This window comes from Arthrobacter psychrolactophilus (assembly GCF_003219795.1).
Lineage (GTDB): Bacteria > Actinomycetota > Actinomycetes > Actinomycetales > Micrococcaceae > Specibacter > Specibacter psychrolactophilus.
The window spans coordinates 227,622-284,546 of the sequence record NZ_QJVC01000001.1; the positions used below are offsets into that span (position 1 = coordinate 227,622).

At 61.6% G+C, this 56,925-nt stretch carries 50 protein-coding genes, 1 tRNA gene, 1 other RNA gene and 1 pseudogene (2 of these 53 running past the window's edge); 26 read left to right on the top strand and 27 right to left on the bottom strand.

The genetic code is table 11. From position 1 onward, the window contains the following. The 8 genes from CVS30_RS01065 to CVS30_RS01100 all read left to right on the top strand — a co-directional run. Window positions 1-806, top strand: partial view of an adenylosuccinate synthase gene (locus CVS30_RS01065; RefSeq protein WP_110483470.1) — the 3' portion only. The gene continues 484 nt to the left of window position 1, outside the view; the window shows 806 of its 1,290 coding nt (coding positions 485-1,290); the start codon falls outside the window, past its left edge; it ends in the stop codon at window positions 804-806. 140 nt (window positions 807-946) lie between these two features. Next, window positions 947-1,753 (top strand): carbon-nitrogen hydrolase family protein, encoded by an 807-nt coding sequence (locus CVS30_RS01070; protein WP_110483471.1) that lies wholly within the window; start codon window positions 947-949, stop codon window positions 1,751-1,753. Between the two features lie 57 nt (window positions 1,754-1,810). Then, the gene (locus CVS30_RS01075; protein ID WP_110483472.1) at window positions 1,811-2,323 is read left to right on the top strand and encodes an SUKH-4 family immunity protein; all 513 of its coding nucleotides are present in this window, start codon (window positions 1,811-1,813) and stop codon (window positions 2,321-2,323) included. Window positions 2,324-2,371: 48 nt separating this feature from the next. Beyond that, complete coding sequence (locus CVS30_RS01080; protein WP_110483473.1) at window positions 2,372-2,788, top strand: CoA-binding protein; 417 nt, start codon at window positions 2,372-2,374, stop codon at window positions 2,786-2,788. Window positions 2,789-2,842: 54 nt separating this feature from the next. Beyond that, complete coding sequence (locus CVS30_RS01085; RefSeq protein ID WP_110483474.1) at window positions 2,843-3,736, top strand: polysaccharide deacetylase family protein; 894 nt, start codon at window positions 2,843-2,845, stop codon at window positions 3,734-3,736. A gap of 35 nt (window positions 3,737-3,771) precedes the next feature. Beyond that, entirely contained in the window at window positions 3,772-4,332 is a 561-nt protein-coding gene (locus tag CVS30_RS01090; protein ID WP_110483475.1) for a dihydrofolate reductase family protein, read from the top strand. Continuing rightward, window positions 4,329-4,733 (top strand): MmcQ/YjbR family DNA-binding protein, encoded by a 405-nt coding sequence (locus CVS30_RS01095; RefSeq protein WP_110483476.1) that lies wholly within the window; start codon window positions 4,329-4,331, stop codon window positions 4,731-4,733. Before CVS30_RS01090 ends, CVS30_RS01095 begins: the two co-directional genes overlap by 4 nt. Further along, window positions 4,717-5,295, top strand: coding sequence for a DUF1990 domain-containing protein (locus CVS30_RS01100; protein ID WP_110483477.1), 579 nt, complete (start codon window positions 4,717-4,719; stop codon window positions 5,293-5,295). Before CVS30_RS01095 ends, CVS30_RS01100 begins: the two co-directional genes overlap by 17 nt. 85 nt (window positions 5,296-5,380) lie before the next feature. On the opposite strand, the gene purL is transcribed toward CVS30_RS01100, so the two are convergent. From purL to purS, 3 genes are read right to left on the bottom strand one after another with little or no spacing between them, the layout of a single operon-like run. Further along, window positions 5,381-7,687 carry a phosphoribosylformylglycinamidine synthase subunit PurL gene (gene purL, locus CVS30_RS01105; protein ID WP_110483478.1) on the bottom strand — a complete coding sequence of 769 codons (2,307 nt, stop codon included), beginning with the start codon at window positions 7,685-7,687 and terminating at the stop codon, window positions 5,381-5,383. Then, window positions 7,688-8,440 (bottom strand): phosphoribosylformylglycinamidine synthase subunit PurQ, encoded by a 753-nt coding sequence (gene purQ, locus CVS30_RS01110; protein ID WP_110483479.1) that lies wholly within the window; start codon window positions 8,438-8,440, stop codon window positions 7,688-7,690. A 2-nt stretch (window positions 8,441-8,442) separates the two neighbouring features. Continuing rightward, a complete protein-coding gene (gene purS / locus CVS30_RS01115) occupies window positions 8,443-8,694 on the bottom strand; it encodes a phosphoribosylformylglycinamidine synthase subunit PurS (protein ID WP_110483480.1) in 252 nt (83 codons plus the stop codon). A 339-nt stretch (window positions 8,695-9,033) separates the two neighbouring features. Here purS and CVS30_RS17885 point away from each other — a divergent pair, with 339 nt between their 5' ends. Then, on the top strand, window positions 9,034-11,718 hold the full coding sequence (locus tag CVS30_RS17885; protein ID WP_181419644.1) for an exo-alpha-sialidase: 2,685 nt from the start codon (window positions 9,034-9,036) through the stop codon (window positions 11,716-11,718). A gap of 111 nt (window positions 11,719-11,829) precedes the next feature. Then, on the top strand, window positions 11,830-12,813 hold the full coding sequence (locus CVS30_RS01125) for a GDSL-type esterase/lipase family protein (protein WP_110483481.1): 984 nt from the start codon (window positions 11,830-11,832) through the stop codon (window positions 12,811-12,813). 3 nt (window positions 12,814-12,816) lie between these two features. On the opposite strand, the gene CVS30_RS01130 is transcribed toward CVS30_RS01125, so the two are convergent. Beyond that, complete coding sequence (locus CVS30_RS01130; RefSeq protein WP_245934372.1) at window positions 12,817-13,746, bottom strand: 3-methyladenine DNA glycosylase; 930 nt, start codon at window positions 13,744-13,746, stop codon at window positions 12,817-12,819. A gap of 4 nt (window positions 13,747-13,750) precedes the next feature. Beyond that, entirely contained in the window at window positions 13,751-14,251 is a 501-nt protein-coding gene (locus tag CVS30_RS01135) for a MarR family winged helix-turn-helix transcriptional regulator (RefSeq protein ID WP_110483482.1), read from the bottom strand. 107 nt (window positions 14,252-14,358) lie between these two features. On the opposite strand from CVS30_RS01135, the gene CVS30_RS01140 reads away from it, so the two are divergent. Together CVS30_RS01140 and CVS30_RS01145 are read left to right on the top strand one after the other, a co-directional pair. Beyond that, complete coding sequence (locus CVS30_RS01140; RefSeq protein ID WP_110483483.1) at window positions 14,359-14,583, top strand: hypothetical protein; 225 nt, start codon at window positions 14,359-14,361, stop codon at window positions 14,581-14,583. 51 nt (window positions 14,584-14,634) lie between these two features. Beyond that, on the top strand, window positions 14,635-14,892 hold the full coding sequence (locus CVS30_RS01145; protein WP_370800213.1) for a hypothetical protein: 258 nt from the start codon (window positions 14,635-14,637) through the stop codon (window positions 14,890-14,892). A 72-nt stretch (window positions 14,893-14,964) separates the two neighbouring features. On the opposite strand, the gene CVS30_RS01150 is transcribed toward CVS30_RS01145, so the two are convergent. Next, complete coding sequence (locus tag CVS30_RS01150; RefSeq protein ID WP_110483485.1) at window positions 14,965-16,251, bottom strand: aspartate kinase; 1,287 nt, start codon at window positions 16,249-16,251, stop codon at window positions 14,965-14,967. A 265-nt stretch (window positions 16,252-16,516) separates the two neighbouring features. Here CVS30_RS01150 and CVS30_RS01155 point away from each other — a divergent pair, with 265 nt between their 5' ends. Both CVS30_RS01155 and CVS30_RS01160 read left to right on the top strand, forming a co-directional pair. Then, window positions 16,517-17,506: an ABC transporter ATP-binding protein gene (locus tag CVS30_RS01155; RefSeq protein WP_306418751.1), complete on the top strand. Its 990-nt coding sequence runs from the start codon at window positions 16,517-16,519 to the stop codon at window positions 17,504-17,506. After that, window positions 17,503-18,642 (top strand): ABC transporter permease, encoded by a 1,140-nt coding sequence (locus CVS30_RS01160; protein ID WP_110483487.1) that lies wholly within the window; start codon window positions 17,503-17,505, stop codon window positions 18,640-18,642. Before CVS30_RS01155 ends, CVS30_RS01160 begins: the two co-directional genes overlap by 4 nt. Before the next feature lie 135 nt (window positions 18,643-18,777). Here the strand turns inward: CVS30_RS01160 and ilvD are convergent, their stop codons facing one another. Next, entirely contained in the window at window positions 18,778-20,673 is a 1,896-nt protein-coding gene (gene ilvD / locus CVS30_RS01165; protein WP_110483488.1) for a dihydroxy-acid dehydratase, read from the bottom strand. Window positions 20,674-20,751: 78 nt separating this feature from the next. Here ilvD and CVS30_RS01170 point away from each other — a divergent pair, with 78 nt between their 5' ends. Together CVS30_RS01170 and CVS30_RS01175 are read left to right on the top strand one after the other, a co-directional pair. After that, window positions 20,752-21,612 carry a helix-turn-helix transcriptional regulator gene (locus CVS30_RS01170; protein ID WP_110483489.1) on the top strand — a complete coding sequence of 287 codons (861 nt, stop codon included), beginning with the start codon at window positions 20,752-20,754 and terminating at the stop codon, window positions 21,610-21,612. An 89-nt stretch (window positions 21,613-21,701) separates the two neighbouring features. Then, on the top strand, window positions 21,702-22,883 hold the full coding sequence (locus tag CVS30_RS01175) for a CLIPPER-2 domain-containing protein (protein WP_110483490.1): 1,182 nt from the start codon (window positions 21,702-21,704) through the stop codon (window positions 22,881-22,883). A 104-nt stretch (window positions 22,884-22,987) separates the two neighbouring features. On the opposite strand, the gene recR is transcribed toward CVS30_RS01175, so the two are convergent. The 3 genes from recR to ffs form a co-directional block, all read right to left on the bottom strand. Then, complete coding sequence (recR, locus tag CVS30_RS01180) at window positions 22,988-23,587, bottom strand: recombination mediator RecR (protein ID WP_110483491.1); 600 nt, start codon at window positions 23,585-23,587, stop codon at window positions 22,988-22,990. 49 nt (window positions 23,588-23,636) lie between these two features. After that, window positions 23,637-26,750: a DNA polymerase III subunit gamma and tau gene (locus CVS30_RS01185; RefSeq protein ID WP_245934373.1), complete on the bottom strand. Its 3,114-nt coding sequence runs from the start codon at window positions 26,748-26,750 to the stop codon at window positions 23,637-23,639. Window positions 26,751-26,822: 72 nt separating this feature from the next. After that, window positions 26,823-26,918, bottom strand: an RNA gene (gene ffs / locus CVS30_RS01190) — signal recognition particle sRNA small type. A gap of 240 nt (window positions 26,919-27,158) precedes the next feature. Between ffs and CVS30_RS17890 the strand changes: the two genes are divergently transcribed. From CVS30_RS17890 to CVS30_RS01205, 3 genes are all read left to right on the top strand, one after another. Next, window positions 27,159-27,302, top strand: a complete 144-nt coding sequence (locus tag CVS30_RS17890; protein ID WP_181419645.1) for a hypothetical protein — start codon at window positions 27,159-27,161, stop codon at window positions 27,300-27,302. A gap of 300 nt (window positions 27,303-27,602) precedes the next feature. After that, a tRNA-Ser gene (locus CVS30_RS01200) sits at window positions 27,603-27,687 on the top strand. Between the two features lie 70 nt (window positions 27,688-27,757). Continuing rightward, on the top strand, window positions 27,758-28,237 hold the full coding sequence (locus CVS30_RS01205) for a glutathione peroxidase (protein WP_220033841.1): 480 nt from the start codon (window positions 27,758-27,760) through the stop codon (window positions 28,235-28,237). Here CVS30_RS01205 and CVS30_RS01210 read toward each other — a convergent pair. Beyond that, window positions 28,234-29,121 carry a Cof-type HAD-IIB family hydrolase gene (locus tag CVS30_RS01210; RefSeq protein ID WP_110483494.1) on the bottom strand — a complete coding sequence of 296 codons (888 nt, stop codon included), beginning with the start codon at window positions 29,119-29,121 and terminating at the stop codon, window positions 28,234-28,236. The genes CVS30_RS01205 and CVS30_RS01210 overlap by 4 nt on opposite strands. 119 nt (window positions 29,122-29,240) lie before the next feature. Between CVS30_RS01210 and CVS30_RS01215 the strand changes: the two genes are divergently transcribed. Together CVS30_RS01215 and CVS30_RS01220 are read left to right on the top strand one after the other, a co-directional pair. Continuing rightward, on the top strand, window positions 29,241-29,540 hold the full coding sequence (locus tag CVS30_RS01215; RefSeq protein ID WP_110483495.1) for a type II toxin-antitoxin system VapB family antitoxin: 300 nt from the start codon (window positions 29,241-29,243) through the stop codon (window positions 29,538-29,540). Further along, entirely contained in the window at window positions 29,533-30,387 is an 855-nt protein-coding gene (locus CVS30_RS01220; protein ID WP_110483496.1) for a LytR C-terminal domain-containing protein, read from the top strand. The genes CVS30_RS01215 and CVS30_RS01220 overlap by 8 nt, the downstream gene beginning before the upstream one ends. Before the next feature lie 191 nt (window positions 30,388-30,578). Here the strand turns inward: CVS30_RS01220 and CVS30_RS01225 are convergent, their stop codons facing one another. The 3 genes from CVS30_RS01225 to CVS30_RS01235 are packed head-to-tail and all read right to left on the bottom strand — an operon-like array spanning window position 30,579 to window position 32,718. After that, on the bottom strand, window positions 30,579-31,205 hold the full coding sequence (locus CVS30_RS01225) for a TetR/AcrR family transcriptional regulator (RefSeq protein WP_110483497.1): 627 nt from the start codon (window positions 31,203-31,205) through the stop codon (window positions 30,579-30,581). Window positions 31,206-31,252: 47 nt separating this feature from the next. Beyond that, window positions 31,253-32,515: a type II toxin-antitoxin system HipA family toxin gene (locus CVS30_RS01230; protein WP_110483498.1), complete on the bottom strand. Its 1,263-nt coding sequence runs from the start codon at window positions 32,513-32,515 to the stop codon at window positions 31,253-31,255. Then, the gene (locus CVS30_RS01235; protein ID WP_110483499.1) at window positions 32,512-32,718 is read right to left on the bottom strand and encodes a helix-turn-helix domain-containing protein; all 207 of its coding nucleotides are present in this window, start codon (window positions 32,716-32,718) and stop codon (window positions 32,512-32,514) included. Before CVS30_RS01235 ends, CVS30_RS01230 begins: the two co-directional genes overlap by 4 nt. A gap of 160 nt (window positions 32,719-32,878) precedes the next feature. Here CVS30_RS01235 and CVS30_RS01240 point away from each other — a divergent pair, with 160 nt between their 5' ends. Beyond that, window positions 32,879-34,123, top strand: coding sequence for an MFS transporter (locus CVS30_RS01240; RefSeq protein WP_245934374.1), 1,245 nt, complete (start codon window positions 32,879-32,881; stop codon window positions 34,121-34,123). On the opposite strand, the gene CVS30_RS01245 is transcribed toward CVS30_RS01240, so the two are convergent. From CVS30_RS01245 to CVS30_RS01265, 5 genes are all read right to left on the bottom strand, one after another. Next, a complete protein-coding gene (locus tag CVS30_RS01245) occupies window positions 34,120-35,565 on the bottom strand; it encodes a DUF5129 domain-containing protein (protein ID WP_245934375.1) in 1,446 nt (481 codons plus the stop codon). The two genes, CVS30_RS01240 and CVS30_RS01245, sit on opposite strands and share 4 nt — an antisense overlap. Before the next feature lie 85 nt (window positions 35,566-35,650). Then, window positions 35,651-36,841 (bottom strand): Wadjet anti-phage system protein JetD domain-containing protein, encoded by a 1,191-nt coding sequence (locus CVS30_RS01250; protein WP_110483500.1) that lies wholly within the window; start codon window positions 36,839-36,841, stop codon window positions 35,651-35,653. Further along, a complete protein-coding gene (locus tag CVS30_RS01255; RefSeq protein WP_181419646.1) occupies window positions 36,831-40,208 on the bottom strand; it encodes an ATP-binding protein in 3,378 nt (1,125 codons plus the stop codon). Before CVS30_RS01255 ends, CVS30_RS01250 begins: the two co-directional genes overlap by 11 nt. After that, window positions 40,205-40,882: a DUF4194 domain-containing protein gene (locus CVS30_RS01260; RefSeq protein ID WP_245934376.1), complete on the bottom strand. Its 678-nt coding sequence runs from the start codon at window positions 40,880-40,882 to the stop codon at window positions 40,205-40,207. The genes CVS30_RS01255 and CVS30_RS01260 overlap by 4 nt, the downstream gene beginning before the upstream one ends. Continuing rightward, on the bottom strand, window positions 40,879-42,321 hold the full coding sequence (locus CVS30_RS01265; protein WP_181419647.1) for a DUF3375 domain-containing protein: 1,443 nt from the start codon (window positions 42,319-42,321) through the stop codon (window positions 40,879-40,881). Before CVS30_RS01265 ends, CVS30_RS01260 begins: the two co-directional genes overlap by 4 nt. Before the next feature lie 232 nt (window positions 42,322-42,553). Between CVS30_RS01265 and CVS30_RS01270 the strand changes: the two genes are divergently transcribed. Continuing rightward, entirely contained in the window at window positions 42,554-43,798 is a 1,245-nt protein-coding gene (locus CVS30_RS01270) for an acyl-CoA dehydrogenase family protein (protein ID WP_220033842.1), read from the top strand. On the opposite strand, the gene CVS30_RS01275 is transcribed toward CVS30_RS01270, so the two are convergent. The 3 genes and pseudogenes from CVS30_RS01275 to CVS30_RS18500 all read right to left on the bottom strand — a co-directional run. Then, a complete protein-coding gene (locus CVS30_RS01275) occupies window positions 43,795-44,571 on the bottom strand; it encodes a VOC family protein (RefSeq protein WP_110483503.1) in 777 nt (258 codons plus the stop codon). The two genes, CVS30_RS01270 and CVS30_RS01275, sit on opposite strands and share 4 nt — an antisense overlap. A 21-nt stretch (window positions 44,572-44,592) precedes the next feature. Continuing rightward, window positions 44,593-45,732, bottom strand: a complete 1,140-nt coding sequence (locus CVS30_RS01280; protein ID WP_110483504.1) for a Gfo/Idh/MocA family protein — start codon at window positions 45,730-45,732, stop codon at window positions 44,593-44,595. A 198-nt stretch (window positions 45,733-45,930) separates the two neighbouring features. Further along, a pseudogene (locus tag CVS30_RS18500) lies at window positions 45,931-46,074 on the bottom strand (type I restriction enzyme endonuclease domain-containing protein); the annotation flags it as partial. 155 nt (window positions 46,075-46,229) lie between these two features. On the opposite strand from CVS30_RS18500, the gene CVS30_RS01290 reads away from it, so the two are divergent. Continuing rightward, on the top strand, window positions 46,230-46,682 hold the full coding sequence (locus CVS30_RS01290; protein ID WP_110483505.1) for an OsmC family protein: 453 nt from the start codon (window positions 46,230-46,232) through the stop codon (window positions 46,680-46,682). A 79-nt stretch (window positions 46,683-46,761) separates the two neighbouring features. Here CVS30_RS01290 and CVS30_RS01295 read toward each other — a convergent pair whose 3' ends face one another. Then, window positions 46,762-47,838: a PDDEXK nuclease domain-containing protein gene (locus CVS30_RS01295; RefSeq protein ID WP_110483506.1), complete on the bottom strand. Its 1,077-nt coding sequence runs from the start codon at window positions 47,836-47,838 to the stop codon at window positions 46,762-46,764. Window positions 47,839-47,913: 75 nt separating this feature from the next. On the opposite strand from CVS30_RS01295, the gene CVS30_RS01300 reads away from it, so the two are divergent. After that, complete coding sequence (locus CVS30_RS01300; protein ID WP_110483507.1) at window positions 47,914-49,743, top strand: plasmid pRiA4b ORF-3 family protein; 1,830 nt, start codon at window positions 47,914-47,916, stop codon at window positions 49,741-49,743. A gap of 183 nt (window positions 49,744-49,926) precedes the next feature. On the opposite strand, the gene CVS30_RS01305 is transcribed toward CVS30_RS01300, so the two are convergent. Continuing rightward, complete coding sequence (locus CVS30_RS01305; protein WP_181419648.1) at window positions 49,927-53,619, bottom strand: alpha-L-fucosidase; 3,693 nt, start codon at window positions 53,617-53,619, stop codon at window positions 49,927-49,929. Between the two features lie 490 nt (window positions 53,620-54,109). Further along, window positions 54,110-54,517 carry a PLD nuclease N-terminal domain-containing protein gene (locus CVS30_RS01315; protein WP_110483510.1) on the bottom strand — a complete coding sequence of 136 codons (408 nt, stop codon included), beginning with the start codon at window positions 54,515-54,517 and terminating at the stop codon, window positions 54,110-54,112. An 83-nt stretch (window positions 54,518-54,600) separates the two neighbouring features. Here CVS30_RS01315 and CVS30_RS01320 point away from each other — a divergent pair, with 83 nt between their 5' ends. Further along, window positions 54,601-54,945 (top strand): DUF4229 domain-containing protein, encoded by a 345-nt coding sequence (locus CVS30_RS01320; RefSeq protein WP_110483511.1) that lies wholly within the window; start codon window positions 54,601-54,603, stop codon window positions 54,943-54,945. A 3-nt stretch (window positions 54,946-54,948) separates the two neighbouring features. On the opposite strand, the gene CVS30_RS01325 is transcribed toward CVS30_RS01320, so the two are convergent. After that, a complete protein-coding gene (locus CVS30_RS01325; protein WP_110483512.1) occupies window positions 54,949-55,827 on the bottom strand; it encodes a 1,4-dihydroxy-2-naphthoate polyprenyltransferase in 879 nt (292 codons plus the stop codon). Window positions 55,828-55,912: 85 nt separating this feature from the next. After that, window positions 55,913-56,925, bottom strand: partial view of an AMP-binding protein gene (locus CVS30_RS01330; RefSeq protein WP_110483513.1) — the 3' portion only. The gene runs 130 nt beyond the window's last position; 1,013 of the gene's 1,143 nt are visible here — the last part of the coding sequence; its start codon lies beyond the right edge, outside the window; the stop codon is at window positions 55,913-55,915.

Consider the following 56,925-nt stretch of genomic DNA (forward strand, 5'->3'; position numbering starts at 1 on the left):
GATCGCTCAAGCAGAAGAACGAACTGCTCGTGAAGGTTTACAACCGTCGCGACGTTGAGGTTGAAGAAGTTGTTGATTACTTCCTTGCCTTCGCCGAGCGCGTACGCCCCATGGTCATCGATGCAACGTTCGTCCTGAACGAAGCCTTGGACCGCGGCGAAGTCGTGCTCATGGAAGGCGGCCAGGCCACGTTCCTGGACGTCGACCACGGCACCTACCCGTTCGTGACCTCCTCCAACCCGACCGCCGGTGGCGCCTCGGTTGGATCAGGCATTGGCCCCACCCGCATCAACCGCGCCGTGGGCATCATCAAGGCCTACACCACGCGTGTTGGCGCCGGCCCGTTCCCCACGGAACTGTTCGATGAGATGGGTATCTATCTCCAGAAGACCGGTGGCGAGTTCGGTGTGAACACCGGCCGCCCGCGTCGCTGTGGTTGGTACGATGCCGTTCTGGCCCGCCACGCTTCCCGCGTCAACGGCTTCACGGACTACTTCGTCACCAAGCTGGACGTCCTCACGGGCATCGAATCCATCCCGGTCTGCGTTGCTTATGACGTTGACGGCGTGCGCTTTGATGAAATGCCCATGACGCAGACCGACTTCCACCACGCGAAGCCGATCTTCGAGTACTTCCCGGGCTGGACCGAGGACATCACCTCCGCCCGCACCATGGAAGACCTGCCGGAGAATGCACGCAACTACGTGCTGGCTCTGGAAGGCATGTCCGGCACCCGGCTCTCCGCCATTGGTGTTGGCCCGGCCCGTGACCAGACGATCGTGCGTTACGACCTCATCAACGACTAGTCCCTACTTGCCGGACCACAAAGGCGAGGACGACGCCGGAACACAAGTTCCGCGCGTCGTCCTCGCCTTTTGTTTTACCCGGCTTGGTCCAGGGCGGCTAGTCTGTAGGCACAGTTAAACCGATGGAAGGACCCTTGGCCATGAAAGTCAGCGTTGGACAGTTCAATCCCAGCGGAGATGTCACCACGAATCTGGCCACCATGCGCAAGCTTTCTGCCGCTGCGGTGCAAGAAGGCAGCCAGCTGATCGTGTTCCCGGAAGAGGCCATGTTCTCGGTCGGCCAGGTAGAGGGTGAGTTCTCCGCCGCAGTCGACGCACAGTGGACCACCTTCGTGCAGGGCATTTCGCTGCTCGCCGCCGACGCCGGGATTGCGGTCATCGCGGGCGGTTACGAATCCAGCGGCGAGCCACGCCCCTACAACACCCTCGTGGCCGTCGGTGCCGATGGTGAAATCCTAGGCACCTACCGCAAACTGCACCTCTACGACGCCTTCTCCTACCAGGAGTCCACCCGCATCAAGCCGGGGGACAAGGGCATCACGCTGCTGGACGTGGGTGGTTTCAAGGTAGGCATCATGACCTGTTACGACATCCGATTCCCGGAACTCGCCCGCGCCCTCACCACCTCGGGCGCCGACTTGATCTGCGTTTCCGCCGCCTGGTTCAAGGGCGAACACAAGGTCGATCACTGGGAGACGCTGCTGAAGGCACGCGCCATCGAGAACACCTGCTGGGTCGTTGCCGCGGGCACCTCGAGCAGCCACTGTATTGGTCATTCCGCCATCCTTGATCCTATGGGGATCCCCGTCGCTTTCCTCAATGAGGAAGCCGAGGGTATTGCCACCACGGACGTCACGCACCGCCGTGTCGAGGAAGTTCGGGAATTCTTGCCCGTGCTGAGCAACCGCCGTTTTGAGGGATCGCAGGAGGTTTCCGCGGCGTCTTAAAAAGTCCCCGTTGACGTGGAATGAGCCGGTGGTTAGGGTCAGGATCAGGAGGAAGTCATGAATGATGCCAAGATCTGGGAAGTGTTAGAGCCGATGTTTCCGGTGGCACTTGAGGATGTGCCGCTGGATGGGCAATGGCTGAAACCACCCTTCGCTAACGACGCCGCTGGCCGCGCCATTGTGTGCAACGACGATGATTTTCAGTTCGTTGTGGTGAATCGGAAAAATTTCGCGGTGCAGTTCGTGTGTGAGGACGAGGAAACCCTCATCGCCTCAAAGCTGGAGACACTTCCGGCCATCGTGGCGGCTTGGGGTTCCATCGACCGCGACACGGTGGGGCCGGAAGACGATGACGACTTCTCAGCCGTCAAGAAGTCCTTCCAGGAGCAACTTCAGCACCTGGACCCCGCCGCAGCCGCCGCCAATGAGTTCTGGGCCCTCTACACCGAGGAACTCACGAGCGATGACTATGTGGACCTTGATGAGGACGCGGAAGAAGAGGAAGAAGTCGAATCGGATTCCGGTGACAACGATCGGCCCAGCAGCGACGAGTCGTTTGTCGACGCCTGAGCCCCGGCCAGAGATGGCTCCTGGTAAAAAGGGGATTAGGCTCGAAGTATGGCACATGTAAATGACCCCGAGCTCATCCATCGACTGCTGACCACCCCCGGGAGGTGGGCCATCGTTGGCCTCTCCGGTAACCCGCTGCGCCCGGCCGTGCAGGTTTCGGCCTTCCTGCAGCAGCACCTCAAACATGAAATTATTCCGGTCAGCCTCAAGGGCGACGATGTTCACGGTGCCAAGGGGTACACCTCCCTGGACCAGATTCCGGGGGCCGTTGACGTGGTGGATTGCTTTGTGAATTCCGCCAAGGTGGGTGCTGTCGTCGACCAGGCCATCGCGATCGGGGCTAAAACCGTCTGGATGCAACTGGGCGTTATTGACGAGGATGCCGCTGCGCGCGCCAAGGCCGCCGGACTCAATGTCGTCATGAATACCTGTCCCAAGATCGAATCTGCAAAACTGGGTCTCTAGGCTCGCGACAACCGCTCTGTGGGCCCTCCGCCCCATGAGCCAAGGACGTTTGCCATGCCGCGCCACCTCTCCCGTCCTCGCCAAGACGGCCGACGGATCGCTTACCTCGTTCTAGCTTTTGCCCTGGTGCTTGTGGCGGCCGGGACCTGGTGGGTGCTTCGGCACACCTCGGACGAGAAGGTGCCAGCGGCAGCTAGCCTAGTTGACGTCTCACCTTCCCCAAGCACGACGGCGGCCGGCACCACCGCGCCGACGTCAGCTCCGCCGTCGGTCATCCCCAGTGCACAGCCCACCAATCCGGTGACGGGGCGGGTGGATACGCTCGATGGCCTGGTGCCCGACTATGTGCTGCCACCCATTGTCGATGGGCTGGCTCCGGTGCTGACCAAGATTCCCACGGAGCAAAAGGTCGTTTTCCTCACGATCGACGATGGCGCCGTGAAGCGTGACTCGGACCTGGCGCTGCTGGAGCGCCATGGCATCAAGGCCTCGATATTTCTAGCCCACGACATTATCGCCAACGATCCCAACTTTTTCTTAAAGTATTCGGCCGCCGGGCACCCCATCGAGAACCACACCATGACGCACAATCTGGGGTTCATCCAACTCAGCTACGAGGCGCAAAAAGCCGAGATCTGTGGCATGGCGGACTTTGAGGAGAAGCACTATGGGCGGCGCCCGGTCTTCTTCCGGCCACCCGGCGGGCCTTACACGCAGGCGACCCAGCGGGCCGTGGCGGCGTGTGGGCTCAAGGCCATCGTGGATTGGGAAACCAAGGCCAACGCTGGCGGAATGGATTATCAGGTGGGCAGTGGACTGCGCCCCGGCGACATCGTGCTGATGCACTTCCGGCCGGAATTCCCTGATGATCTGGGCGCTTTCATGAAGGCGCAAAAGGCTGCTGGGCTCAAGGTTGTGCTGCTGGAAGATTATTTGCAGATGCCGTAGCTGGCGCCGAGCCATTCTGCAGGTAGCGTTGAAGCATGACGCGAATTGTTTACTACACGGCGGCCACCCTGAACGGTTTCCTCGCCGATCAACAGCATTCACTGGATTGGCTTTTTGCCGTGGATGATTCCGGCGCTCCCGACATTGCAGCCTTTATGGATTCGATGGGGGTCTTTGTCGAGGGTTCTTCTACCTATGAATGGGTGCTGCGGGCGGAAAATCTCTTGGCCGAACCCCAGAAGTGGCAGCAGTTTTATGGCACTAAGCCCACCTATGTCTTCACCTCGCGCACGCTGCCCGTTCCGGAAGGGGCCGATGTCCGATTCATCGACGGTCCGCTGAGCGAGGTTTTGGCCGAGATCAAGACGGCCGCCGGAGATCTGGGTGTTTGGGTTGTGGGCGGAGGGGATCTGGCCGGTCAGTTCTTGGATTGTGACGCGCTTGACGAGCTGGTCATCAGTGTCGCCCCGGCGACCCTGACGGCCGGAGCGCCCCTGCTGCCACGCAACGTGGGGGCTGATCGGTTGACGCTGCGCAGCGCCTCACAGTACGGACAATTCGCCATGTTGCATTACGACGTTCGCGCCATCGCATGAGCATCACGGCAGAGACGCTTCGTGCGGCGGCCGTGGCGATGCCCGGAGCCTATGAGGACTTCCCCTTTGGACCCGAGACGAGTGTTTTCAAGGTCAAATCCCCCAGTGGCGGTGCCAATCGTCCCGGTAAAATCTTCGCCCTGGGAGATCTTAGTGGGGATCCACTTTGCGTCAGCCTCAAGTGCGATCCCGAGCTGGCGCCGGCCTTGCGCGCGGCGCATCCGGGAATTACCGCGGGCTATCACCTGAATAAACGGCATTGGAACACCGTGGATACCTCCTGCGTTGAGGAGGAGATGGTGTTGGAAATGATGGAAGATTCGTATGACCTTGTGGTGGCAGGGCTGCCCAAGAAACAGCAAGAAGCATTGGAGTGGAGTGGCTATGTTGCCAAAGGCTAATCGTGGACCTCTGGACTATCCGTCGTTGGGGTTGACCCGGCTGGTGGCCCAGAAATATGCCCAGGCTGAGCACTGGCCGCAGGGCTTCGCGCACGTCGATAAGACCCTGAGCGTTGGGACGGGCCAAGAGGTGTTTGACGCCTTAGCTGAAGGCATCATGACGTGGGAGATACAGCGCCGGGCCGGGCTGCAGGTCTCGGCGCCGCCGCGGGCCGTGGTCGGCGCGAAGATCGTCAGCGGTTTTGGTGTGGGAAGGCTCCGGCTCCCCGTGCCCTGTGAGGTGGTGTGGGCGCTTGAACCGCAGACGCTCATGGGCCCGGGCGGAACGAAGATGCAGCTGGCCGGCTTTGGCTACGGCACCTTGCCAGGGCATCCCGCCGTCGGAGAAGAGGCGTTTATCGCCATGAAAACCGCTGAGGGCCGGGTGCAATTTCGGCTCCTGGCTTTCAGCAAGCCGGCCGGGTTGATCTATACGCTGGGGTCACCTGTGACTAAATTGACGCAGGCCGGCGTGACCCGTTCCTACCAACAGGCCGCACGCGCCTTGGCTGGGAGCGTTTAGGCCCCCAAACAGCAACGACCCGTCAGATAATGCCCTTAACCTTGAAGGTTAAGGGCATTATCTGACAGGTCGAGGAGCGGAATCCTTAGCCGAAGTACTTCGGCAGGGTTCCTTCGTGTGCTTCGCGGAGTTCATCCAGCTCAGCGGTGAACAGACCCTGGATATCCAAGGCCTTGCCGGCTGCGTCAACAACACCAATGCGGGACACCGGGAATTGGCGTGCCGTGCACATGTCGTTGAAGCGAACCTCTTCGCTGCGGGGGACAGACACGATGGCGCGTCCCTGAGTTTCCGAGAACAACAGCGTGAAGGTGTCCACGCCATCGCGAGCGGCAACCTCATCCAGGGCCACGCGGGCACCGGTGTTGAAGCGCAAGGCGGACTCAACCAAGGCAGCCGCGAGGCCACCCTCGGAGAGGTCATGTGCGGAATCGATCATGCCGTCGCGTGAAGCATTGATGAGGATTTCGCCCAATTCGCGTTCGCGCTCCAGATCGACTGCCGGCGGCAGGCCACCGAGGTGGCCGCGCATGTTGGCCCACTCGGAGCCGTCCAGATCGTCGGCCGTGGTGCCCAAGAGGTAGATGGCCTGGCCATCTTCCTTCCAGCCTGAGGGGGTGCGGCGAGCGACGTCGTCGAACTTACCCAAAACCGCAACCACGGGGGTCGGGTGGATGGGGGTGCTGCCGGTCTGGTTGTACAGCGAGACGTTACCGCCGGTGACCGGGATGCCCAGGACCATGCAGGCGTCGGACAGGCCGCGGATGGCCTCGGAGAGCTGCCACATAACATCCGGATCCTCGGGGGAGCCGAAGTTCAGGCAGTCACTGACGGCCATGGGGATGGCGCCGGAGGTGGCCACGTTGCGGTAAGCCTCGGCCAAGGCCAGCTGAGCACCGTGGTACGGGTCAAGGAAGGTGTAGCGGCCATTGGCGTCGGTAGCCAAGGCAACGCCCAAACCGGTTTCCTCGTCCACGCGGATGACACCGGCGTCGTCGGGGAAGGCCTGCGCGGTGTTACCGCCAACGTAGCGGTCGTACTGGTTGGTGATCCAGTCCTTCGAGCACATATTGGGGGAAGCGATAAGCTCCACGACGGCAGCCTTGAGCTCTTCGGCCGTTGCCGGACGCGTTGCGTCAGCGGCTGAACCGTTGAACTTGTCAGCCTGGAGGGCATCCTGCCATTCCGGACGAGCGTACGGGCGGTCATAAACCGGACCGTCGTGGGCAACCGTGCGGGGATCGACGTCGACAATAACTTCGCCAGCCCACTTGATGATCAAGCGGCCCGTTCCCGTTACTTCGCCGAGCCAGGAGTACTCCACGGCCCACTTGTCCATGACAGCCTCGAAAGCGGCGACGTTTTCAGGCGTCACAACAGCCATCATGCGTTCCTGCGACTCGGACATGAGGATTTCGCCCGGGGTCAGGGTGGGGTCGCGCAGCAGAACGGAGGTCAGTTCAACTTCCATGCCGCCGTCACCGTTGGAGGCCAGCTCCGAGGTGGCGCAGGAAATACCTGCGGCGCCAAGGTCCTGGATACCTTCAACCAAGGAGCCCTTGAACAGTTCCAGGCAGCACTCGATGAGGACCTTCTCAGCAAAGGGGTCACCCACCTGAACGGCCGGACGCTTGGACGGCTTGGTGTCATCGAAGGACTCCGAGGCGAGCACCGAGGCGCCACCAATGCCATCGCCACCGGTGCGGGCACCGAACAAGACAACCTTGTTGCCCTTACCGGAAGCGTTGGCCAGGCGAATGTCCTCGTGGCGCATAACGCCAACTGCGAGAGCGTTGACCAGCGGGTTACCCTGGTAAATGGAGTCAAACACCATTTCGCCACCGATGTTCGGCAGACCCAGCGAGTTGCCGTAGCCACCGATACCGGCAACAGCACCGTGCATGACACGGGCGGTGTCCGGGTGATCGATCGCGCCAAAACGCAGCGGATCCATGACGGCCACCGGGCGGGCGCCCATGGAGATGATGTCGCGAACAATACCGCCGATGCCGGTTGCGGCACCCTGGTAGGGCTCAACGAACGACGGCGAGTTGTGGGACTCGATCTTGAACGTCACGGCCCAGCCGTCGCCCAGGTTGGTGACGCCGGCGTTTTCGCCGATGCCAACCAGCATGTCCTTCTTCATTTCCTCGGTGACCTTGTCGCCAAACTGGCGCAGGTGGTTCTTGGAGGATTTGTAGGAGCAGTGCTCGCTCCACATAACGGAGTACATGGCGAGCTCAGCGCCGGTGGGGCGTCGACCCAAAACCTTCACGACGTCGTCGAACTCGTTTTGCTTCAGGCCCAGCTCGGCCCAGGGCAGTTCGACGTCAGGAGTTACGGCAGCGTTAGCCACCGTATCGATGTTGAACTTCTTGGTGGACTCGGACATTTATTTGCCTCCCAGAAGCGTGTTCAAAACTGAGGTGAAGAAACCCAGTCCGTCGGTGCCGGTGTGGCCGGGGCCGTAGCCCTCTTCAACTGCGTGCTCCGGGTGCGGCATGAGGCCCACCACGTTGCCGGCAGCGTTGGAGATACCGGCAATGTCACGGCGTGAACCGTTCGGGTTGCCGCCAACGTAGCGGAATGCCACGCGACCCTCGGCCTCAAGGGCGTCGAGCGTCTTCTCATCGGCGATGTACTGGCCGTCCTGGTTCTTCAGCGGGACGGTGATGTCCTGACCGAGATCGTAGGCGTTGGTCCAAGCGGAGGTGTTGTTTTCAACGCGCAAGACCTGATCGCGGCACAGGAACTTCAGGTGGTCGTTCTTGATCATGGAGCCGGGGAGCAGGTGTGCCTCGGTCAGGATCTGGAAACCGTTGCAAATACCCAAAACAGGGAGCTTGGCATCGGAGTTTGCCGCGTCAACGATCTTGGACATCAACGGGGCGAAGCGGGAGATGGCACCTGCGCGCAGGTAGTCACCGTAGGAGAAACCGCCGGGGATGATGACGGCGTCAACAGCGGCCAGTTCAGAGTCGCCGTGCCACAGCTCGACGGCGGTGGCACCTGAAAGGCGGACGGCGCGGATGGCGTCGCGGTCATCGAGCGTGCCGGGGAAGGTGACAACGCCGATGCGGGCTCCCGCCAGGCGGGAATCAATGGGGGCCTGAGTCAGGCCACCAATCAAGGGAGTTTCACTCATGATTAGTCCGCCACAACTTCAACGTTGACTACATCTTCAATGACGGGGTTGGAGAGCATGGTCTCGGCGGCTTCACGGGCCTGGGCCAGAATCTCGTCGGTCACCTCGCCATCAACCGTCAGTTCGAAACGCTTGCCCTGACGGACAGCGGAGAATGCGGTGAAGCCCAAGCGGGGAAGTGCGCCAACAATGGCTTTTCCCTGCGGGTCCAGAATTTCGGGCTTGAGCATGACGTCGACAACGATCCGGGGCATCGAGGGAACTCCTGGTTGTAAAAGGGGTTGGCCGCGGAGGTGCCGTCTTACGCCGTCTTGTGGACCAGGTACGTTCCACCTGAAAACCGATAAGTTTTGGACGCTCCGCGAGCTTGCCCTCCTATTCTACCGAGTGTTAGCCAACTCATGAACTCGAGTGGCGCAGGTCGCATTTGCACAAATTTGGGGAGGAAATATTTGAGATAACTCTATTTTTTGTGATCCGTAACACGGTAGTGTGATGAGGGTCATCCTATGTCCAATCTCTTGCTGTGGTCGACGGGTGGCTGAAAAGATTTACAACTTTGATGGCCACTCCCGGCCACGTGAAAGGAATCGATGATTTCCACCGATACAGTGCGCCGCGTCAAGCGCGGGCGAGTTGCCATGACGGCCGGGGCCCTGGCCGCCGGCTTGCTGACCTCCATGATGGGTCCGGCTTTTGCGCAGGAGACGGCTCCTGCCGCTGAAGCGCCGTCCATCGTGGACCAGCCCTTGGCTGTGCGTGGCGATAACGCCATTAGCTCCACCTTGGCCCCGAGCTACCGCATCCCGGCCTTAGTTGACCTCGGCGGTGGGGTCATTCTGGCCTCGTATGACGGCCGCCCCAATGGTGGGGATTCGCCTGCACCGAACTCGATCGTCCAGCGCCGCAGCGTCGATGGCGGCCAGACGTGGGGTGCCCCTACCTTTGTCTCCCGCGGCCAAATTGGCTCCTCCACGCAGCTACAGTATGGCTTCAGCGACCCCAGCTATGTGTATGACGCAGAGTCGGACACAGTCTTTAATTTCCACGTCTACTCCAAGAACCAAGGTTTCTGGGGCAGCATTTTGGGTACCGATGACTCCGTGCGAAACGTCACCGGAACCGAGGTCTCCGTCTCTACCGACCGCGGGCTGACCTGGTCCACAGACCCGAGCAACATCCCCACACTTCCCGTGCCCCAGAACTATGCGACCGGCAGCAAGTATGCGGCGTTCGATGGCCCCTTGGTCACCGACGTGGTCAAGCCCCTTGGCGAGACGGTCAATGGCGTCGCTAACGTTGGCGGCGTCGTCGGCATGTTCGCCTCCTCCGGCGAGGGCATTCAGCTCAAATATGGTGCGTACAAGGGCCGCTTGGTGCAGCAGTTTGCCGGACGAGTCCGCAACGCTGCCGGAGCAGAGGTTATCCAGGCGTACAGCGTCTACTCCGATGACCACGGGAAGACCTGGACGAAGGGTGCCTTCGTCGGTGATCGTATGGATGAGAACAAGGTCGTGGAACTCTCCAATGGCGATCTCATGTTGAACTCGCGCGACAACTCCGGCGGCAAGGGCCGCAAGGTTGCGATCTCCAAGGATGGTGGCCAGACGTGGGGCCCGGTCCGTTATGACGCAACGCTGTTGGACCCCACCAACAATGCCTCGATTACCCGCATGTACCCGAACGCGGCCCAGGGTTCCGCCGCGGCCAAGGTCTTGCTGTTCTCCAACGCCAACAGCACCACGGCGCGCGAAAACGGCTCCATCCGCTACTCGTGCGACGACGGCACCACATGGAGCGCCGGCAAGCAGTTCAAGAGCGGCTACATGGCTTACTCCACCGCCACGGCGCTCAGCGACGGCAACTTTGGCCTGCTCTATGAGGGCGACAGCAACAACATTCACTTCGCCAAGTTCAACGCAGCCTGGCTGGGTGTGTTCTGTGGTGCGAGCGTCACGGCCGCACCCCTCACGGGTGCCAATGGTGCAACCGTCAACGCCGAGCTCACCGTGACCAACGACAGTGGCTCGGCCCTGACGAACGCCGTAGCAACATTCGCGCCGAAGGCTGGCTGGGAATTTGGCAGTGTCGAGATCCCCACGATCGCCAATGGCGAGTCCAAGACAGTCTCCGTGCCGGTCACCATCCCGGCCTTCCTGCGCGCCGGGACCACCAATCTCACCGCGACCGTCAGCGTCAACAACACCGCCATCCAGGCCATCGTGCCCACGACCATCACCGGCGGAGCCACGGGGAACATCGTGGGTCTGCAAATCTCCGGAGCTGCCACTGACACCTTGCGCGATCTGGCTACCAAGCCTTACACCGTTGGCGAAGCCGTGCCGTACCAGTTCCGCGTTGACAGCCTCAGCAACGTCACCGCGGCTGCCGTTCCCACCTCCGGTAACTTCAAGCCCTTCGTCCCGGAGGATGGTTCGGGTAACTGCCGCTTCCGGGAACTCCTTGTTGGCGGCGGCTACAACTGTGCAACTCCCAAGCACATCGTCACGGCCGCTGAACTGGCCCAGGGCTTCTTCGTCCCCACCACCACCTGGACTGTTTCTGCCACCGGTGCCACGACCGTGAACTACACGATCGTGGGCGATGAGGTAGACCTCGTAGCGCGCCAGCCGCAGCTCTCGGCCACCGCGGAGATCGTCTGGAATGACGTTGATGGCAACGCTCTTGCCGGCGCCGGCGATACCGTGACCACCACCGTCACTGCGGCTAACTCTGGCAATGTGCCCCTGACGGGTGTTGCAGGCCTGGGCGGCGACCCCGCCACGTTGGCTGTTGGAGAAAGCGTGTCGTTCACGCAGACGCGTGAACTGACGACGGCGGAAATCGCCGCGGGTGCCATTGCGGCACATTCCGTTTCGGTCGCCGCAGCGAACGGAGCAAAGGACGCCACCGCTGTGGCCTCCCTTGCCGCCGTGACCTTGCCGGTTGCCCCCGCGGAGCCCGAAGAGCCGACATTTGAACCGTTGGTAGAGCGTGCCAACCTGAAGGGTCAGGCCCCTGTGGAGCTGGGGCTGCAGGATGGCAAGTACAGCGTTGGCGAACTCGTCTCACTCAAGGGTCTGCCGACGAACGAGTGGGTATATGTTCACCTGAACCAGCACGGTGCCCGCATCGGCTGGTTCCTGGCGGACGCCGATGGAGCCCTCACCTTTACGGTTCCGGAAGGCGCCAAGAACGGTAAGGACGCCCTGGTCGTCTCCGATAAGAACGGCGACTTCCTGTCCTTCGGCACCTTCCACGTCACCCCCGCGAGCTAAGTGCAGCTAGTCCTCCCATAGCAGGAAATGCCGGGCGGTTCCGCGTCATAGCGGGGCCGCCCGGTGTCATTTAAAGCCGAGAAGAAGCGAGGGTATCGATATCATGGCAGCATGACTTTAGTTGCTGCCCAGTGGTCCGGAATGTTCGCCATGCACCAGAGTGCGCACGGCGCGCAAAGCTTCGAAAGGCTTGATCCCACCGGGTATCTGCCGCCCTTCACGGACGGTTTGGCCAATCGTGCGGCCATGGCCGCGGGCATTCGCGCAGCCTGGCGCAGCGACGGCGGAACGCTCGTGCTGGACGGTCATGGGGCCGCGGATTGCGCGCCCTATGATCTGCTGATCAACGGGGAACGCACCCATCGCCTGCCCGCCATCGGCGCCCACCGTTATGTGCTCGAGCTGACCGGGCTCGCCCCCAATTCTTTGGTCCAGCTGTGGTTGCCGCACTATGGGGACCTGACCATTAACCAAGCAACGCTCGACGGCGAATCCGTCACCTCGGTGGGTGAAGAGGGTCCGCGGTGGATCACCTATGGCAGCTCCATTACACACTGCCAGCAGGCCGATGGCCCCACCCAAACCTGGCCCACCCTGGTAGCCCGCGACAACGGCTGGCGCCTGACAAACCTTGGCCTCGCGGGTGAATGCCAGCTCGACCCCATCGCCGCCGAGACGATCGCCCAGACTCCCGCCGATCTCATCTCCCTCTGCGTTGGCATCAACAGCTACAACGCGGCCGTGTTCTCCGAGCGCAGCTACGGCCCGGCGCTCCAGGGGTTCCTCAAGGCGGTGCGACGCGCCCATCCAGCCGTGCCCTTGGTGGTCATTACGCCGGTTCTTTCCCTGCCGCGCGAGGATAAGGTCAACGCCGTGGGCTGGACGCTGGCTGACTACCGGCAAGCCACGGCGGATGTGGTGAGGTATCTGCAGGCCCAGGGCGATTCGCGGCTGCACCTCGTGGACGGGGCAACGGTCCTGACCGCGCAGGAGGCGCTGGATCGCCTTCCCGACACCCTGCATCCCGACACCGAGGGCTACGCGCTCATGGCGCAGCGGCTGTCCCCGGCGCTCGCAGCAGCCCTGAACTCCTAGCCCCTAGCGGGGGATCGTGTTCACAACGTCGCGTAGCCTGCCACGGAGCACAGCCGATTCGGCGCTAAACCCCCGCTGCTGCGTCACGTAATCGGCCTTGCCCGCGGCCGTCTCGATCTGAATGGGCGGGTAACCCCAATCGGCCAGATCGTACGGCGAGGCCCGCATATCCATGGCCCGTATGCGCCACGACAACTCAAAACAATCCATGACGAGCTCACTTGGCAGCGCCGGGGAGAGCTTGTACGCCCACTTGTACAGGTCCATATTGGCGTGGAGGCAGCCGGGTTGCTCTAGATCGCGCTGATTTTCACGCGTAGGCGTCAACTCGTTGAGCCCGGTCGCCTGCGGCGTGTAAAAACGGTACGCGTCGAAGTGCGTGCACCGGATACGATTCCCCTCCACGACCTCGTCCGTGCCGCTCGACCCCAGCCGCAACTGCAGGTACTCGTGCCGCACCGCGTTGGCCTCTTGCTTGTACACCATGGCCCACTCGTGCAGCCCAAAACAGCCAAATTGCGCTGGCCGCGCCTCGGTTCGACCCAGAATGATGGCGGCAAAATCCAGTGCCTCCCTCCGCTGTTCGGCAAACTTTTCCTGATCAAGCACGACGGCGGGACCTCGCCCCGAGACTCCGGCCGCCGCACGCTCGGCCTCGTCAGCCTCGCGGTAAAACTTCCAGCCGAGGCGTTCGGTAGCGGAGTCGCCCGTGAGAATCACTCCGGTGCCAGGATGCCAGCGCGAGAGTTGTCCGGGTTTTTGCGTGTAATAGGTAAAGAGAAAGTCCTCGACGGGATGCTTTTGATTGGACGAGCGACGGGCCAAATACGGGAGCGCATAACGATCCACGCGACGGTGGTGCGCTGCGGCGCGTTCTTGCCAGAGGTCCTCGGCCAGACTCGTCAGGGCTGGGGAGGAGGAAACATGGCTCATGGTCTTAATTATCCGCCATGAGGGGGTGGCCGGGAGTCGCGCTGGGAGGCGGGGTCCCGTCGTCGTCCGTTGCTGTTGCGGCCGCAATAAGAGCCATCATGGAGCGGTGGAGGGCCATGGCACCCTCGCGATCCAAGCCCAGCCGGGCCATCATGGTGCCGGGCACCGACAAAGCCTGCTCGTGCAGGGCGGCTCCCTGAGGAGTCAGATCGACACTGAGTGCGCGCTCGTCGGTGGCGTCCTTGGTGCGCGTGAGATAGCCGATGCTCTCCAGCCGCTTCAGGAGCGGGGAGAGCGTGGCGGATTCCAGGAGCAGGGCAGCGCCGAGATCCTTGACGCGGCGGGGTGCCTGCTCCCACAGGGCGAGCATGACCAAATACTGGGGATGGGTCAGCTGCATGGGCGCCAGGACCGGCTTGTAGGCGGCGATGACGCTGCGGGAAGCGACGCTGAGCCCAAAGCACAGCTGCCGTTCAAGCAAGAGATCATTATCGGAGGCGCTCATGGAAACACCCTCTCATTTAGTTAGTGCACTAACTAACACGGTACTATGGATATCGTTCCGCTTATCAACCGGGTTGTCGCAACCCCAGTTCTTCAAGGAAATCAGCCATGGCCAAGACGCCTTTTGTTAACCGATTGATGAACTTTACCGGTCGCCTGCGTTATATCTTTGGACCGGCCAGCAGCAGCCCGCTGGACCAGGAGATGACGGCGGAAAACAAGACCCTCTTGGCGCAACAAGAGGCTGCTGTCGATGCATTTGTCACCGTCAAGCGTGCCGACGGAAGCACCTACCTAGTTCCTCGTGACCCCAATGACCAGTCCCTGCGCTAAATCCTGAACGATTCACCGGGAGACTTTGCCGCACCCCGGGAGTAAAATTAAGTGACGTACAACACTTGCTTTTATTCAACAGGGAAGGGGGTGTTGATGATGAGTGATCATAAGTTCCTGAATAAGTTCATGCATGCCACCGAGAAGGTTCAAAAAGTATTTGGTCCCGCCGATCGTGGCGATATGAGCGCCCCCGTGGAGCATCGCCATGACGACTTTGAAAAGAGCAGTGAGGAACAGCTTTCGCATTTCGAGCAGCATACAGATTCAGAAGGCCACCATTACGCAGAGCGTAAAAGCGGGGCCTAGAGGATGCGCAAAAGGCGGGAACCGAACGTCTGGTTCCCGCCTTTTGTGGTGTGGCGTTAGTCGTCTGGAGCGTTAGCGGCCAGTACCGCCGTACACGGTTGCTTCGTCCTCGGAATCCAGATCGAAGGCCTGATGGACGGCGCGCACCGCGGCATCCAGCAGATCGGCGCGGGTGACAACGGAGATGCGGATCTCGGAGGTGGAGATCAGATCGATGTTCACACCGGCGTCGGACAGGGCCTGGAAGAAGCGGTAGGAAACGCCCGGGTTGGAGCGCATGCCGGCACCGATGAGGGACAGCTTGCCGATCTTGTCATCGTAGATCAGGTCCTCGAAGCCAACCTCGGCCTGCTGGGCGCGCAGTGCGTTCAGGGCATCCTCGCCTTCCACCATGGGAAGCGTGAAGGAGATATCGGTCTTGCCGGTGCCCTTCGTGGAGATGTTCTGCACGATCATGTCGATGTTGCTGTGCGCACCGGCGATGATGCCGAAGATCATGGCGGCCTTGCCGGGAATATCCGGAACGCCAACAACGGTGACTTTGGCTTCTGACCGGTCGTGGGCCACGCCGGAGATGATTGGCTGCTCCAAGGCAACTCCCTCTGAGATCTTGATTTTGTCGTCAGGGCTGGGCAGAACCCAGGTTCCCTCATGGTCACTAAAGGATGACCGCACATGAATGGGCAGTCCAAAACGTCGCGCGTACTCCACGCAACGAAGGTGCAGGATCTTGGCGCCGGAGGCGGCCATCTCCAACATTTCTTCGCTGGAGATCTTGCTGATTTTCTGGGCGTTCGGCACAACGCGCGGATCGGCGGTGTAGATGCCATCAACGTCGGTATAGATCTCGCAAACGTCAGCGTCGAGCGCCGCGGCAAGCGCAACAGCGGTCGTATCGGAACCGCCGCGACCCATGGTGGTGATCTCATGGGTGGTGCGGCTCATGCCCTGGAAGCCTGCCACAATGGCAATTTTGCCCTTGTCGAGGGCTGTGCGGACACGGTGCGGGTCAACATCGATGATGCGAGCCTTGCCGTGGATGCCGTCGGTAATCATGCCGGCCTGGCTACCCGTGAAGGACTGGGCCACACCACCCTGGGCGCTGATGCCCATGGCCAGAAGGGCCATGGAAATTCGCTCGCCAGCGGTCATGAGCATGTCCAGCTCGCGGGCCGGGGGGTGCTCGGAAACCTGGGCGGCAAGGTCCAGCAGCTCATCTGTGGTGTCGCCCATGGCGGAAACCACAACAACTACTTCATGACCTTCGGCCTGGGTGCGAACCACTCGGCGGGCAACCCGCAAAATGCCCTCGGCATCAGATACTGAGGAACCACCGTATTTTTGAACAATCAGACTCATGGACGCACACTCATTGACTTACCTAACGCAACACTAGGAAAAGGAAAATTGCTGCCGCTCACGCCGGTGCTGCGCCCTCACGCAGAGCCAGTGCGGCATCATCAGCGCGGAAGGCAGTTGCTGAAAGTTTAGCGCGGTGCCGCGTTAACACGGAATTACCGTGTCCACATGCTGGTCATAAGTGTCCATCTCCGTCACCATAACGCAATCAAGATCAGACGGCGGGATGATGTTCTTCCCGTCCCGGCAAGCCTAGGCTGATTCCATGACCGCGCCTTCGGGCTCAAGGGAGGAAATGATGACTGACCATCAGCCACAAAAACAGCCCGAGGTTCTTTTCGACGGGCTCTCCGCCACGGGGCTTGCCCGCCGCTTTGGTGAGGTTCACGCCGTCGTACACATGGATCTGCAGGCACCCTCGGGACAGGTCACGGCGTTGATTGGGCCCAATGGTGCAGGAAAAACCACTCTTTTGCTCATGCTGGCGTCACTGCTGGCCCCGGATACTGGGAATATCAGCGTCATGGGGATCGATCCGGTGGAGAATCCGGCCGCCGCACGGGCCAAGATCGGGTGGATGCCCGACACCCTGGGTGTCTGGGAAGCCCTGACCGCGCGGGAGATTCTCAGCACCATGGCGCGTTTTTATCAGCTGCCGAAGACCGAGATTCCGGCGCGCGTGACGGCGCTGCTGGAGAAGGTCAATCTGACCTCGCTAGCCGATCAAAAGGCGCGGGTGCTCTCGCGCGGCCAGCAACAGCGGCTAAGCCTGGCACGGGCGTTGATTCACGATCCGCAGGTGCTCCTGCTGGATGAGCCTGCGTCTGGACTGGATCCAGGATCTCGTATTGCCCTGCGCAGTATTCTTCGGGAGCTCGCCGCCGAGGGGAAAGCAATTGTGGTGTCCTCGCATGTTCTGGCCGAGCTCGATGAAATTGCCGACGGCGCCGTATTCGTCAATCAAGGACGCACCGTGTTGGCGCAAACCGTTGATCAGGCCGCCGAGCAGGGAAGGCGCTATGCGATATCCGCCCTTGAGCCGAATGCCTTGGCGGCGGCGCTGACCACACTGGGCGTGGCTGTAGAGGCGGGAACCACGCGTCGAGACTCGCTGACGGTGGGTGTAGGCACGGAGGCTGATGCGGCACAGTTATTGCGAGATCTGGTGACGGCAGGAGTTGCGGTCACATCCTTTGCCCCGGCGACGGGTGCGCTGGAGGAGACCTACATGAATATGAAGGTGGAGCAGCCATGACGATCAAGCAGTATTCTTCCGGCGTCTTTGCCGTGGTGAGCATGGAACTGCGGCAGCGGCTGCGTTCGCGTGGTTGGTACATCATGCTCGGCATTTGGTTTGCCTTGATTTGGCTCGTGACGGCCCTGGCCTGGATGAGCTGGAAGGCGCAGCGCAACTACAGCGATGGTCTTGGCGGCGCCAACGCGCAGAGCCCGGGCCCGTTGATCTTCGAGGCAGCCTTGGCGTTTGTGCTGCTCTTTGGGCTCCTCGTGGCTCCGGCGTTCTCGGCCAACGCCATCAGCGGCGACAGATCGGCCGGGACGCTGGCCATCATGCAGATCACGCTCTTGCGGCCAGGGCAGCTCCTATGGGGAAAGTTCCTCGCCTCGTGGATCGCTGCGGTGGCATTTTTGATTGTCAGCATCCCCTTCCTCGTCTTTGGTATCGCCCAAGGCGGTCTTGGGGCGGGGCATATTCTCATCGCCCTGCTCATGCTCGCGATTGAACTGGGCGTGGTGTGTGCTATCGGCGTAGGAATTTCCGCGTTAGCCAACCGGCCGCTCTTTTCCATTGTGGTCACCTACCTGACCGTGGCGGCATTGACGTTTGGGACGCTCATTGCCTTTGGTCTGGGCATGATGCTCAACAACGGCACCATTCAAAGCAATCAGGTGTACTACAAGACCTTGGAAATGGGCCCCGGCATCGGCGAGAAGGTGGATCCGGAGATGTATCCGCCACCCCTGCCCGGTGACATTACGGATCAAAATGAGGAGTATCTCTGTTATGGGCCGCTCATTGAGCAGGGGGCTGCACGTTCCGAACGGGTGGCCTGGATGCTGGCCATGAATCCCTTTGTGGTGGTGGCCGATGCCATTCCGTACCCCGATCGGACTGATACGACTCAGTACTACTACTCCACGGGGTTCTTCGAGTCGATCAGCCACGGGGCACGTTATGCCCAGGCCGGCCCCGAGGTGACGTACCCCTGCGCCAACGGGAAGGTCAGCCCGGAGCAGCTCGAGAAGCAAACACCCTTGTGGCCGCTGGGTTTGGGTTTGCAATTGCTTGTCACGGCGGGCCTCCTTGCTGGTGGCTGGCGTGCCCTGCGCACTCCCGCCGGAAAGCTGCCGAAGGGAACCCGGGTGGCCTAAAACGGCGCGTTGGGAACTACTACGACATGAAGAATGCCACAGCCCCCCATTAATGCCACAGGCAGACCTGGTGCATTAATGGGGGGCTGTGGCATTTTCGAACCAGCTCAGCGCCGGAACCGAAATGAGCGCCAGTTAGGCGACCGGGACCTGAGTACGCGGTGCCTTCATGAGCACCACGTCGGCCGGAACCTGACGGATGGCGCCCTTGTCGGCACTCGTGGCCATGGAAGCGTACGCACGCAGCGCCAGCGAGACCTCGCGCTCGCGGCCAACCGGCTGGTAACCCGTGGTGGATTCCAGTACATCCCGGCGAGCATCGAGCTCGGCCTCGTCTACCAGCAACTCGAGGGAGCGGTTGGGGATGTCGATACGGATCCTGTCCCCGTCCTGGACCAGGGCGATGGTTCCGCCGGCAGCAGCCTCGGGGGAGACGTGGCCAATGGAGAGGCCGGAGGTTCCGCCAGAGAAGCGACCATCCGTGATGAGTGCGCAGACCTTACCTAGGCCCAGACCCTTCAGGAACGAGGTGGGGTAGAGCATTTCCTGCATACCCGGGCCACCGCGGGGACCCTCGTAACGGATCACGACAACGTCGCCGGCCTTGACCACCTTGGACAGAATCTTTTCAACGGCCTCGTCCTGGGATTCGCAGACCACGGCCGGGCCCTCGAACGTCCAGATGGACTCGTCCACGCCGGCGGTCTTGACCACGGCGCCGTCGAGGGCGATGTTGCCGCGCAGTACCGCGAGGCCGCCGTCCTTGGAGAAGGCGTGCTCAACATCGCGCAAGCAACCCTCGGCAGCATCGGTGTCCAGGGAGGTCCACTCGGCCGACTGCGAGAAGGCAGTGGAGGAGCGCTGGCCGCCGGGAGCTGCGGTCCACAGCGCCTGGGCTTCTTCGGTGGCCTTGCCGCCGCGAATGTCCCAGTCGTCCAGCCAATCGGTGAGGCCCTCGGAGTGGACTGACTTGACGTTGGTGTGCAGCAGGCCGCCGCGGTTGAGCTCACCCAGCAGTGCGGGGATGCCGCCGGCGCGGTGCACATCTTCCATGTAGAAGGTCTTGTTACCGGCAACGTTCGGGGCCACCTTGGCCAGGCACGGCACCTGGCGCGACTTGGCGTCAATGTCCTCGAGATCGTACTTCAGGCCGGCTTCCTGCGCTGCGGCGAGCAGGTGCAGGATCGTGTTGGTGGAGCCGCCCATGGCGATATCCAGGGCCATGGCGTTGTCGAAGGCCTCGAAGGAGGCGATCGAGCGCGGGAGCACGGAGGCGTCGTCGTCCTCGTAGTAACGCTTGGCAAGCGCGACGGCGGTTGCACCGGCGCGCTCGTACAGGTCCTTACGTGCGGTGTGCGTGGCCAACAAGGAGCCGTTGCCCGGCAGTGACAGGCCGATGGCCTCGGTCAGGCAGTTCATTGAGTTGGCGGTGAACATGCCGGAGCAGGAGCCGCAGGTGGGGCAGGCGTTGTCCTCGATGAGCTCGATGTCAGCATCCGAGACCGAGGCGTCAACGGCGTCGGAGATGGCGTTGACCAGGTCCAGGGAGCGGATGGAACCGTCGGTCATGGTGACACGGCCGGCTTCCATAGGGCCACCGGAGACAAACACGGTGGGGATGTTCAGGCGCAGGGCGGCCATGAGCATGCCGGGGGTGATCTTGTCGCAGTTGGAGATACACACGAGCACGTCGGCACAGTGGGCGTTGACCATGTACTCCACGGAGTCGGCGATCAAGTCGCGGGAGGGCAGGGAGTAGAGCATGCCGCCGTGGCCCATGGCGATGCCGTCATCCACAGCGATCGTGTTGAATTCGCGGGCGATAGCGCCAGCCTTGTGGATCGCGTCGGAGACGATGCGACCCACGGGGGCGAGGTGGGTGTGGCCGGGCACGAACTCGGTGAAGGAGTTGGCGACGGCGACGATCGGCTTGCCGATGTCGGATTTGGCGACGCCGGAGGCCATCATGAGGGCGCGTGCGCCTGCCATGTTGCGGCCGTGGGTGACTGTGCGTGAACGTAATGGAGGCATAAGGCTAGTTAACCAGCATTCGGTGCAGTTCTGGAAGACGGCGCTAATACTAGTAGTGGCAGTGCTAGGTTTAGTGCCATGAATGAAGAACGACGGCGTGAGCTGGGTCAGTTTCTCCGGGACCGCCGCGGCGCTTTAGTCCGCGCCGAACTAGGTTTGCCGCCTATTGGTCGCAGCCGCACCGTGGGATTACGGCGGGAAGAGATCGCGGCCTTCGCAGCCGTCAGCGTCACCTGGTACACCTGGCTGGAGCAGGGCCGAGACATCAACGCCTCTCGTCAGGTGCTCGAATCCGTGGGCCGGGTTCTGCGCCTGAGCGCCGCCGAGCAGGCCTATGTTCTGGCACTCGGGGGTCACGGGGCCACACCGGCGATGGGTGATGCCGCGATCGAAACGGTGCCGCCCCATCTGCAGGCGTTGCTGGACGCGGTAGATTTCCCGGCCTTCGCGGTGGCCCCGGATTGGGGGATCACAGGGTGGAATAGTGCTTACGAGGGGCTGTACTCGCGCATTGCCACGGTGGCGCCCGAGCAGCGAAATCTGCTGTGGCTGGTCTTTACTGATCCGCAGCTGCGCCAGATGCTGCCCGATTGGGACATCACCTCACGGAACTTTGTGGCGGAGTTCCGTGCCGAATCTGGCCCACGGCTTGGCTCGGCGGCGCACACCGCCTTGATCAACAAGTTGCAGGCCGAGAGCGTGGAGTTTGCCAGTATTTGGGCCGAACACGTGGTGTTGAACTTTTCCTCACGACGGCGCGTCTTCGTCCACCCAGAGGTCGGGGAGCTGACCTTTGAGCAGCAGCGCCTCGTCCCGTCCGACGCCCCGGATCTGCACTTTGTTATGTACGTTCCCACGACAGGGACCCCCACGAAGGAACGTCTGGCATTGCTCGGCGCATTTAGCGGCACTCTTCCCACGCCGCCCGCGACGCGATAGCGTGTTGACGGTCACCACGCATTGCGTGTTCCTGATGCGTCTGGGCTAAAACCGTCAGCGATCTTGCTGACTTCTTGAATTGGGGAATCATGAGTATCTTGTCTTTTGCACGTGCGCTGTCACGCACGTCAGTGGCGGGAGGTGCTGCGGGTTTGCTGGTGGTGGCCGCCCTTGTTTCCGGGCCTGTCCTGGTCGCCCCGTCTGCCCTGGCGGCCCCGGAGGACCAGCCGGTTGCCGTGGAATCGGCCACACTTGGTGAGGCGGCCACGCATGGTGGCACCCCCGAAGCGATGCCTTCCGTTCCAGCGGAGCCTGAAGCTGTCCCGGAATCCGCTGACGAACCTTTGAGTACTCCCGCGGAAAATCCTGCCGCATCGCAGGCAGAGGCCGTTCCGCTCGAGGCCGCTGACGGGATCGTCGAAGCCCCCTCCGCAACATTGACTGTCAGCTCGGATGCCGGTCCTGACTGGGTGGTGGGCCAAAAGGTCACCTACACGACCACCGTGACCAATACCGGAAACGTGGCCTTGAGCGGCGTGGCACTGTCGGAAACGCACGGGGTGGGCGCCACGTGCGACACAACCACCGTGGATGTTGGTGCCGCGGCCATCTGCATCTCCACGTATGTGGTGACGCAGTATGACTTCGATTATGGTGTGGTCTGGAATAACGTCAGTGGTGCCGCGGTATCACCCGCAGGCTCAATTGTTGAGCTGCCGTTGGAGGGGGCGGCAAGCACAAGGCAATTCCACGCGGCCGCCACCCTTTCGTTTGTCTCTGATGCACCCGGCAATGCCGATGTTGTGTATGGGCAGAAGCTGACCTACACCGTCACCATGACCAACACGGGCGACGTGACCCTGAGTCTCCTGCAACACTTCTCACAATCCCTGAGCGCTGACACCACCTGCCAGGGTCAGGTGCTGACGGTCGGTGGAACACTGACCTGCACCGCCGTCCATTGGATCACCGACGTTGACGTCGCAGCAGGTTCCATCACCAACACGATCACCATTCCCCTTGTTGGGCCCGCTGACTCGGGTGTTTCATTGGGCCCGGCCACTCTGAAAAACAAGGTCATCGCGGCACCCGTCGTCGAAGAGGTGCCGGTAGTCGCCGCCGTTGTTCAGGGGAACATGATGACAGGAGAGGCCTTGGCCAATACCGGTTCAGTAGGCATTGTGCCCATGATTCTCGGTGCCGGAGCACTTCTGCTCGCGGGCGCGGGCACCCTCACAGTGCGCCGCCGCGAGAAACACACCAAGGCCTAACAGTCTCCAGCGGCGGTGGGCCCAAGGGCCCATTCTCACCACGCGAACGTACACTTGATGCCGATGTTGCTGCGAACCATGCGCATCAAGTGTACGTTCGCGCTTTAAGTCAGGGCGTTGCGGCGGCCCTCAAAGGCGCGGCCCAGCGTAACCTCATCGGCGTACTCCAAGTCGCCTCCCACGGGCAGTCCCGAAGCTAGTCGCGTCACGGTGATCCCCAAGGTCTTGAGCATGCGCGAGAGGTACGTTGCCGTGGCCTCACCCTCGAGGTTAGGGTCGGTGGCGATGATGATTTCCTGAATCTGGGCATCGTTGAGGCGCGTGAGCAGCTCGCGAATGCGCAGCTGATCCGGGCCGATCCCGGCGATGGGATTAATCGAGCCGCCGAGCACGTGGTAGCGGCCACGGAAGGCGCGCGTGCGCTCAACAGCCAGGACGTCCTTGGACTCTTCCACGACGCAAATGACGGTGGGATCCCGTCGCGTATCGCGGCAAATATTGCACAGTTCCGATTCGGTGACGTTGAAGCACACGGTGCAGAACTTCACGCGTTCCTTGACCGTCACGATCGCGCGGACCAGCCGCTGCATGTCCTCGGTGTCCGCCTCCAAGATATGGAAGGCGAGCCGCTGGGCCGACTTCGGGCCAATCCCCGGCAGGCGTCCCAGCTCATCAATGAGCTCCTGAACTGCTCCCTCGTACACAATGCCTCTTGTCTATTACTGGTTGATACAACTAATGAGTGGAACGGGCTCAGTGTGAGCCGTTGAGCGGGCGTTCCTCGACGAGCACTCCGCCAAGAATACGTTCGACGGCGGCCTGGCCCACCACCCCGGATTCCTCGATCGTGACGTCATCCGGACTCGGCACATCCTCAACGTAAGGGGTGTTGGCCTGTGCCGCCGGCGCGGTGGCTCGGGCCGCCTGAGCCGCCGGGCTATTGGCCAGGCGCTGGTACATACTCAGCTTCTCGCCGGGCAGACTCTCGCCCTGGACGTCCGACGCCGGAGCCTCCTGCCGCTGTTCCGTCGCCTCTGCTGTTGCTTGAGCCAGCGGATGCGAAACGGTGCGAACCGTCGGGTAGGTCTCGGACGCGCCCAGAGGTGATCCCGCTACGGGCAAGGCCGCGTTGAACTTTGGCTCCTGATCCACAGCTGCTGCGGGTGCGGATTCAGCCTGCGCGGGGGTGGCCTCTTGCGCCCAATCGGGTGCGTTGGAGATGGCCCCCCATCCGGGATCGGCTACCTTGTCACGGCTCGCCTGACCCAGCGAGACGCCCCAGTCCTGCACGGATTCGCCGGCAGGCGGGGTTGTTTGTTGGGCAATTTGTTCGGCCAACATGGCACTGCGACGAGGAACCTCGGTGACGACCGGTGCCGCAACGGGGGCTTCTTCAACCGGGGTGTCCCAGCCCGTGGTCCAAGCCGAAATGGGTGAGACCTTGGGCGGGGAGTACGCCGGAGCGGGGGCTGCCTGAGGTTCTGGGGTTGTCGCTGAGGCATAGGGGTCACCTTGATACGGATCAGCCGGGGCGTAATCAGCAGGCGGGTACGACTCCGGCTCGTCCCACGGATCGCTGGGTTCGGTGGGGCCATCCCAGGGGGCCTGCTCGGGAACAGCTGCCTGAACCGGTGTGGGTGTCGGAGCGGCGGTGGGTGTGGGTGCTGGGGTCGCTTGAGGTGCAGCTTCTACAACCGGTGCCACGGAAGCTGCCGGGGCTGTCGGAGCAGCAGTCGCTATCGGTGCAGCGGGAGCGACCGGTAGTCCCCACGAATCCTGCGGTGCGGCTACCGCCTGCGGGGCAGGGGTGCCGTTCCCTTCACTCCGAGGTGAAGGGCTATCGCCACGTACTTTTGGGTTTGGTTCAGAGCTCGCCTTCGGCGCTTCGCCGTCAACAGGCAAGATCTGGACCGTCAGGCCCAGGACCTCGTGGATGGCTTGCTGCAAATTCGCGAGGTGCCCACCGTTACTGAATGTGGTGATGAGGCCCGTGGAGGGGAGTCCTACGCGGAGTTCTTGACCATCGAAGGTCTGCGGCACAACATTTTGATTGACGATGGCCCACGATGCCATGCGGATGTTCCGCACAGCTCCGAGGATTTCGGGCCATGCACGACGAATGACCTCAATGCCTGTGGAAGCACTGCCCGTGTTTCCGGAATGGGTGGGTGCGGCGTGCGCAGGCGCGTGCTCCTGAACCGGCGGTGTTTGAACAGCTGCGGGGGATGGTGCGGGTGCTTGTTCAGGAGCCGGAGCAGCAGCAGGCTCAGGCGCCTGAGTGCGAGGTGCCCGATTTTCAAACTGGGTGCCCTGCTCGTGAGCGGAGGGGGACTCGAAACTGGGCATCCCCTCCGGTGTCGGCAAATCATCCCAGGTACGAACCGGCGCGGGAGCAACCGGTGCAGTTGGTGCAGGTGCGGCAACTTCCGGAGCGACAACTGGCTCCGGAATGGTCGCGGAGGATGGGGGATTTGAACCCCCGAGGGTGTGGCGAGCAGCCACTTCGGCGCCAGCGGCCTCCTTGGCACGGGCCAGTTGAGCGCGAACGGCGGCCAATCCGCCACCATTTGAGTCAGCTGCTGCATGATCCGAGCTGGCCAGGGGAGCGGAGGGCTGGTTCTGAGCTGCCGGAGCACTAGCGAGCGGCGCGGTGCCAACGTCACTGGGGGAGCCAGCCGGGGCGGCGGCGGGTGCGCCACCGTAGTTGAGTCGTCGTTCCAGCTGATCAAGCCGGGTCGCCATGCCACGGCTCGTGGAATCGGCGCTGGGCAGGAGCAATCGAGCGCCCAACAATTCCAGGTGAAGCCGCGGTGAGGTGGCGCCTGTCATCTCGTTGAAGGCGGCATTCGTGACATCGGCTGCGCGGGAGAGTTCGGCGGCACCGAGCTGGGCTGCCTGAGTCTGCATGCGGGCGATGAGTTCGTCCGGGGTGCCGCGCAGGATGGCGTGGGCGCTTTCCGGCATGGCCTGAACGATGATGAGATCGCGGAATCGTTCCAGGAGATCCTCGACGAAGCGTCGGGGATCGTGCCCGGTCTGGATGACCCGGTCGACGGATTTGAAGACGGTGGCCGAATCGTTGGCCGCCAGCGCCTCAACCACATCGTCCAACAGTGAGGAGTGGGTGTAGCCCAGCAGGTCGACGGCGAGATCGTAATCCAGACCTGCCGTGCCGGCGCCCGCCATGAGCTGGTCAAGGACGGAGAGTGAATCTCGGACGGATCCGCCACCGGCACGAACAACGAGGGAAAGCACACCGGGGGCAACGGCTACGTTTTCGGCCTCGCACAACTGTGCCAAATACGCCATGAGTGGCTCCGGAGGCACCAGCCTGAAGGGGTAATGGTGTGTGCGGGAGCGGATGGTGCCAATGACCTTGTCCGGCTCGGTCGTGGCAAAGATGAACTTGATATGTTCCGGCGGTTCTTCAACGATCTTGAGCAGGGCGTTGAATCCGGCGGAGGTGACCATATGAGCCTCATCGATGATGAAGATCTTGTAGCGGTCACGGATGGGGGCAAAGGTTGCGCGTTCGCGCAGATCGCGGGCATCGTCAACGCCACCATGGCTCGCGGCGTCAATTTCAATGACATCGAGCGAACCGGCGCCACCGCGTGCCAACTCGACACAGCTATCGCACTCACCGCAGGGGTGAGAGGTGGGGCCCTTGGCACAGTTGAGGCAGCGGGCAAGGATGCGCGCGGAAGTGGTCTTACCGCAACCGCGGGGACCGGAGAAGAGGTAGGCGTGGTTAACGCGGTTCTTATCAAGGGCAGCCATAAGGGGTGCCGTGACATGTTCTTGGCCGATGACCGTGGCAAATGAATCCGGGCGGTACCGGCGATACAGGGCTGTTGGTGCGCTCACAGTTGAAACCCTATCTAATCCGCCTGACAAAATGCCGCTTTGGTGCTGCAAATCCGGCATATCTGGGGATAAATAAAAGACCCCTCATGCACCCGCCAGAGCCCGCTTACCCTTGCTACCTTCCGGTCCTGGGGGAGTTCACAGGGTGACGCCACATGAGGGGCCGGGAACTAGCTTACCTGAGAGTGGCAGTACGGGCGAATCCGGGGTGGACAGTTGCGGACATTTCAAAAATATAAGGCGGGTGGTACCTTCACGAGAGGGGCTTCAACAACTAAAAAACGGCCCAGCACCATGGACGCCCCGGTGCAACAAGAGTCGGTTTGGGAGTGAATTACTATGCCAGGTTATGGATTCTTTGAATGGATCTTTTGGGTATTGGCCTTCGGTTTCGGAATCCTTGCCTTGATGCGATCTGAAGTTATGTCCACCCAGTCTTCTCAGAAGAAGAATGGCAACTCGGGCCAGCAAATTCTCTTGTGGCTTGTCACGGTTGCCTTTGCGTTGGCTGGATTCGTCACTGCTGTTCTCGCCATGCGGGCCGGTCACTAAAGTTTTTAGGCCAAAAATCGCATTTGCTAAAAACGTGACCGAGGTCATAAGGGTTGGCGAGTTCGAGAATTCCTGTTGCTCGGATTGTTAGGGCAAAATCCCTGCAACGGCGGGGTGTGGGTGACCTTATCGGCTCATCCAGCACCGCCCGCGTGCGGAAATTCTTGGAGCTTTCGGGGCTGCCAATGACGGCAATTCCTCCCCTTTGGGGCAAAAGCGTGAAGTGGCCCCAGTGTTCGATTCGTGACTTTGGCACTTTGTCAGGTACTCTTGAACCTGCCGTGTTCTGCACGGCAAGCTGGAGGATTCGCCTAGCGGCCTATGGCGCACGCCTGGAACGCGTGTTGGGTTAACGCCCTCGGGGGTTCAAATCCCCCATCCTCCGCAAGCTAGAAGGTCCGGAATCATAACGATTCCGGACCTTCGCTCGTTAACGCCCCGGTTAGACTCATCTCGTGAGTACTCAAACATTAAACAAAATTGACCTGATCCTCAGCGACGGATCCGTTACGTCCTTGCCCGCCCTAGCCGACAAAGCCGTCTTGCTGGTGAATGTCGCCTCCCAGTGCGGCTTCACGAAGCAGTATGACGCCCTCGAGGCGCTGCATGCGCAGTTCAGCGGACAGGGTCTGAGCGTTGTGGGCGTGCCCTGCAACCAATTTGGTGGCCAGGAGCCGGGCACCGAGGAAGAAATTGTGGATTTCTGCCGCAAGAACTTCGGCGTGACGTTCCCGCTCGCCGCCAAAACAGACGTCAATGGGCCCGACGCTCATCCCCTGTACGCTGTCTTGACCGAGGATGGTGCCGAGCCCATTAAGTGGAACTTTGAGAAGTTCTTGATTTCCCGCGACGGCGAGGTGCTGGCCCGCTTTGAATCGGCCGTTACCCCGGATGCTCCCGAGCTGGTTGCCGCCGTCGAGGCCGCGCTGCTCTAGCGGGCCAGTCCGTCCAGCCAGAATTGCAGGAAGGCCGCCCCGGCAAAGTCGTTGACAATATCCGCACCCAGTTGCAGATCGGCAGCGGTTTTGACGGGGTACGGCTTTTCCGGGACGCCCTCGGCTGGGCGCACATCAACATGCTTCACGAGATGCCCCTGGTGGTGCAGCCAATCGGCCATGGCGTAGTCGGTCCGCGAATCGCCCACCGTCCGCCAGGCCAGCGGTTCAATTCCCTCGGCAGCCAAAAGCTCGACGGCGCGACTCGCACCTAAGTCTTTGCCCAAGCGCACCGATTCAATATCCGTGGAGATGATGGACGGGTCCACGCGGTAGTCGATGCTGCCCGCTGAACCCGGAGCCTGATGCTCAAGCCGGGTGGCACCCAAGTCGTGCTTAGCCAACAAAGCCAGCGCATCGGCGTCGAACTTTACTTGTTGACCCAGGTAGACACCACTCTCTACGCTCACGTGCTGCTCCACCGACACCATGGCGCGCTTGGTCTCGTCAAAGAACATGTACTCGGCGTACGAGGTGGCCACGAGCTCGCGGATGTCGTCCCCATAAGCCTTTGGCATGGCTAGGGCCTTGTCCACGTGGATGGGGCCGGGGCCCTCGGGGGTGAAGCTGAACCAGACCGCGCCCTTTTCGCAGATGGCGTGCACCGTGGAGCCCTCAGGAAGGCCAGCCTCCAGCATGGGCGCCATGAGCTGTTCGGCGATGAAGTCATCCGAGCGACCCGTGTTGAACACTACGGGGATGCCCTGCTGGACAAGTTCGATCAGGCTCGCGATGATGCCGGGAGCTACGCGCCGGGTCACGGGGCTGGCGAGCGGGCCATCCACATCGAGAAGAAGGGCAAGCGGGGGATGCAAAAGAGTCATGCCCCATGTTCCCAGTACCGCCGTGTGAAGTGCCACTTTGTGTAACCTTTTGGCGACACACCCGGCGACGCGGGGGCGAGGCAGTTCCTTTAGGGCGTTCGAGTCCCTAGTCTGAAGGGGTGATCTTCAAAGCTGTTGGCGACAATCGCCCCTACCCCGACCATGGCCACGTGACGCCCAAAGACTGGGCCGGCGTTCCTCCGCGTCAGGTCAGGCTCGCTGAATTGGTCACGACCAAGGCGAAGCTCGACCTGGAAGCGTTGCTGGCCGAGGACTCCACGTTCTTTGGTGACCTCTTCCCCCACGTCGTGCAGTGGCGAGACACCCTGTACCTGGAGGATGGCCTGCATCGAGCCGTCCGAACCGCCCTGCACCAGCGCACGATCTTGCATGCCCGAGTCTTGGTGATAGATGACTAGCCCTCCTGCGGGGCCGCCCTCAGGCACTCCCGCAGAGAAGAACGACGGCGCTCACCCCGCCACAGTGCCCAGCCCGGACACGGACGATGCAGTCCTCCTCACCACTGGCCAGAAGCGTCGTGCGGTCCGCGAAGAGCGGCGGCAGGCCAAGGACGCGGCGTATGAGCTGCGACAAGAACGCAAGAGAGCCAAAGACGGCACCTCGTTGCGCGGGCACCACATTGTCAATGCCCAGGGCCTAGCGGAGGCCTTCCCGCCGCCCGAATCACCCGAGCTTGAAACTTTCACGGTGCGCAGACGCATCCTCCACGGCAGCATCTTGGTGATCTTGCTGGCCCTCTTGGTGGCCGGCCTCGTTTTAGCGGGCATGGTGCAGCGTGGCGAACTGGATCTCAGACCCGGTTACAGCAAGCCCACCCCTCCGCCGGAGAGCTGCCCCTCCGAGATTCTCAGCTATGCGCCCAATACCTCTGTCACCGTTAACGTCTTCAACGGCGGAAGCACGGAGGGCCGGGCCGGGCAGGTCGCCGAAGACTTGAAGAAGCGTGGCTTTGTCGTCAAAGACATTGCCAATACGACCACCGAATTGGCGGCCCCGTCCGTGATTATTGCCGGGCCTCAGGGGCATGCCGCGGCTTTGACGTTGCAAAAGAACTTCCCCAATAGCGAATACGTGGAAGACAAGCGCGTGGACGCCACGGTGGACGTTATTCTCACTGCCAACTACGGCGATCTGGTCCCCGAGATCAAGGTGGATATGGAGCCGGGCGTGCTGTCTTGCCCGCGCCTGAGCCCGCCGCCGAGCACCCCGGCTGTGGCAACGCCGGTACCGACCGCAGCCAAATAATTCCGCCACATGGGGGACTTCGCCACGCCCTCCGCTTTTGTTCGTTGAGTCGTCAGGTCACGCCCTTATCGAAGCTCCAGAGGGGCGTTATGTGCCAAGTCAACGCAGAATCAGGCATGCCCGACGCCGAGAATGCCCACGGCCTGCTCCACACAGTGCCCCAACTATTGGAGAACCATAACGTGGCCCGTTTAGTCCAGTGTGATCGGGTGGCCGTCGGAGTCAAAGGCGGCACCCACGCCAGCTTGGATGAAGCGGACTGCTGCGGCGATGCGGTCCTCATCCGGAGTGTCTGAATTCCGGCGGGACGCGCTCGCCGTGAGTGATCCGTGAATGAGCTGCACGAGTCCCTCGATCTCAGCCTCGGGCAGGAACTTCTGCTCCATGCCGTCGCGCAGGATGCCGATGAGGATCGTATTGAGCTCGCCCACATGCACGCCAAGCTTGGAAAAAGATTCGCTGGAGAGCACCGAACGCATGGCCGGGCCTGGCGGCAGGTGGCGACGTGTGAGGTCTTCGAGCTGCGCGCGCACGTAGAGGGCCAAGCGATCCACGGGGTTTTCTAGGTCTTGCAGGCTCGACTTGAGATCGGTGACAAACTTGCCGGTTTCATCCAGTGCGTAGGCAACTAGAAGCTGTTCCAGATCGGCAAAGTAGTTGTAGACGGCGGTTCGGCCCACGCCGGCAGTCCGGGCAACGTCGGTCATGGTCAGACCGGGCAAACCGTGGGTAAACAACAGTTCGCCAAAGGCGTTGAGGATCTTGCGCTGCGTTTGCTCGCGCTGCGCCGCGTTCGTGGGGGCGGCTATTCGAGGCATAGTGACAGTTTAGCGGCATTTCGTCAGCAAAAATATTTCTTGAACTCTTAGCGTGCGATGGCGGCTCGCCGAATGGCGAGGACTCGGAGCACGGCGGCGCTGACATCGCGCTCGAAGGGTAGCTCCTCCATGCTCAGCTCCGAGGCGGCGAGAGCTTTGTCGATGCACTTGGCCACGAGTCGTTCGGGTATGTGGAGGGTGCGGCCAAAGCGCAGCCAGTCGTTGCGTGTCAAACCGGTTCGGGCACCCGCGCTGCCGCCCACCGGCAAGGCAAGCCCCGGATCTCGGGAGGGGTCGCCGTCGAGCAGGTCCGTCAAGATGCCGCCGGGCACGCCAGCGGCAAAGCCCTGCTCGATTTCCGAAGCCAAGGTGCACTGCAGATCGTAGGCCGGAGCCACGAGCCATTCGCCGTTGTCTTGCTGCACCACGGAGATATTCTTAGCGTGCAGATTGCCGTTGCCCGTCAGCCAGGCAAAAAGGAATTGCAAGAAGATATTGCGGGCCGCCAATGCCTGCGAGGCGCACATTTTCACGGCCGCCACTGCGACAGCCTCACTGGGCACGGAGAACTTCCGCCCCGGCGAAAGGCCCATGAGCTGGGCGCAGTCCTCAACCGCCAGGGGCCCACTGGGGGACCGGTCAAAACGCGAGATAAGCAGCGCGGCTTGACCCACGCCGTCGTACACCAGACGGGCATTCGCGACCGGGATGGACAGGGCGCGGGCTTTATTGAGCAGCAGGAATTCCGTTTCGACCTGACGTTCGTGGCTGCCGTCGTTGAACTTGAGGATGTAGGCGCGCGTGGGGTCTTTGTCGTGGCGGTAGGAGGCCGTGACCTTGTCCTGCATTCCGGCGAGCGACGAGAGGTCAACGGGGCCGGGGACGGCGGCAAAGTCGGCAAAATTGATGTCGTCCATGGTCTTGGTGACCGTCAACAGCGCTGGGATGCTCTGTGGTTTCTCGCCGGCTGGCACGATCTGCACATCGCCCACAGGGTTCTCGCCCGCCGCCAGAAGTAGCGAGAACTCATCCGAGATGGTGGTCTTGACGGCCCAGCGGAGCTTGGCGAGCCGTTCACCTTCGGGGAGCAGGCCGGCAAAAAACGCCGGGACGTTGCCGTGGCCCAGCGTGACGGGAACGTCGAGGGCGGGAAGAGTCGAGGCGATCGCCGGTCCGCCATCGTTGAGGTAGCTGCGCAGGTAGCTAAACACCACACCGCGGTCTGGGCTGCGGGTCAGTGTTGCGGCCGCGCGGCCCTTCTTGAAAATCACGGCCTGCGTGACGGACTTGGCGTACTCGAGGTTTTTCATGTGCCCGTGACCTGCAGGCTCAGCGTCATGCCCAAGGCAGAAGAGACCGCGGTCAAGATGTCGAGGCGGACAGTTTCACGGCCATTTTCCAGATCACTCAGGACCCGGGTGGAAATATCGGCCAGATCCGCGGTCTCGCCCTGCGTGAGGTTCAGGCTTTTGCGTCGGGCGCGTAGGGCGGCGCCAAGCTCGGCAACGTCCATCGTGGCACTTCCTTCCCAGCCGCATCGCTGCATGTGTTCCCGGGCTCTGCCCGTTGGCACCATCCTAGGCTAAGCCCGTCGATATTCTGCATGATCATGCCGAATTATTTCTATGAGACGCCGGTCATGACATGTGCCACGCATTCGTTAGGGTTGTCCGGTGACTAATTTTCTTGTGAAGCAGCCGTGGACCGGACGAATCGGCGCTCTCCTCGGCATCATGGTGATGGCGCTGAGCCTGCGCACCGCGGTCTCGGTGGTCCCGCCGCTTCTCGGGGAACTCAAGGGTGAACTTGGCTTCACCGCGGCAACCACCGGCCTCCTAGCCATGTTGCCGCCGCTCCTTTTTGCCACCTTCGGGCTCGTGACCCCCATTCTGATTCGCCGCTTCGGCCTCGAAAAGGCGCTGATTGCCGCCGTCGTACTGGCCGTGGCGGGGCAGCTGGGCCGCGCCACGACCGACGCCGTCTGGCCATTCCTGGGCCTGACCGCCGTGGTCATGGCCGGGTACGGCATTGGCAATGTGGTGTTGCCGCCGCTGGTAAAAAAGTACTTCCCGGACCGGGTGGGCATCGTGACCGCGGGGTATGTGACGCTGCTGGCCGTGGGCACCGCGATCAGCCCACAGCTCGCCGTGCCGGTCGCCGGGGCTACCAGCTGGCGAGTGTCGATCGGGATGTGGGCCTCGATCAGCTTCATGGTGCTCCTGCCTTGGATCATGCAGTTTGTGCGGGACCGCAAGAAGAAGTCCGACGCCGGAACCACAGCAGCTGCCCCGTCGTCCGCGGGTGCCGGGTCAAGTCAGCACCTCCGCCCATGGCGCTCACCCGTCGCGTGGGGCCTGGCGATCTTCCTGGCCGGCAACTCGGCCCAGACCTATGTGTACTTCACCTGGCTGCCACCGTATTTGTCCGGCCAAGGCGTGGACGCGGCAACGGCCGGAACCGCCCTGGCCTACTTTGCCATTCTCGGGCTTCCGGTCAGCCTCTTGGTGCCCTTGTGGGTGCCGCGCATGAAGAATCCCATCGTCGCCATCAGCCTCTTTGCGCTGTGTTGGGCCACAGGCCATCTGGGGCTCTACCTTTCTCCGCTGGATGGCACCTGGCTGTGGGTCACCTTCGCCGGACTTGGCCAGGGCACCTTCGCGACGGCCCTGCTCATGGTCAATCTGCGCTCACGGACAACACACGGCTCCTCCGTGCTGTCCGGATTTAGCCAAGGCTTGGGCTACGCGGGTGCCGGTGTTGTGCCGCTCGTGTTCGGCTCGATTCACGACGCCACGGGCAACTGGACCGTGTCCTTCGCCTTGCTGGGCGTGTGCCTGCTCGTCATGATGACGGGCGCCGTCATGATCAATGCCAAGCGGTATATCGAGGACTCGGCTGCGGAGCCGGCGTCGTCCTAGAAACTCGAGGAACTGCCCGAACCGGAGAAACTTCCGCCGCTGGAACCGTAGCCGGAGCTGCTCCCGCTTGAGCTGGCCTGGCTGCGGTCCGAGCTGACCTCGCTGCGTCCCGAGGCGTAGCCAACGTTGAAGGAGTGCACAGGGTAGAACATGGACCAGCTGTAGACCGAGCCCAAAATGGTGCCCTGGCGGCCATAAGCATCCTGCTGGCGGGTGCTTCCCATGGCTTTCTCCATGGTGGCTTTTTCGGATTTAGTTTTGGTGAACTGATCGATCATGGCGGTTGAGTGTTGTTTGAGGGCCTCGGTGAGCTCTTCGTTCATACCGCGGAGGGTATCGAGCGCAGCGTCGGGGGAGATCCGCGACGATTGAAAGTCTGCCCCGAGCTGCTCCAGGCGCTGCGTGAGGTGGGCATGGAGGGACGCGAGAGCGACTGTGCTGGGCAGACCTTTGGCCTCCGACTTTTCTAGGAGTGGAGGGAGTTGGTCTAGATCTGCGCGCAGGGGTGCCACCTGGCGATCCCAGGCGCCCTCCCATCCGGCGTAGCGATTCAAGAGGGTATTGGTGTCGCCGATGACGTCATCCAAGGTGTCGAGCTGTGCGGCCAGCTCGGCATACTTTTTGACGACCTTAACGTTCCCCGCCGTGGAAAGATCCTTCTTGCTGAAGGCATGGGATTGCTCATTGAGCTCCCGAGCCTGGAGGTATTCCGTCATGAAAAGCCGGTACTTTTCCAGGACGAGGGAGCCGTAACTAGACTCCCCGGGGATGGTCTTAGCGTTGAGTTCGGTGACATCGAGGGCAAGGCTCACGCTTGAGTATCCGGCGTCGCCGTTCTTGAGATGCTCGGCGGCTTTCCTGCGATTGTTGGCACGAATCCCGGCCCGTGTTCCGATGCCGATGACGGCCAGACCGCCCACGATGCTGCTGGTGATGATGAAGCCAGCCGAGAGGTACCAGGGCTGATTGATGAGCTTCGCCGCTTTTTTGACGCCGGCAATCGTGCCCTCGGTCCACTGCGCTTCGCGAAAGAGATCCTTGGTAGATTCCTGGATGGCCTCCTGCTTCGACAAGGACACCTTGCGGTCCTCGCCCATATAGGTGCCAACCTTGCGAGCTATGGGATCCACGGCAAAGATGAACAAGCCGTCCGCCCACTTTTGCTCGTCCGCGCTGAGCCATTCCGGGTGTTGTGCGCGGGCAAGTTCCAACACATCGGAGTTGATCTGGTCGGTGCCGTTCTCGCCCTCGATGGTCACGACGGCCACCTTGGTGGGCTCGCGGAAGTCGATTTCCTTGAGGGCTGCCAGCAACTGAGGCTGATACAGCACACCCGCCGCGTCCGCGACAACAATGTCCGTCGGCGGCGCAGCCATGGCCGCCGGAGCCACGCCAAGAATGGCCAGGAGCGTCAGCGCCACAATACCCAGAATTTTCTTCACAGCTCCCCATTTCAAGGCCAAGACGATGTGACGACTCTACAGATACCGCAGGATGCCAAGCTAACAAACGACGGCGTTTCCTGATTCAGGCGGTCTGGCCCAAGCGTGCCATTGCCCAGTCCCAGCGCAGCAGTTCCTGCTCCAGACGCAATTTCGGGGCGAAAGTTCCATTCTGAAGCGCCGCATAGAGAGCACTCTCCGCGACGCTCAGATGCGTCAGCACGGCATGCGAGGGGGCATCCTCGTGCCCCCAAAAATCGCGGTGTTCCAATAGCGTTTCCTCGTCCATGAGGATGCTGCGCACGTGAGGGTGGTGGGAGCGGAGCTGGTCAAGAATCTGGAAGCCGTGGGTATCGATATCGCCCCAGTAGAGCACCTCCTTGTCCGCTAACCAGACTGCGTCCCTGATTCCCTCGAAGCCGTAGCCTCCGCCAAAAACGGCAAGCGTCCGTGGCGCTGGAGGCAGCGCCAGGAAGTTGACCAAGTTCTCCGTGGTGATGATCCGGTCAACATCGGCCACGAGGGAGGTGAACGCATCCGCGGTCACCTCAATGTCGGAAATGCCGGGCAGGGGTCCCTGCATCGGGTCCAGAAACCGGATCCGGACCCTATCCGGGGCGGCAAGGAAGCCGTGCCGGCGTGCGTAATTCTTGCCCTCAAGGAGCCGTTCCGGCGTCAAAACCGACATCATCCCGTCAATGAGTCTGCGGTGATTCTCCACGAATTTTGTGTGGACGCCGGGCAGAGACAACTGGCGCAGATAGATTCCCGGTGCCGGATTCGCTGCGAGCCAGACGGCCACCCGGGCAGCGGTCAGGGCATCGTCGCCGTGTTTCAGGAGTTCCAGCGGGCGCAGCAAAGCCCAGGTTTCCAGCCCGGCAGCGATGGCCGCCACGAGCCGGGTTAGCTTTGTGAACCGGGCGGCCTCCCGCCCCATGCCCAGAAAAGCAATCTCCTCCGCGGCTGAGTTAAAAATAACGGCGGAGGGCAGCGTGTTTGCCCCGATCGTGGTGGCTCCCACCGAAACGTACTCCAGCACGCAGCCCCGGGGCGCTGGATCCCACGACGCCGCCCACGCCGCGGCCAGGGAATAGTCGCTGCGCAATTGCGTGGCACTTGGGTGCTTCAATGGTCGACGCCGGGGGTGCAGTCCCGTGGGCAGGACCAACTCGCGTAGCAGCTCGCCGCTGTTCCAGGAACGCAGCGAGGCGGTGCGGACATCGGCCGGTGTGGTCCAGGTGGGGGCCTTTCCCGCGGCGGGGCTCTTAGCGGCCACGCTTGTCCCGTTCGGCCCGGTATTCCTGAATGCTCATGTTGCGTAGCTGGGAATCTGCGCCGGTCTCGTTGGCAACAAAGCCCACGTTGGCCACGAAGGGTTCGATCACATGGATCTTTTGCAGTGGCGTGACAATGAGTAGTTGCAGTTTCAGGCGCTTGAACAGCTCCAGCCCGTACTTCGCGGATTCGTCCGAGCCGCGGCCGAAGGCCTCGTCAATGACCACGAAGCGGAAGGAACGCTGGTTGCCTGGGCCCGCCGCGATCCCAAATTGGAACGCCAACGCGGCGGCAAGGATGGTGTAGGCCAGCTTTTCCTTTTGCCCGCCGGATTTTCCGCCGGAATCCGTGAAATGTTCGTGTTCCTCGCCGGTCTCCGTCCATTTTTCAGACGCCGAGAACGTGAACCAATTGCGGACGTCGGTGACCTTGGCCGTCCACCGCTCATCTAGGCTGGTGCGCCCCTCACGGCCGCGGAAACGCTCCACCAGAGCCTCAACCTGCAGGAACTTTTGCTCCGAATACTGCTCTTGTGCGCCAATGCTACCTTCGGAACAGGCGCGCAAATCGGTGCCGAACTCCCGTACCTCCGGGTCCGAGGTGGACTGGGGTTCCAGCTGGATGTGCCGTCCGGTGTTGTACTCGATCCGGGCTAGCGACTCATTGATTTCACCGATGCGGGAGACGATGTCCTGTTTGCGGGCGTCGAGGAACGCGTTGAACCCCACGATCTCATGGATGGTGTTTTGAGTCAGTGATTCCTTGAAGCGCTCGGCAAAGCGCGGAAGATCATTCTCCGCCAGCTGCGCCAGGATCTTATTGAACTCGCCGGCGGCCTCCAATGAGGCGTCTAGATCGGTGGTTTCCGACGGGTATTTGTTGCGGAAATCGGTCATGAACCGGATGGTGGCCTCCGCCGAGCGGCTGGCTCGAAGCTGCAGGGCGTCGAGGGCGGCCTGCAGCTTCTCACGCACCTTGCTTTCAATCTTTGACGTGTTCTTGTACGTGAGGACCTCAGACTCCAGCGCCAACTGGGCGAGCCGGCCCACTTCAGCCAGCAGCCCGGCGTCGGACGTCAGTGGAGTCTCGGCAAGGGATTCGTGGCAGTCCGCGATCTGCTCGGTGATGCCTTGAATGCTGTTTTTGGTAGCGCCAATGCGCTCGCCAAGGTCACCCAACTTCTTGGTTGCTTTGTCCAGCCGCGCCTTGGTGGAGGTTTCACGCTCGGTGAGCTCACGCAGGATGTCGCTAGAGGACTCCAGGACAGCCTTCTCCTGCGCCAGGCTTTCCATGGTGCGAACCGTGGTCCGCCAATCCAGCCCGGCGAAACTTCCGACGGAAGTCACAGTACCGATGTCCTGTTGCTGCCGGCCCAAGTTGCCCAACTGGCCATCGATCCGGCCTAACCCGTCTGCCGCGGTGCGCGCATGGCACTCGGCTTGTTCCAGGGAAGAGCGCAACCGGGCAATCTTGTCGTGGTTGTCCCAGCCCAGCACATACGTGGACCGGTCCGTGAGCGCCTTGCGGTCATCCTTCTCATGGCGTCCGCCGCCTTTGAGCTGGCCGTTGATGGTCAGTGCCTTCGGGTAGCGGCGGAATTCTTCCATGGTTTCGCAGCATTGGTGGTCAAAGCGGCGGCCCACCTCATCGAGGAGGAACTCACGCATGGGTGTCCCGGGCTTGATGCTCAGCTTGGCCGCGAGGGTGCCGGCGACGGCGGGGCGCGGGGAGGAACCGTCGGGAACCTTCAGATATACCAAGCGGGCGCGCAGGTTGTTTGAGTCGACCCAGTCGCTGACTGCGGCATAGTGTCTGCCAGTCACCAAGAGGGACAAGGCAAAGCCGTGGAGTGTCCGTTCCGCGGCGCCTTCCCAGGCCGCCTCGGAATCGCGCACCTTGAGTAGCTCGCCAGCGAAGGGCAGATCCGAGATAGAAATTCCGGTTCCCTCACAGAGCCGCTCACGCAGGGCGATCAGCCAGCCGGGCAGCAAGTTCTGCCGGCTCAGTAGGCTCTTGAGCTCAACCTTAAATTCGCCGACCTGTTCGCTGGCCTCGGAACGTTGTCGGTCCAGGGTGGTGCGCTGGTCTTGCAGCCGGGCGTTGTCCTCCGCCAAGTGCTTCTTAACACCGGGCAGGGCGGCGGCGTTGGCGTCAAAGACCACCTGGTCTTCGGGCTCAAATAGACCCAGGACCTTGGCCGCCTCCGAATACGATGTATACCGTCCCCGCTGGGCGCTGGATTCGATGGAGAGTCTGGCCAGTTCGCCCTCGATGGCGGCAATCCGCCCGCCGCCGCTGTTGCGGATATCGTCGCGCAGATCGGCAAGAGCCAGGTTGAACCGGCCAACCTCCTCCGTCAGAGCCGTCTGCTGTTCCGCAAGCTTGGCACCGGCCCGCTCAAGCTCCAGCAGATGGGCTTCGCTGAGCTCCAATTTGCGGGTGGTGAACCACGGAGACAACTGCTCACGCTGCTGGTGCGCGTTGTTGTAGTCAACTGTCAGGGACGCGTGGCGGGCCGCGTTCTCCCGGACCGGTTCCAGCATGCGGATCTGGTCCTTGGCCCGCAACACGGCATCGTGGGCTTTTTTCAGGTCATCAAAGTGGTGGAGCAGGTTCTTGATGCGAGTTTCGACATCGTCCTCCTCCAGCATGTTGGTGCGCACAAAGTGGGTGATGTTCTCCACCTGCTTCATGGACACAGTGCGGTGGAACAGATCCATGGCCTGCGCCGAGCTGATGCCAAAGTGGCGCTTGAAGGCGGCGCCGTACTGGTCAAAAGTGGTGAAGGTTTTAGCGCCGTTGGCAGCAAGACGCCGCTTCAGCTTCGCGATGTCGGCGCCAAAGTCGGCAAAATCGCCCTTGATGGATTGATCGCCCTCGGCGATGGAGTAGAAACGGGTGGGCTGGCCGGCTTCCTGGGTTGCCCACAGTGTGATGGCCAGCGTGACGGTCTTGTCTAAAGCTGCGTTGTGGAAAACACCCAACACCACGGAGTATGTGCCGGGGCCGCGCAAGGCTACGGGCCGCGAGGAATCACCAATTTCACTGCGGGCGCTCTTGTGGAAGCCGCGCACGTACGACATCAGGCTGCGTTCCTTCTTCTGCGCACCTGCCGCCTTGTTGTATTCAATCCGGTTCGCAGGAAGCAGCAGCGTGGTGATGGCGTCCACCACGGTCGACTTTCCGGAGCCAATATCACCCGTGAGCAAGCTGTTCTCGCCATCGAGCCTGAACGTGCGCACATCCTTATTGAACGTGCCCCAGTTGAGCAGTTCCAGACGGTGCAGCCGGAATCCGGGGCGAGTGCCGGCGTCGTCAATGCTCAGGTCATCGAGGCTGAACAGGCCCGCCTGTGCTTGGGCACTCATGCCGCGGCCACCTTTGCTTTCTTGCTTGTCTTGCCGGTTGAAGGCCCGACGGCGGATTTCTCGCCTTCCAGCTCGGCACGATAATCGGCGAGCCGGGCATCGAATTCCTCCAGCCATTGCGCGTCAACGTAGGCCTTCAGGATACGAGCCACCTCGTAATTGTCGTCCTGACCGCGAAGTTTGCGCAGGAAACCTAGTTCGGTGACCTTTTTGATGTTGCTGGCGAGCTGGTCCAAGATACGGGCCTCGTTGCTGGATTCGGGGAGGAACACGGAGACCATATCGCCAATCTGCCCGGTGGTGATGATGAGGCGAGTTTCGCTGTTTTGTTGGTCAAATTCGGCCAGTCTGGCGCGCAGCAGGGCCAGCAGGAGGCTGACATGGAACGTCAGCTGGCGTCGGGGGATGAGGCGAGGAAGCTCCGGATCAGCGTCGGGGTGAGAACGAAGGAACGCGTAGCCTTCTGCATCGTCCAGGACCAGTTCCAGACCAAGCACGGCCACATAGTCGCGGGTTTGGGCGGAACGTTCCATGAGCCGCTGCCAGAGCTTTTCGTCGGCGTCTCGGTAGAGGACGCCCTTGAATAGTTTGGTGACCACAAGTGGGAGGCCGTCCGGGGTCCGGGGCGCTTCCTCTGCGTCGATGGAATCCGGCATGTAATCGGCAGCGCTCATGAGGGCCTCACAAAGATGATTTTTTCAACGGTGGCTTCGCGGAGACTTCCATCAGGGAGCGTCCAGGAAAGGGTTTGGGCCGAGTCCGCGTCGATGACGGCTGAAGGGGATTCGGTGGCGAGCTGGAAGTAACTGACAATTTCGGCCAGCCCCTGGCTCAGCGGAAAGGCGTCGGTGACATCCGCGAGTGTGGCTTGTTCGGCGTCGGCCAAGACGGAGTCAATGTTGGATTCGAGCCGGTGCGTGTCCACATAGAACTGGTCAAAGAGCGCGTTGGCGTCCACGTCCAGGTCTTCGGCGACGCTGACGGTGTCGTCAATTGCTACCTGGCGGCTGGGCTCATACAACGGGCGTTCGAACGGGAGGGCCACGGGCACGTCGTGGCCGGCGAGTTCGGCGAACACGCCAGTGGGCGGCGTACCCCTCACGGCGACGGCCCCGGATTCTATATTGCGGATCAGGGCCATGATGCGCTTGTTTTCAAGGAATACCTTGTCATCGAGTAGGCGCCGAATCTGCGCTGAGAGCTGGCGGACCGTGGACTGGGTTTGTTCCACAGCGGGCAGCCAGTCGTTCTGCATGGTGGTGATTTGTTGGAGGCCGTCCTGAGTGGAGAGTGCCTCGATTTGGGTGGCGCGTTCCAGTAGTTCATGTAGTTCGGAGCGTAACTGCGGAGACATGAGGTAGTCCCAAAATCCTTGGAAGGTACGGCCCTGCAGTGAGCCGCTGATGTCCTGCTGGGACGAGAATATGGACTCGAGGAGGTCGCCCTGGCCGCCCTCCCACATGGAAATCTGTTCACGCAGATTGCGGTCCAGCTTGCGGAAGTTCGCCTCTACTTCACGGAAATCGGAGAGGAGGTCCTTGGCTTGGGTGGTGAGCTGGTGGAAGTGGTCCACGGCTTCCGGGCCGGTCATGACGGGGATTTCACCGGAGCGGATCTGCTCCATTTGAGCGTCGATCTCATCTCGTTGGCGTTGCAGCTCTGCCAGCCTGGCCTCGGGGTCTGTTTCGGAGCCGTGGACTAGGGTTTTGAGGAGGTTGAAGATACTGGAGAGGCGCGATTGCGTGGGTACAAAGTCGCGTCCGCGCAGGGATTCAACCCAACGGATAACGTCCTCGGTTGCCGCGGTGAGATCGTAGACAGGTTCGTCCCGGTTATCGGCGTAGAACTTCCGCAGCCAGGCCTTGTCTGGTTCGGCCCAGTCATCCAGATATTCGCCTGCCGAGCGTGGGAACTTGTCCTCACCCAAGGAGTCTCGCAAGCTGAAAAGGACGTCATCGAGGATATCGATGAGGTCCTGGCGGCCCAGATTACGCTGATTCGGATCCGTGAAGGCTGTCATGAAAAACGTCAGGGCCAGGGGTGCATTCTGAGCGCGGAGCAGTGACCAGCCCGCGTGGTTCTCACGTAGGGAATTGATCGAAAAATAGTCCACGACGGTGCTCCGGATAGCTGGGGATGCTGCTATTTCAATCGTAGACGCTGGGGGCGACAAAGAAGCATTGCTACCTGGCCTGGCTGCTGCCTTAAATGCGACGCAGCGTTGCGTTTGATTTCTTGGAATTTCGCTCTGTTTCACCGCATGAATAGTCCCCTTCCGAACGAACAAATCCCGTGGTGTAGTGATCCTGTTACAGCGACATTCGAGCAATCCGAAGGGAAATATCGTGACAATCACGGACTCAGAAACAACAGGTCTCACCGGCCGATGGAGGGACGCAGCCACACCACGGGACACCGCCAAGTGGATTCAGCGGGCACAAGAGGTTGCCGACATCCTGGTGGTCGACGCCGTTGAACGTGATCGCGCCAACGCGACTCCGCACGAGGAGGTGCGACTACTCAAGGAGTCGGGCCTCGTCACCCTGTTGGGTCCGCGCGAACACGGCGGAGCGGGTGAGAGCTGGGAGACCGCCTACAAAGTCATCCGGGCTGTCTCCCGCGGCGACGGTTCGATCGGTCAGGTCCTTGGCTATCACTACCTCTGGGCATGGGCCGCGCGCCTCGTGGGGACCGACGCGCAGATCTCGGCAGTGGAGGAGCTTTACACGAGCAACAACTTCCTTTTTGGTGGTGCCGTCAACCCTCGTGACTCGGATCTGACCATCCGCGAGGATGGTGATGAGCTGGTCTATTCCGGTCACAAGTCGTTCTCGACCGGCGGGCAAGTTTCGGATCTGACTGTCCTTGAAGGAGTCCTCGAGGGCTCTGATACGCATATCTTCGCGATCGTCCCCACTGCTCAACCGGGCATCGTTTTTGCCAATGACTGGGACAGTCTTGGTCAGCGCCTCACAGAGTCCGGCTCCGTTGACATCCGCGACGTGCGGGTCGACTGGGCCTCGGCCGCCGGATTCACTGACCGGGTCTTCCAGCCGCTCACCTACAACACCCTTAACGTTCCGGCCATTCAACTCGTCTTCGCGAATTTCTACCTGGGCATCGCCCAAGGTGCGCTCGAGACCGCCTCGGCGTATACGCGCACCAAGACGCGGCCTTGGCCGTACGGCGGTGACAACAAGGCGCACGCGAGCGAGGAATGGTACCTCCTCGACGGCTATGGTGACCTGCAATCCAAGCTCTGGGCCGATGAGGCGCTGCTTGACAAGGCAGGTGCAGAGATCAGCGCCGTGCTTCATGCGCCGCGTGAGGAACTGACGGAGCGTCGCCGCGGGGAGATTGCTGTGCAGATCGCTGCCGGCAAGCTCCGAATTGTCGAAGACGGACTCGAAATTGCCACGAAGGTGTTTGAATTGACAGGCGCTCGGGCCTCCGCCAGTTCGGTGGGGCTCGATATCTTCTGGCGTAATCTGCGCACGCACAGTCTGCACGACCCCATCGCGTACAAGAAGCGTGAGGTTGGTGAATTTGTGTTGCTAAATCAGATCCCGGAGCCCACCTGGTACACCTAACCCTCGAGGATCCGCGGCCGGTCGATGAACTCTATGACGGTGCCGTCCGGATCGGTCACCGAAGCGATGCTGCCCACGCCGCCAGCCGCGGGTCTTGCCGGGCCATCTGGCGTACCGCCCATGGAGGCCACATACGCAAGGGTCGCCTCGACGTCGTCAACGGCCAGTGCCATGTGGTGCAGACGTGCTCCTCCGTGAATATTTGGAAGGATTTCCAGCACATCCTGGCCGTGGTGAAGGTAGCTCAGCGTGGTTTCCAGGGTGGGAATGGGAATTTGTTTGGCCACAGCCATCCCCAACTCGCGGGTGTAAAAATCGAACGTGCGATCGTGGTCTGAGGACTGCAACGCGAAGTGATCGATGGCGTGAATGTGAGGATGCGGTACCGTGCCGGAGCGGAGCGGGAGGTCCCGCTGCAGCAGCTCGATCGAGACGCCGTCGGGATCGCGCACAATTGCCTGGCGGCCGGCACCCGAAGCGGCAACCCGAGGTTCCACTACCGGCTCGGCACCACGCTCCACAAGGCGCGCAAAGTCATCGTCCAGATTGTCGCTGTAAAAACCGAGATGGTTCGTGCCGACCGGCAGGGTGTTGTCCGCGAAGGACAAGAGCTCCACGAGGCCCTGAGCCAGCTGGAGGTACACAATGTCCATCCCGGCCGCCTCAACTCTGGTCTCCCAAACCTTCTTGGCCCCGAGTACCCTCGTGTAAAAGTCCACAGACGCGTCAAGATCGGTGACGACGATCCCTATGTGGTTTAGCTCGTGGATCATGACGTGCTCCTCTTCGATTGCTTAGCGTTGAACGCGGGCGGTTCCGACACGATAAGTGTCAAAGGTGGGGGAGGCGATGACCTCTGCCAAATCAACGGCCATTCCGATGGTGGCGGATCGGTAGATCGCATGAATCGTGGTCAGCGTGCTGGCGGCATCGGCGATGGTGGTCAAGGCGCGCTCACCGGTGCGGATGGCGTTCACGAGGTCTGCGAACTGCCGTGCATGCCCAGAGGAGCTCGACGTGGCATCACGGTGGCAGGCGTGGTTGGGACTGTGTACCTGGTTGCCAGTTCCATGCAGTCCCATGTCACCCACAGGGGTCCCGTTGGCCAGGTGTAGGTAACTGAGTCCGTCGTGTTCGATGACGGCGCTGCCGGTGGTTCCCATGATTTGCAGCCGGGTTGCAAGTCCGGGGTAGGCAGAGGTGGTGGCGTGAACCGTTGCTAGGGCGCCGGAGGAGAATTCGACGACGGCCGCAAGCGTGTCCTCAACATCGATCCGCTCATGGGCGAGCCGGCGGCTGCTGGCGTTGACGCGAACCGGTTCACCGAGGAACCAAAGGAGCAGGTCAAGAGTGTGGATCCCTTGGTTCATGAGCGCCCCGCCGCCGTCTTGAGCCCAGGTTCCGCGCCAAGCGGCCCGATCGTAATACTCCTGGCTGCGCCACCACCCCACGGAGGCAACGCCGGAGGTCAGCTGTCCCAGGCGGCCGGCGTCGAGCGCTTTTCGAACCGTAGTCACAGCGGGGCTGAACCGATTCTGGCTGACGGAGGCGCAGACAAGCCCCCGTTCCTCAGCCTTTGCGGCCACCTGCGCGAATTCCAGCGTGCGGGCGAGATCTACATCGAGCGGCTTTTCCAGGAGCAGGTGCCGGCCCGCGGCAAGCACCTGGGTTCCGATGTCGATGTGAGTGCCAGTAGGGGTAACCACGGAGACCAGCTGGACCCGCTCATCACGCAGCACGTCCTCGAGGGTGCAGGCCCTGACGGCAGGAGCATTCCAGCCGCTTTGGTTTTTGTCGATGAAGGCTTGGGCACTGGCGACTGAGCGTGACCCAACGGCTACAAGTTCCAGCCCGTCAGTGCATTCAATCGCCGCGGCATGCGTCTGCGCAATAGCGCCGGTGCCGATAATTGCGGTCCCGATGGGCGCCCTCATGCCTTCGCACCATCACGTGGCGTATCCAGCCCAAGGCTCATTTTTAGTGACAATGCAAGGCTCCTATGGCTTACGGCGGCCATGAGAAGTCTGCAAGGTATAGTGGCCTAGATTGCCTAATCTAGCGCAATTACGATCCATTTGGCAATCGGTTGCCATGATTTTTCGTGACCAGCGGTAACCAGTGTGAATGCTGGCCTACTTCCGCTCCTCCGCGTACCTCGGAGCCATGGACTCCATCTGCTCCATAACCAGCTTGATCGCGGCAGGCTGCTTGTCCGGCGGATATCCGTTCAAGGTCAGGAGCCGTTTGATGGAGGATCGCAGCTTCGCTCGGACATCCTTAAGAGCTGGCGTGCAATCTCGGCAAGCCGGTGGGGGCCCGCGTCGTGGCACTATCAGCAGGGCCTCGCGTTGGCGTAGTTGTGAACTGATATGCGGGGTTATCAGGCGGAAACAGTTCAAAAATCGGCCACCACCGGTGGCATCATTGAGGCATGAGCGAAAAAGAAGAATCCACCCTGCGTTCCGTTGAGCTGACCCGCACTGCCACCGCCGTATATACAGTCCGTAATGCCTCGGGAGCGGAGATACAGTTCGGACATGGCGAAGGCCTGTTCAGCCCTGTCGAATTGCTACTCGCCGCGATTGCCGGTTGCTCGTCCATCGACGTAGACACCGTCACTGCCCGCAGCGCTGAGCCCACTAGCTACACAGTGACTGCCACCGGCGACAAGCTGGTCGAGGACAGCGCCACCCGCATGGACAATCTGAACCTCGCCTTCAATATCAACTTTCCGGACACCGAGGGTGGCCAGAAGGCTGCTGGCATGGTGGAGCGCCTTGCGCGGCTCTCGCACGAGAAGTACTGCACCGTTTCGCGGACCGTGGAGCGCGGCACCCCCGTCGCGCACACTCTCAACGTCACCGTCGGCGACACCACGGACTGACCAGACCGTCGGCGACCCGAGGCAATTGTGCAAGAGGTGCTTGCACAATTGCAGACGGCGTCTGCAACATTGCTTTCGTTCACCCGTCGCCCAGCTCGGCCTCCAGAAGTTCGATGCTTGGCAGGCTCGTGGTGAACTCCTCGGGCAGCGAATCCACGATCTGAGTCTTCCATTCCGCGACCCCGATCGGGCCGCTGTACCCGCGCAAGGCGTACTCTGCCACCACATTGTTCTTGGTCTTGCACAGGAGCAGGCCGATGGTCGGCTTGTCGTCAGGCTGGGCCATCAGGTCATCCACCGCGGACATGTAGAAGCCCAGTTGGCCAAGGAAACCGGGGTCAAATTTGCCTGCCTTGAGCTCAACCACAACGAAGCTGCGCAGCCGGAAGTTGTAGAACAGCAGGTCGGCAATGAATTCGTCCCCGCCGATCACCAATCGGATCTGTCTGCCCACGAATGCGAAGCCCTGGCCGAGTTCCAGCAAGAACTTCTCAACGTGGTTGACGAGCTGCGACTCCAGCTCCGCTTCATTGTGCCGATCTGTCATGGACACGAAGTCGAAGATGTACGGATCCTTCATGGTCTGCTGCAAAAGATCCGAATCAGCGGCAGGAAGAACGGCCTTAAAATTGCTGACGGCTTGGCCGGAACGCTCGTGCAGGCGCGTCTCTATTTGGTGGACAAGCACGTTGCGAGACCAGCCATGTTCGACGGCGGCAGCCGCGTACCAGAGGCGGGTTTCAGGATCGCTGAGCTTCTGCATGAGAGCAATGTGGTGGTACCAAGGCAATTGTGAAAGCGGCGCTTTCACAATTGCTGCACCCTCCCATGTTGATGCGAAGGATCGCATGAAAAGAAAATTTCGAGGCGAGAACCCCTTCAAGCCGGGAAACTTGTCCCGCAGGTCTGCTGAGAGCCTGTCGATAACTTTGGTTCCCCACCCTTCCTGGCTCTGCCGTTCAAGAATTTCTTTGCCAACAGCCCAGTACGTTGCAACAAGTTCCTGGTTGACTGCTGCAACGGCCCGGACACGGCCGGTGGAGATTCTGCTGGAAACGGTATTCAACAAGTCGGGGTACCACTTGGGCATCCCGCTTCGCGCCGGCGTGGGCGGGAACGCCGGGGCTTCTTCATTCGGATCGCTGAACGTGGACATGAGCAAACCTCTTTCGAATCTTGCACTGTTCCTGTGACCCAGAATCTACGCGCAGGGGTCTGACATCATTGTGAGATGGCCAAGAACAACAAGGGCAGCAAGGCCCGCACATCAACCACATCAGTCAGCGAACGGCGGACGGTTCTGGCCGTGGACGCGGTGGCTCCGGCATTCGCCGCATGGTGTAACAACATGCCCGGGCTGCCAGAGGGGGCAGTAGAGGACTTGCTCGAAGCCGTGAGGGCCCTGGCATCTGCCTACTTCAAACTGGTGCCCGCATCCGATGTCACTAGCTTTGAGCCGTACGCCTTTGGCCAAGCTATGGCCGCCGTTGTCGCTGCTGAGGCTGAAGAGGACACCGAGTTCATCTTTGTCGCCATCCGCACCTACCTGTTTTTCCTCGAAGAAACCAAGGGGTGGACCGGAAGTCTGGAAGACTTGGCTGAGGTATTCACGCTGTTTTATGACGACGGCGAACCCACCTTCCCTGGCATCGACCAGCCGGAGCTGACAGCGGAGGAAGAGCTTGTCGGGTTTGAAGCCACCCCTCTGGTGCGGCGTACGGAAGCTCTGCTCCGGTGGATTGGTCCTGGTGCCGCAGTGACGTCCACGGGCGCCTTGAAGCTGAAGGATATTGAAGCGGCCGCTGCGGCCGTAGGTGTTGTTGCACGTGGAGCAAAGGCCGGGGTGAAGCGGGGACAGCTTCCTGAGGGGCGCATTGCCACCGTGAAATCCATGTACGAAGTCCCACTCCTGGCAAAGATGTGGGCAGCTCTGGAAGGGGCACGTCTGATCGACGTCGGCGCCACGAGGGTGTGGTTGACTCCGAGTGCCCGGATTCTTCTTGAACCGGGCCACCCGCAGCGGCGTGAAATGGTGGGCTCCTTCATTAACCATTTCCTTGCCGTGGCAGTTTTTGGGGAGCAAGACTGGGCTCCTTGGGTTGGGCAGGCTGCTGCTGCCCAAATCTCTTTGCTGTATACGGCCTGCACAGGAGCGGATATTCCTGCCTCAGCACTGACCGAGCCTGAGGCCCTAAAAGCCGTGGGCCTCGACGATGCAGGCGCGCAGCTGTTGCGTGAGCGCATGAATGAGCTGTCCGAGCTGGGCCTGATCACAATGGGTGAGACCATTGCCGTTCCTCCAGCGGTGATTCCCGCTGTCGTAGCCCTCGTTCAGGGCGGCTTTGCAAACGACGACGAGGACAGCTCCGGCATCGACCTCGACTTTGGTGCGGGCTCCGAGCCATTCAGCGGCGGCCTCGATCCGTTCGCACCCCCTGCAGCACCAGCCGCAGCTTCACGGAAGCTGCCGCGGTCCGCTATGAAGAACCTCAATGCGCCGATCTATCAACTGAAGGTATCCCTCAACTACCTTTCACCGCCCATTTGGCGACGCCTGCTGGTTCGCTCGGATGCCACCCTCGGCGACATGCACCTGATCCTCCAGAATTCCTTCGGGTGGGAAAACTGTCACCTGCATGCCTTCCAGGTTGGCGGGCGCAGGGGAGTCGTCTACGGTGCCCCGGACACGGAATCGTACGACCATGAGGAGCTGGACGAGAACGCCTACACGCTGGGAGGGGTCCTACCCGCCGAAGGTGATTTCATGGAATACACCTATGACTTTGGTGATAACTGGGAGCACCTCGTCAAAGTGGAGAAGATCCTGCCCGCCGATGCCCAAGCCCCCTTAGCGCGCTGCACCGGTGGCCGCGGTCGTGGGCCCGTCGAGGATTCCGGCGGCGTGCGTGGTTGGTCGACCATCATCGAATGCGGCAATGACCCCAAGCATCCTGAGCGCGAGCGGTACCGCGAATGGCTGGGCCTGAACCGTGGTGAAAACTTTGACACCAAGGCCTTCGACAAGGACGCGGTCACAAAGGTGCTTGCCCGCCTTTTCTAACATCCTGCCAAGCAAGAAGGCTGGCAAGTACTTCCTCGACGTCAAGGCAGCCAACCTGGACTCTTGGACCGTCAAGATCGAAGAGAAGAAGTAGCGGCTTCACAGCAAGCACGTGGATTAAACGGCTGCGTCCGGAACACCAGCAGGTGTTCCGGACGCAGCCGTCATGCTGTTGGTGCGGTGTTACTTTTCGCAGGAGGGGCCGTATCCCTGGCCCTTACCGTTTCCGAGACCTTGTCCCTGGCCGTTGCTCCCTGCGCCGGCTGCGTTTTCATTCTTGTGCTGGCAGCCGGGATTGGTTCTCGGGATGATTTCCGCGGCCTTCACCTGCAGATCTGCCGCAGCCGTCAGCTCGCCCTGGATGGCTACCAGGGTGTAGCTGCCAGCTTCCGTTGCTTTCGGAATGGTGACCGTGAGGCTGGCTGTACCCTGAGAGTCGGCTATGACCGTGCCAAGGATGACGCTGCCGGGGCGCAACTCAACCGACACTTCCTGGCCCGGGGCGAAACCGGTCAGCGAGAGTTTGGCGGTTTCGCCTGCGGTGGCCGTTGCCTCCTCGAGTGCGATGGCCGGAGCCGGTACTGCGGGAACATCAACAACCCAACCTTGCGCGGCGCGGGTGGCAAAGGTGTTCGCCAGCGACTTGCCGCCGATCAGCGGGGCTGCGCCGATGCCGTAGCTCGTCACCGTGATCGGGTTCTCGGCCGTGCCGTAGCCCCAGAACGGGGTGGTTGACGCCTCGCAGTCGTTGCCGGCCTTGAAGTGGATCGTGGCACCGGTGGCGATTTCCAACTGGCGGAACTGCTCCATGGAATTCAGCGGACGCTCCTGCGTGCCGATGCCGGCCACCGGGGCCTTGCAATCCACATAGAGGTCCATGAGCGGAGCGGCGGCAGTTGTCAGAGTCTCGAATAGGGACAGGTTGGACAGGTGCGCCGGTGCGCGGGTTTCCTTGACGGTCACGCGGAATTCCTGTGCCGTCACGGGCGCCGCGAACTTCAGGATGCGCATGACGCCGATCGTGCCGCCGCCGGTTCCTCCGCCGTTGGCAGCGTCGTTGTTGACGGCCGTCCACGTGCCGTTGATCTTGGCCTCAACGGTGAACTTCTCCACCGTTTGACCGTGTTCGAGCGCGTGCTCGCTCAGGGAAATGTTGCTGACCGACTTGGGCGAGCCCAGATCGATGCCGACCACGGAATCAGCGTTCAGCGCCTGGCTTGCACCTGTGCGGGCGTTTCCGTCCGTCAAGAACGTGGTGCTTTCGCCATTGACCGTCACGGGCAGGCCAAGGGCTAAATCGTTGCTGAACGCATTGTCCCGGGCGGCCTTGAAGCCCTCCAATGCGGTCACGGAGGCCGGGGCGAATTTGCCCGTGGTGGTGGGCGGAACATTGAGCAGCAGCACGGAGTTCCGGCCAACGGACTGGTAGTACTTGTTCATCATTTCGGCGGGCTGCTTGGGTGCATCGTTGGGATGTGCAAACCAACCCTGGGTGAGGCGCATGTCGGCCTCGCCAGGCCACCAATGCAGGCTGTTGGCCTGGCCGTTCTTGACTGCACCGATCATGGATGACCGTGAACCGAGGTTGTCTGAACCCTCTGACGCGATGGGGGTGATCTTTCCGCCGTCGGTGGGACGTTTGACGGGCAGCACGGCCCACTCGTTGGCGCGCGCCACGCCCTGCTCGTTGCCGATCCACCGCACGTCGTTGCCCCCAACAGCCACCACGGACTGGGGCTGCAGTTTGGCGATCATGTCGTAGAACGCCGGGTAGTCGTAGAACTCCTGCTTACCCGTGTTGCCCTGGGCGCCGTCGAACCAGACTTCATTAACCTGGCCGTACTGGGTCAGGATCTCGTACAAGGTGTTCAGGAAGAACGCGCCGTAGTCGGTGGCCTGGTACGTGAACGTCGGGATGTCCTTGCCGGCGCGATCATCGCCCTCAACGAGCGTGGGGATGGTGCGCTCGCTCTTGGCGCTGCCATTGCCGAACACGCCGTCGACCTCTTGGTTGGAGTCCGCCGGGGACATGTACAAGCCCACCTTCATGCCGTACTTGTGGGCTGCGTCGGTGAATTCCTTCACGACATCGCCCTTGCCATCCCGCCACGGGGAGGATGCCACGGTGTAGTCGGTGTAGCGGGACGGGTAGGACATGAAACCGTCGTGGTGCTTGACCGTCAGGACTGCGTAGCGGAATCCGTTGTCTCGCAGGGTCTTGACCCAGCTGTCGGCGTCGAAGTCCGTGGGGTTGAAGCGGGCGGGGTCCTCGGTGCCGTGGCCCCATTCCTGATTGTAAAAGGTGTTGATGCCAAAGTGCAGGAACGCTGTTTGACGGGACTCCTGCCACTCGAGCTGCTCCAGCGTGGGGCGGACCATGGCGGACTTGGCTAGGATGTTGGCCTCACAGTCGCCCGTGCTGACAGAAATGTAGTTGGCTGGATCAACCAGAAGTGGCTCGCACACCTCAGGTTCCCCTAGGGCCAGCTCCTGGTACTTGATGGCGGAAGGTTCATACCCGGCTGTCAGAGCGGCAAAGCGGGTCCTGTCCAGAGATCCCTTGAACGCACGGTTGTTTGCAGCTTCCTTCACCTCGGCGCCGAACGTTGCCGTTGTACTGGACGCAGCGTTCCTGATGGCTTGGGCGCCGGTGACGGGAGCCAGCAGCTTGCCGTCCATACCAGCAACGAGCTCGGCAGTGCCGTCACTCTTGGGCACGTAGGCCATGGAGAAGATGTGCGGCTTGTTCACTTCTGGCACGGGAACCGACTCGGAGAAGGTTTTCCAGGAGCCGCTCGCATTGGAGCTGAAACCGTATTCAAAGGAAGTTCCGGCGTTGTTGTACCGGGCAAAGAGGTTTCCACCAACGGCAATGACAGGAGCTTGGGGCACCTGGGATCCGGAGGGTGTGAAGACCGCCTCGGCAACAAAGCCCTGGTCCAGTTTGGTGGTTCCCAGCGGGAAATTGGTGGCGGTGAAGTCGAGACCCTCGCCGGTGGCCGTCAAGGTGGCTTTGCTGCCCGCTATGGTCTCGGTCCCGGCCCGGCGGTTCAGTACACCCAGCAGTACCTCGCTGCCGGTCTGCGTGTAGCTGTTGCCGGCCAGCGTGCCATCGAAGGAGACATCCAGCAGTTCGGTGGATGCAGGCTTGGGCTGGAATTCAAAGTCCGACGGCTCGAAGACCGACGCGGCCTTTGCCAGGCGGACATCGTGGAGCAGGCCGGTAAACCCGCGGTTTGCGCCGCCGAGGTTGACCTCATAGCCGAAGCCAAAAATCGACCCCAGATTAGCGGCGTTCTTGGCCGGTGCCGTGCTTGTCACGGTGGGGAGCTGCACGCCGTCGAGCATCACAGACAGCGTGGCGCCACCCGGCGCGGGCAGGTAGTGGAAGGAAATGGCATGTTCCTTGTTCAGGGCCGGGTACTCCACGGTGGCCTTGTTGGATGACCAGGTGGATCCGGACAGGGAATCAAAGCCGTACCGCAGCTCGCCGTTCTGGGCGCGGATGTAGAAGTTGCCACCGGCAGAAAAGATGGTGGACATATCTGCCGAGCCTGCCGGGGTGAACTTCACTTCGCCCAGGAAGCCATGGTCTGCCATGTCCGTGCCGGTGGTCATGTCGGTGGGTGCGTAGCGGATGCCTTGGCCACCGCCGGTCAGGCGCACTCCGCTGAGTGGCACCTGCTCCTCATTGCCGGTGACCCGGTTGAGCACCCCGTGCATGATTTCCTCGCCCGTGGTGGTGTAGGCCGTGTTACCGACGAGGGAACCGTTGAAGCCAACATTGAGGGAGTCGCCCGTGGCGGCCTGTGCGCCCAGGGCTGGGACCAGCAAGGTGGCGACGAGTCCCAGGGTGGCAATCCCGGATAATGCCACAGACCGCTTTGACTTGCGGAGGGGACCTGGTGCCGGCCTCCATGTGGGCGTGGTGTTGATGCTTTTCAAGACCACGAATTCAACTTCCTTGTTGGTGGTTCAACCCAGTCGGAACATCGCTCCGCCACGTGCAGGATGACGGGAATGCGGTCAAAAGCACCACATTAAACATCTGATGTATGGCGGTAAAGATATCAGGATGCGTGGGCCAGTGGAAGGGAAATGGCCTAAGTTACAGATATCATTCTTGATCAGGCCCCAGCCGCCTGAGGTCAAGGGACATATTCGTCGGACTAATTGTGGCTTTGTTTCGCAGCTACACGTCGAAGCGGCCGGTTGCGAGTCGGAGAAAATCGGCCACGCCGATACCCTCGACATCCATGGGTACGCTGGCGCCCATAAAGAAGCCTTGTGCGTTGCCAGGCACTGGAAGTCGGTCCGCCAAGCTGCTGAAGCCCCCTAATGAACGGCGGTCAGTCTCTGGAGCGGACTACTTTTTGGTGTCGTCGTTCGGGTGCTCTTCGCGCAGCTTGGCCTCGCGGGCATCGAGCTCTTCCTTGAGCTTACGGAGACGTTCCGCTTCAAGTTTTTGGGCCCGATTCAAGGCGAGGTTGCGCAGGAACTCGGGGTCGTCGTCGGGAGCTGTAGGACGGCCGTAAGTCGAGGGAACGTGACGTGAGGGGGACGAGCCGCCGCGAGAAACCGACGCAGTCTCGGTGTATTGCGGCCGGCCGAAGAGGAACCACAAGATCACGCCCACAACGTTCAGCAGCACGATGATCAACACCCAGGCGGCCTTCGGGAACGTCCTGACATCGCGCTGTTCGCTGCGGATGCAGTCGATCAGGCCGTAGACAAAGAGGACGACGACTACGGTGACTGGAATGATATAACGCATACCTCAGTCTACCGTTGTAAAACAAAAGCAGAGTGGCCCACGGCACTGGGGTAGCACCCAGCTTCACCGGCTAAACTTGGCCCGTGGCTTTCTTCAAATACTCCCTGTTCCGAGGCGTGCTGTTCCTGGCGTTCTTCCTCGTCGTCTTCTACGCCTTCGACTTTTCACCGCTCACGGCGGCCGTCATCGCGGCCTTGTGCGCCTTCGTGATCAGCTTTATTTTCCTGCGCAAGCAGCGTGACGGGGCCACCGCAGTGGTTGCCGATCGCTTCGCCCCGAACGCCACCACCACGCAGTCAGCCTCGGCTCTTGAGGACGCCGACGCCGAGGATGCGCTCATCGACGCCAACCCCGACATCTGGATTGACGCCGACCGTAAGTCCGGCACGCCGCGCATTGGCGCTCAGGACACCGAGAAGAACGAATAAGCCTTACAGTGCGGTCAGCACCATGGCCACGGCGAAGAGCACGCTGAATCCGAGGTTGAGCAATCCGGTCTGCTTCAGGACCGGAATCAGGTTCTTGCGCTGCTTGCCCGAGAGCATGATCCAGCTGGGTGTCAGCATGAACGGGATGAGCAGCAGCACAAGCAAAATCCACGGCTTCGCGGGCGCAATGAACAGCATGAGCGCCACCGACAACGCCAGCATCACCACGTAGCTCAGGCGCGCATTTTTATCCCCCAGCCGCACCGCGAGCGTCCGCTTGCCCACCTCGGTATCGGTGGGGATGTCACGGACATTGTTGGCCATGAGAAGTGCGACGGCGATCAGCCCGGTTGAGATGGATCCCAGGACTGCCGCCGTGCTCACCTCACCAGCCTGGGTGAAGGTGGTGCCGAGTGTCGCCACGGGTCCAAAGAACACGAACACAAAGATATCGCCCAGGCCCATGTAGCCATAAGGGTTCTTGCCCCCGGTGTAACCCCAGGCCGCAAGCACGGCTCCGGCACCCACGAGCAGGAACCACCACACCTGCGAGGCGAGCACCAGGCCCAGGCCGGCCAGCATGGCCAGGCCAAACATGGTGAACGCCATCATCTTCACGTGCGACGGCTTGGCCACGCCACTGCCCACGAGTCGCAACGGGCCAACGCGCACCTCATCGGTGCCACGGATGCCATCGGAGTAATCGTTGGCGTAGTTCACGCCGATCTGTAGCAACAAGGCAACCAGGGCGGCCAAAACGGCACGACCCCAGTGCAGGGCGCCCAGATCATAGGCCGCCGCGGTACCAATAATGACCGGTGCAACTGCCATGGGCAGGGTTCTTAGGCGAGCCCCGGAAATCCATTGCCCCACAGTAGCCACAGCGTCACTCCTTATTATGCAAATGAAAAACAAGATCCGGGCCCACGGAAGAGCCCATTTAAGTTAATTGTGCCGTGTTGCCGGACTAGACTGCGTGAGCGGCGCCGGCCAAGGCGGTCAAAATTGCCGCCCTGTCGGGCTTTCCGTTGGGCAGCAGCGGCAGCTCTGAGGCGAAGACCACAGTCTTGGGCACCAAATGTGGCTCCAAAACGGTCCCGGCACCGGCCAAAAGCTCCGGCAGGGAGCACGAGGCGACGACCATCGCGGCAACCTGCTGGCCCCACTCCGCGGAGGGAAGCGGCACAACAAACGCCTCGCGAACGCCCTGCACCTTGTGCAGACCATCGATCACGGCGGCGGGTGAAACCTTCAGCCCACCGGTGATGATGACATCGTCCGCCCGGCCCAGCACGCGCAACCGTCCCTCACTATCCAACTCACCCAAGTCGCCGGTGGCATAGAAACGTACCGTTTCGCCGTCGTGCTCTTCCTCGAAGAAGGAGGCCGCACTCAGCTCGGCGTTGCCCAGATAACCACTGGCCACCACCTCGCCGCCGAGCACTACCATGCCATCGCGGATGGTGAGCTGCACGCCGTCGAGGGGGACGCCGTCGTACACGCAGCCGCCACAGGTCTCGCTCATGCCGTAGGTGGTCACGATCTGCAGCCCGGCACCGCGCGCGGCCTCAAGCAGGGTGGGGTTGATGGGGCCGCCGCCGAGCAGGATCGCGTTGAAGCGACGCAACACGGAGAGCGTTTCGGCCGTGGGGTTCGTCAGGAGGCGGCTGAGCTGCGTCGGCACGAGCGAGGTGAAACGCATCTTGTCGGTGAGTTCCAGCGCGGCCTCGGTGAACGCCTCGGGGGTGAATCCGGCGCTCAGATCCATGCTCCACGGGCGGGTTCCGGCGAACAGGCTGCGTACCAAAACCTGCAGGCCCGCCACGTAGTTCAGCGGCAACGCCAGCAACCATTGCCCCTCGCCACGCAGCGCCATGGCCGTGCCCACCGACGACGCCGCCAACGCCTCAACACTGAGCATGGTGCGCTTGGGTGTGCCGGTGCTTCCGGAGGTCAGGACGACGGCGGCAATCTCGGTTT

Coding starts and splice junctions, on each gene's coding strand:
- CVS30_RS01170 (WP_110483489.1), top strand. CDS start 20,752: ATGAATGAAGAACGACGGCGTGAGCTGGGTCAGTTTCTCCGGGACCGC.
- CVS30_RS01290 (WP_110483505.1), top strand. CDS start 46,230: ATGAGCGAAAAAGAAGAATCCACCCTGCGTTCCGTTGAGCTGACCCGC.
- ilvD (WP_110483488.1), bottom strand. CDS start 20,673: ATGCCTCCATTACGTTCACGCACAGTCACCCACGGCCGCAACATGGCA.
- CVS30_RS01255 (WP_181419646.1), bottom strand. CDS start 40,208: ATGAGTGCCCAAGCACAGGCGGGCCTGTTCAGCCTCGATGACCTGAGC.
- CVS30_RS01235 (WP_110483499.1), bottom strand. CDS start 32,718: ATGGACGTTGCCGAGCTTGGCGCCGCCCTACGCGCCCGACGCAAAAGC.
- CVS30_RS01230 (WP_110483498.1), bottom strand. CDS start 32,515: ATGAAAAACCTCGAGTACGCCAAGTCCGTCACGCAGGCCGTGATTTTC.
- CVS30_RS01210 (WP_110483494.1), bottom strand. CDS start 29,121: ATGACTCTTTTGCATCCCCCGCTTGCCCTTCTTCTCGATGTGGATGGC.
- CVS30_RS01070 (WP_110483471.1), top strand. CDS start 947: ATGAAAGTCAGCGTTGGACAGTTCAATCCCAGCGGAGATGTCACCACG.
- CVS30_RS01280 (WP_110483504.1), bottom strand. CDS start 45,732: ATGAGGGCGCCCATCGGGACCGCAATTATCGGCACCGGCGCTATTGCG.
- CVS30_RS01085 (WP_110483474.1), top strand. CDS start 2,843: ATGCCGCGCCACCTCTCCCGTCCTCGCCAAGACGGCCGACGGATCGCT.
- CVS30_RS01140 (WP_110483483.1), top strand. CDS start 14,359: ATGGCCAAGACGCCTTTTGTTAACCGATTGATGAACTTTACCGGTCGC.
- CVS30_RS01220 (WP_110483496.1), top strand. CDS start 29,533: ATGACTAGCCCTCCTGCGGGGCCGCCCTCAGGCACTCCCGCAGAGAAG.
- CVS30_RS01300 (WP_110483507.1), top strand. CDS start 47,914: ATGGCCAAGAACAACAAGGGCAGCAAGGCCCGCACATCAACCACATCA.
- CVS30_RS01150 (WP_110483485.1), bottom strand. CDS start 16,251: ATGAGTCTGATTGTTCAAAAATACGGTGGTTCCTCAGTATCTGATGCC.
- purS (WP_110483480.1), bottom strand. CDS start 8,694: ATGCCCCGGATCGTTGTCGACGTCATGCTCAAGCCCGAAATTCTGGAC.
- CVS30_RS01135 (WP_110483482.1), bottom strand. CDS start 14,251: ATGAGCGCCTCCGATAATGATCTCTTGCTTGAACGGCAGCTGTGCTTT.
- CVS30_RS17885 (WP_181419644.1), top strand. CDS start 9,034: ATGATTTCCACCGATACAGTGCGCCGCGTCAAGCGCGGGCGAGTTGCC.
- purQ (WP_110483479.1), bottom strand. CDS start 8,440: ATGAGTGAAACTCCCTTGATTGGTGGCCTGACTCAGGCCCCCATTGAT.
- CVS30_RS01275 (WP_110483503.1), bottom strand. CDS start 44,571: ATGATCCACGAGCTAAACCACATAGGGATCGTCGTCACCGATCTTGAC.
- CVS30_RS01130 (WP_245934372.1), bottom strand. CDS start 13,746: ATGAGCCATGTTTCCTCCTCCCCAGCCCTGACGAGTCTGGCCGAGGAC.
- CVS30_RS01295 (WP_110483506.1), bottom strand. CDS start 47,838: ATGTCCACGTTCAGCGATCCGAATGAAGAAGCCCCGGCGTTCCCGCCC.
- CVS30_RS01075 (WP_110483472.1), top strand. CDS start 1,811: ATGAATGATGCCAAGATCTGGGAAGTGTTAGAGCCGATGTTTCCGGTG.
- CVS30_RS01125 (WP_110483481.1), top strand. CDS start 11,830: ATGACTTTAGTTGCTGCCCAGTGGTCCGGAATGTTCGCCATGCACCAG.
- purL (WP_110483478.1), bottom strand. CDS start 7,687: ATGTCCGAGTCCACCAAGAAGTTCAACATCGATACGGTGGCTAACGCT.
- CVS30_RS17890 (WP_181419645.1), top strand. CDS start 27,159: ATGCGATCTGAAGTTATGTCCACCCAGTCTTCTCAGAAGAAGAATGGC.
- CVS30_RS01160 (WP_110483487.1), top strand. CDS start 17,503: ATGACGATCAAGCAGTATTCTTCCGGCGTCTTTGCCGTGGTGAGCATG.
- CVS30_RS01080 (WP_110483473.1), top strand. CDS start 2,372: ATGGCACATGTAAATGACCCCGAGCTCATCCATCGACTGCTGACCACC.
- CVS30_RS01225 (WP_110483497.1), bottom strand. CDS start 31,205: ATGCCTCGAATAGCCGCCCCCACGAACGCGGCGCAGCGCGAGCAAACG.
- CVS30_RS01260 (WP_245934376.1), bottom strand. CDS start 40,882: ATGAGCGCTGCCGATTACATGCCGGATTCCATCGACGCAGAGGAAGCG.
- CVS30_RS01090 (WP_110483475.1), top strand. CDS start 3,772: ATGACGCGAATTGTTTACTACACGGCGGCCACCCTGAACGGTTTCCTC.
- CVS30_RS01155 (WP_306418751.1), top strand. CDS start 16,517: ATGACCGCGCCTTCGGGCTCAAGGGAGGAAATGATGACTGACCATCAG.
- CVS30_RS01175 (WP_110483490.1), top strand. CDS start 21,702: ATGAGTATCTTGTCTTTTGCACGTGCGCTGTCACGCACGTCAGTGGCG.
- CVS30_RS01315 (WP_110483510.1), bottom strand. CDS start 54,517: ATGCGTTATATCATTCCAGTCACCGTAGTCGTCGTCCTCTTTGTCTAC.
- CVS30_RS01100 (WP_110483477.1), top strand. CDS start 4,717: ATGTTGCCAAAGGCTAATCGTGGACCTCTGGACTATCCGTCGTTGGGG.
- CVS30_RS01095 (WP_110483476.1), top strand. CDS start 4,329: ATGAGCATCACGGCAGAGACGCTTCGTGCGGCGGCCGTGGCGATGCCC.